Source organism: Symplocastrum torsivum (assembly GCF_059505465.1).
In genome coordinates this window covers 1-57,671 of record NZ_JCACKQ010000029.1, presented here as the reverse complement: position 1 = coordinate 57,671, position 57,671 = coordinate 1, and the positions used below count along the sequence as shown (strand labels likewise).

The 57,671-nt window shown below is 45.9% G+C and carries 51 protein-coding genes (1 of these 51 running past the window's edge); 16 read left to right on the top strand and 35 right to left on the bottom strand.

The features are described from left to right. Together AC5JL3_RS10015 and AC5JL3_RS10010 are read right to left on the bottom strand one after the other, a co-directional pair. Positions 1–1,098 carry the 5' portion of a tetratricopeptide repeat protein gene (locus tag AC5JL3_RS10015; protein WP_496074352.1) on the bottom strand. Its footprint begins 357 nt before the window's first position, so 1,098 of the gene's 1,455 nt are visible here — the first part of the coding sequence; it begins with the start codon at positions 1,096–1,098; its stop codon lies off the left edge, out of view. Between the two features lie 105 nt (positions 1,099–1,203). Beyond that, complete coding sequence (locus tag AC5JL3_RS10010) at positions 1,204–2,808, bottom strand: hypothetical protein (protein ID WP_496074351.1); 1,605 nt, start codon at positions 2,806–2,808, stop codon at positions 1,204–1,206. A gap of 49 nt (positions 2,809–2,857) precedes the next feature. Between AC5JL3_RS10010 and AC5JL3_RS10005 the strand changes: the two genes are divergently transcribed. After that, complete coding sequence (locus AC5JL3_RS10005) at positions 2,858–3,391, top strand: hypothetical protein (RefSeq protein ID WP_496074350.1); 534 nt, start codon at positions 2,858–2,860, stop codon at positions 3,389–3,391. 419 nt (positions 3,392–3,810) lie between these two features. Beyond that, a complete protein-coding gene (locus AC5JL3_RS10000; protein WP_496074349.1) occupies positions 3,811–5,751 on the top strand; it encodes a site-specific integrase in 1,941 nt (646 codons plus the stop codon). Positions 5,752–5,955: 204 nt separating this feature from the next. On the opposite strand, the gene AC5JL3_RS09995 is transcribed toward AC5JL3_RS10000, so the two are convergent. The 13 genes from AC5JL3_RS09995 to phnG all read right to left on the bottom strand — a co-directional run bounded on the left by AC5JL3_RS09995 (position 5,956) and on the right by phnG (position 19,222). Then, positions 5,956–9,312 carry a DUF3987 domain-containing protein gene (locus AC5JL3_RS09995; protein WP_496074348.1) on the bottom strand — a complete coding sequence of 1,119 codons (3,357 nt, stop codon included), beginning with the start codon at positions 9,310–9,312 and terminating at the stop codon, positions 5,956–5,958. A gap of 889 nt (positions 9,313–10,201) precedes the next feature. Beyond that, the gene (locus AC5JL3_RS09990; RefSeq protein ID WP_496074347.1) at positions 10,202–10,573 is read right to left on the bottom strand and encodes a hypothetical protein; all 372 of its coding nucleotides are present in this window, start codon (positions 10,571–10,573) and stop codon (positions 10,202–10,204) included. Between the two features lie 38 nt (positions 10,574–10,611). Then, a complete protein-coding gene (locus AC5JL3_RS09985; protein WP_496074346.1) occupies positions 10,612–11,277 on the bottom strand; it encodes an HAD-IA family hydrolase in 666 nt (221 codons plus the stop codon). Then, a complete protein-coding gene (locus AC5JL3_RS09980; protein WP_496074345.1) occupies positions 11,274–11,402 on the bottom strand; it encodes a hypothetical protein in 129 nt (42 codons plus the stop codon). Before AC5JL3_RS09980 ends, AC5JL3_RS09985 begins: the two co-directional genes overlap by 4 nt. A gap of 8 nt (positions 11,403–11,410) precedes the next feature. Continuing rightward, entirely contained in the window at positions 11,411–11,962 is a 552-nt protein-coding gene (locus AC5JL3_RS09975) for a phosphonate degradation HD-domain oxygenase (RefSeq protein WP_496074344.1), read from the bottom strand. 78 nt (positions 11,963–12,040) lie between these two features. Further along, positions 12,041–13,225, bottom strand: coding sequence for an alpha-D-ribose 1-methylphosphonate 5-triphosphate diphosphatase (locus AC5JL3_RS09970; protein WP_496074343.1), 1,185 nt, complete (start codon positions 13,223–13,225; stop codon positions 12,041–12,043). A gap of 97 nt (positions 13,226–13,322) precedes the next feature. Next, positions 13,323–14,459: a phosphonate metabolism protein PhnM gene (gene phnM / locus AC5JL3_RS09965; protein ID WP_496074342.1), complete on the bottom strand. Its 1,137-nt coding sequence runs from the start codon at positions 14,457–14,459 to the stop codon at positions 13,323–13,325. 18 nt (positions 14,460–14,477) lie between these two features. After that, complete coding sequence (phnL, locus tag AC5JL3_RS09960) at positions 14,478–15,191, bottom strand: phosphonate C-P lyase system protein PhnL (protein ID WP_496074341.1); 714 nt, start codon at positions 15,189–15,191, stop codon at positions 14,478–14,480. A gap of 13 nt (positions 15,192–15,204) precedes the next feature. Next, on the bottom strand, positions 15,205–15,978 hold the full coding sequence (gene phnK / locus AC5JL3_RS09955; protein WP_496074340.1) for a phosphonate C-P lyase system protein PhnK: 774 nt from the start codon (positions 15,976–15,978) through the stop codon (positions 15,205–15,207). Continuing rightward, positions 15,978–16,901, bottom strand: coding sequence for an alpha-D-ribose 1-methylphosphonate 5-phosphate C-P-lyase PhnJ (locus tag AC5JL3_RS09950; protein WP_496074339.1), 924 nt, complete (start codon positions 16,899–16,901; stop codon positions 15,978–15,980). The genes phnK and AC5JL3_RS09950 overlap by 1 nt, the downstream gene beginning before the upstream one ends. A 20-nt stretch (positions 16,902–16,921) precedes the next feature. Continuing rightward, positions 16,922–18,103, bottom strand: a complete 1,182-nt coding sequence (locus tag AC5JL3_RS09945; protein ID WP_496074338.1) for a carbon-phosphorus lyase complex subunit — start codon at positions 18,101–18,103, stop codon at positions 16,922–16,924. Positions 18,104–18,154: 51 nt separating this feature from the next. After that, the gene (phnH, locus tag AC5JL3_RS09940; RefSeq protein ID WP_496074337.1) at positions 18,155–18,763 is read right to left on the bottom strand and encodes a phosphonate C-P lyase system protein PhnH; all 609 of its coding nucleotides are present in this window, start codon (positions 18,761–18,763) and stop codon (positions 18,155–18,157) included. A 3-nt stretch (positions 18,764–18,766) separates the two neighbouring features. Beyond that, on the bottom strand, positions 18,767–19,222 hold the full coding sequence (gene phnG / locus AC5JL3_RS09935; protein ID WP_496074336.1) for a phosphonate C-P lyase system protein PhnG: 456 nt from the start codon (positions 19,220–19,222) through the stop codon (positions 18,767–18,769). Positions 19,223–19,351: 129 nt separating this feature from the next. On the opposite strand from phnG, the gene phnF reads away from it, so the two are divergent. Further along, positions 19,352–20,074 (top strand): phosphonate metabolism transcriptional regulator PhnF, encoded by a 723-nt coding sequence (phnF, locus tag AC5JL3_RS09930; RefSeq protein ID WP_496074335.1) that lies wholly within the window; start codon positions 19,352–19,354, stop codon positions 20,072–20,074. A gap of 94 nt (positions 20,075–20,168) precedes the next feature. Here the strand turns inward: phnF and phnE are convergent, their stop codons facing one another. The 3 genes from phnE to phnC form a co-directional block, all read right to left on the bottom strand. Beyond that, entirely contained in the window at positions 20,169–21,068 is a 900-nt protein-coding gene (phnE, locus tag AC5JL3_RS09925) for a phosphonate ABC transporter, permease protein PhnE (RefSeq protein ID WP_496074334.1), read from the bottom strand. 37 nt (positions 21,069–21,105) lie between these two features. Beyond that, positions 21,106–22,143 (bottom strand): phosphonate ABC transporter substrate-binding protein, encoded by a 1,038-nt coding sequence (gene phnD, locus AC5JL3_RS09920; RefSeq protein WP_496074333.1) that lies wholly within the window; start codon positions 22,141–22,143, stop codon positions 21,106–21,108. 78 nt (positions 22,144–22,221) lie between these two features. Beyond that, a complete protein-coding gene (phnC, locus tag AC5JL3_RS09915) occupies positions 22,222–23,028 on the bottom strand; it encodes a phosphonate ABC transporter ATP-binding protein (RefSeq protein WP_496074332.1) in 807 nt (268 codons plus the stop codon). A 1,326-nt stretch (positions 23,029–24,354) separates the two neighbouring features. Between phnC and AC5JL3_RS09910 the strand changes: the two genes are divergently transcribed. Both AC5JL3_RS09910 and AC5JL3_RS09905 read left to right on the top strand, forming a co-directional pair. Then, positions 24,355–24,591, top strand: coding sequence for a hypothetical protein (locus AC5JL3_RS09910; protein ID WP_496074331.1), 237 nt, complete (start codon positions 24,355–24,357; stop codon positions 24,589–24,591). An 83-nt stretch (positions 24,592–24,674) separates the two neighbouring features. Then, a complete protein-coding gene (locus AC5JL3_RS09905; RefSeq protein ID WP_496074330.1) occupies positions 24,675–24,926 on the top strand; it encodes a DUF7219 family protein in 252 nt (83 codons plus the stop codon). A 193-nt stretch (positions 24,927–25,119) separates the two neighbouring features. On the opposite strand, the gene AC5JL3_RS09900 is transcribed toward AC5JL3_RS09905, so the two are convergent. After that, a complete protein-coding gene (locus AC5JL3_RS09900) occupies positions 25,120–25,338 on the bottom strand; it encodes a hypothetical protein (protein WP_496074329.1) in 219 nt (72 codons plus the stop codon). A gap of 290 nt (positions 25,339–25,628) precedes the next feature. Between AC5JL3_RS09900 and AC5JL3_RS09895 the strand changes: the two genes are divergently transcribed. Beyond that, on the top strand, positions 25,629–25,784 hold the full coding sequence (locus AC5JL3_RS09895; RefSeq protein ID WP_496074328.1) for a hypothetical protein: 156 nt from the start codon (positions 25,629–25,631) through the stop codon (positions 25,782–25,784). Positions 25,785–25,939: 155 nt separating this feature from the next. Here AC5JL3_RS09895 and AC5JL3_RS09890 read toward each other — a convergent pair whose 3' ends face one another. Then, complete coding sequence (locus AC5JL3_RS09890; protein WP_496074327.1) at positions 25,940–26,854, bottom strand: SMP-30/gluconolactonase/LRE family protein; 915 nt, start codon at positions 26,852–26,854, stop codon at positions 25,940–25,942. A 614-nt stretch (positions 26,855–27,468) separates the two neighbouring features. Here AC5JL3_RS09890 and AC5JL3_RS09885 point away from each other — a divergent pair. From AC5JL3_RS09885 to AC5JL3_RS09870, 4 genes are all read left to right on the top strand, one after another. Then, positions 27,469–28,443 (top strand): tyrosine-type recombinase/integrase, encoded by a 975-nt coding sequence (locus AC5JL3_RS09885; RefSeq protein ID WP_496074326.1) that lies wholly within the window; start codon positions 27,469–27,471, stop codon positions 28,441–28,443. A 194-nt stretch (positions 28,444–28,637) separates the two neighbouring features. Continuing rightward, positions 28,638–29,399: a ParA family protein gene (locus AC5JL3_RS09880; RefSeq protein ID WP_496074355.1), complete on the top strand. Its 762-nt coding sequence runs from the start codon at positions 28,638–28,640 to the stop codon at positions 29,397–29,399. Beyond that, complete coding sequence (locus AC5JL3_RS09875) at positions 29,396–30,589, top strand: ParB/RepB/Spo0J family partition protein (RefSeq protein ID WP_496074325.1); 1,194 nt, start codon at positions 29,396–29,398, stop codon at positions 30,587–30,589. Before AC5JL3_RS09880 ends, AC5JL3_RS09875 begins: the two co-directional genes overlap by 4 nt. Before the next feature lie 512 nt (positions 30,590–31,101). Further along, positions 31,102–32,511 carry an alkaline phosphatase PhoX gene (locus tag AC5JL3_RS09870; RefSeq protein ID WP_496074324.1) on the top strand — a complete coding sequence of 470 codons (1,410 nt, stop codon included), beginning with the start codon at positions 31,102–31,104 and terminating at the stop codon, positions 32,509–32,511. Positions 32,512–32,649: 138 nt separating this feature from the next. Here AC5JL3_RS09870 and AC5JL3_RS09865 read toward each other — a convergent pair whose 3' ends face one another. From AC5JL3_RS09865 to AC5JL3_RS09855, 3 genes are all read right to left on the bottom strand, one after another. Next, positions 32,650–33,357, bottom strand: coding sequence for a PEP-CTERM sorting domain-containing protein (locus AC5JL3_RS09865; RefSeq protein ID WP_496074323.1), 708 nt, complete (start codon positions 33,355–33,357; stop codon positions 32,650–32,652). A gap of 38 nt (positions 33,358–33,395) precedes the next feature. Continuing rightward, on the bottom strand, positions 33,396–34,991 hold the full coding sequence (locus AC5JL3_RS09860; protein WP_496074322.1) for an alkaline phosphatase D family protein: 1,596 nt from the start codon (positions 34,989–34,991) through the stop codon (positions 33,396–33,398). A gap of 426 nt (positions 34,992–35,417) precedes the next feature. After that, positions 35,418–36,302, bottom strand: coding sequence for a right-handed parallel beta-helix repeat-containing protein (locus tag AC5JL3_RS09855; protein WP_496074321.1), 885 nt, complete (start codon positions 36,300–36,302; stop codon positions 35,418–35,420). A 777-nt stretch (positions 36,303–37,079) separates the two neighbouring features. Between AC5JL3_RS09855 and AC5JL3_RS09850 the strand changes: the two genes are divergently transcribed. After that, a complete protein-coding gene (locus tag AC5JL3_RS09850; RefSeq protein ID WP_496074320.1) occupies positions 37,080–37,763 on the top strand; it encodes a MotA/TolQ/ExbB proton channel family protein in 684 nt (227 codons plus the stop codon). Positions 37,764–37,846: 83 nt separating this feature from the next. Next, positions 37,847–38,227, top strand: coding sequence for an ExbD/TolR family protein (locus AC5JL3_RS09845; protein WP_496074319.1), 381 nt, complete (start codon positions 37,847–37,849; stop codon positions 38,225–38,227). An 87-nt stretch (positions 38,228–38,314) separates the two neighbouring features. Here AC5JL3_RS09845 and pstB read toward each other — a convergent pair whose 3' ends face one another. The 4 genes from pstB to pstS all read right to left on the bottom strand — a co-directional run bounded on the left by pstB (position 38,315) and on the right by pstS (position 42,494). Further along, positions 38,315–39,121: a phosphate ABC transporter ATP-binding protein PstB gene (gene pstB / locus AC5JL3_RS09840; RefSeq protein ID WP_496074318.1), complete on the bottom strand. Its 807-nt coding sequence runs from the start codon at positions 39,119–39,121 to the stop codon at positions 38,315–38,317. A gap of 30 nt (positions 39,122–39,151) precedes the next feature. Then, the gene (gene pstA, locus AC5JL3_RS09835) at positions 39,152–40,138 is read right to left on the bottom strand and encodes a phosphate ABC transporter permease PstA (RefSeq protein ID WP_496074317.1); all 987 of its coding nucleotides are present in this window, start codon (positions 40,136–40,138) and stop codon (positions 39,152–39,154) included. A gap of 37 nt (positions 40,139–40,175) precedes the next feature. Next, positions 40,176–41,225, bottom strand: coding sequence for a phosphate ABC transporter permease subunit PstC (gene pstC, locus AC5JL3_RS09830; RefSeq protein WP_496074316.1), 1,050 nt, complete (start codon positions 41,223–41,225; stop codon positions 40,176–40,178). Between the two features lie 222 nt (positions 41,226–41,447). Beyond that, positions 41,448–42,494, bottom strand: a complete 1,047-nt coding sequence (gene pstS / locus AC5JL3_RS09825) for a phosphate ABC transporter substrate-binding protein PstS (protein ID WP_496074315.1) — start codon at positions 42,492–42,494, stop codon at positions 41,448–41,450. 433 nt (positions 42,495–42,927) lie between these two features. Between pstS and AC5JL3_RS09820 the strand changes: the two genes are divergently transcribed. Together AC5JL3_RS09820 and AC5JL3_RS09815 are read left to right on the top strand one after the other, a co-directional pair. Further along, positions 42,928–44,058 carry a hypothetical protein gene (locus AC5JL3_RS09820; protein ID WP_496074314.1) on the top strand — a complete coding sequence of 377 codons (1,131 nt, stop codon included), beginning with the start codon at positions 42,928–42,930 and terminating at the stop codon, positions 44,056–44,058. A 266-nt stretch (positions 44,059–44,324) separates the two neighbouring features. Beyond that, a complete protein-coding gene (locus tag AC5JL3_RS09815; protein WP_496074313.1) occupies positions 44,325–45,572 on the top strand; it encodes an ISL3 family transposase in 1,248 nt (415 codons plus the stop codon). 207 nt (positions 45,573–45,779) lie between these two features. On the opposite strand, the gene AC5JL3_RS09810 is transcribed toward AC5JL3_RS09815, so the two are convergent. The 8 genes from AC5JL3_RS09810 to AC5JL3_RS09775 all read right to left on the bottom strand — a co-directional run bounded on the left by AC5JL3_RS09810 (position 45,780) and on the right by AC5JL3_RS09775 (position 54,681). Further along, on the bottom strand, positions 45,780–45,974 hold the full coding sequence (locus tag AC5JL3_RS09810) for an ATP-binding protein (RefSeq protein WP_496074312.1): 195 nt from the start codon (positions 45,972–45,974) through the stop codon (positions 45,780–45,782). 109 nt (positions 45,975–46,083) lie between these two features. Further along, on the bottom strand, positions 46,084–48,876 hold the full coding sequence (locus AC5JL3_RS09805) for an esterase-like activity of phytase family protein (RefSeq protein WP_496074311.1): 2,793 nt from the start codon (positions 48,874–48,876) through the stop codon (positions 46,084–46,086). A gap of 330 nt (positions 48,877–49,206) precedes the next feature. Continuing rightward, positions 49,207–50,997, bottom strand: coding sequence for an alkaline phosphatase (locus AC5JL3_RS09800; RefSeq protein WP_496074310.1), 1,791 nt, complete (start codon positions 50,995–50,997; stop codon positions 49,207–49,209). Positions 50,998–51,186: 189 nt separating this feature from the next. Continuing rightward, positions 51,187–51,423, bottom strand: a complete 237-nt coding sequence (locus AC5JL3_RS09795) for a hypothetical protein (RefSeq protein WP_496074309.1) — start codon at positions 51,421–51,423, stop codon at positions 51,187–51,189. 88 nt (positions 51,424–51,511) lie between these two features. Beyond that, positions 51,512–51,931, bottom strand: coding sequence for a hypothetical protein (locus AC5JL3_RS09790; RefSeq protein WP_496074308.1), 420 nt, complete (start codon positions 51,929–51,931; stop codon positions 51,512–51,514). A gap of 87 nt (positions 51,932–52,018) precedes the next feature. Next, positions 52,019–52,741 (bottom strand): PEP-CTERM sorting domain-containing protein, encoded by a 723-nt coding sequence (locus AC5JL3_RS09785; protein WP_496074307.1) that lies wholly within the window; start codon positions 52,739–52,741, stop codon positions 52,019–52,021. A gap of 54 nt (positions 52,742–52,795) precedes the next feature. Next, on the bottom strand, positions 52,796–53,719 hold the full coding sequence (locus tag AC5JL3_RS09780; RefSeq protein WP_496074306.1) for a cation diffusion facilitator family transporter: 924 nt from the start codon (positions 53,717–53,719) through the stop codon (positions 52,796–52,798). Positions 53,720–54,414: 695 nt separating this feature from the next. Then, positions 54,415–54,681: a hypothetical protein gene (locus tag AC5JL3_RS09775; RefSeq protein ID WP_496074305.1), complete on the bottom strand. Its 267-nt coding sequence runs from the start codon at positions 54,679–54,681 to the stop codon at positions 54,415–54,417. 716 nt (positions 54,682–55,397) lie between these two features. Between AC5JL3_RS09775 and AC5JL3_RS09770 the strand changes: the two genes are divergently transcribed. Beyond that, positions 55,398–57,305, top strand: coding sequence for an iron uptake porin (locus tag AC5JL3_RS09770; RefSeq protein ID WP_496074304.1), 1,908 nt, complete (start codon positions 55,398–55,400; stop codon positions 57,303–57,305). A gap of 205 nt (positions 57,306–57,510) precedes the next feature. After that, positions 57,511–57,639, top strand: coding sequence for a hypothetical protein (locus AC5JL3_RS09765; RefSeq protein WP_496074303.1), 129 nt, complete (start codon positions 57,511–57,513; stop codon positions 57,637–57,639). The last annotated feature ends 32 nt before the right edge of the window (positions 57,640–57,671 follow it).

Here is a 57,671-nt window from a genome sequence, read left to right as displayed (position 1 = left end):
AACCGCGATCGCAGCCAACGCCTGCATTCTATTTACGGTGTACTTAATTGCCTTAGTGACCTGAAGCGCTTGGTCGTATTGCCCCACTTTTGCATACATGAGTGCGATCTCAGTCAACGCATCGTAGGACCTACTACCATGAATTACCTTATCGGGTTTGTCAGAGTTATTCTTGATAGATTTGAAAATCTCAAAGGCTTGGTCTGGTTGCCCTCCTTGGGCATAGATTACGGCGAGCGTATTCAAAGAACCGTCGGGAACGCTCCCAAGGACTTCGGATAATATCTGCTGTGCTTTACCCTTTTGTCCTACTTCCGCATACTTGAGTGCGACCTCAGCTAAAACAATATAACTCCAGTCCATTGCCTTGGTGTCCTGAAGGACTTGGGCTAGTATTTGCAAGGCTTTATCCTTTTGCCCCGCTTGTGCATAGCCGACAGCCACCTCAGCTAAGGCATCGGCTTTGAAAGCCGTGCCATCCTCCATTGCTTTAGTTTCCTCAAGGGCTTGGTCTAATATCTGTAAGGCTTTATCCTTTTGTCCCGCTCGTGAATACTCGTTCGCGACCTTAACCAGCGCTTTGGCTCTAGTCTCGTCAAACTCAATCATTTTTGCGATTTGCAGCGCTCGGTCGTATTGCTCCGTTTGGGCGGCATGAAGTGCGACCTTAGCTAAAGTATCAGGTTTAACAGCACCATCCCGCATGGCTTTGTTAGCCTTAAGCGCTTGATCGTATTGCCCCACTTCCGCTGCTTCGACAGCAATCTTATCCAACCAGAAGTTTGTGACATCGTCATCCTTGATTGCTTTGGCAATTTTAAGAGCTTGGTCGTATTGCCCCGCTTGTGCGTACTTCATAGCCACCTCAAGCAATGTACTTTCTTTTAAATTGTTTTTGATAGCTTTGGCACTCTGATGCGCTTCGGCTAAAACCTGTGAGGCTTTCTCTTTGTGTCCAACTTCTGCGTATCCGACAGCGACTCTCGCTAACGTCTGCGCTTGAAGATGCTTGCCATAGTTCGTATCATAGAGCGGTTGCGTACAGGCTGAGGATGTTGCGGTCAACAGGATGGCGGCAGTTATAATTCTTCGTTTCATGTTCTTTGCTCCCAAAACTCTGTTGGAAGAGTGCAATGCACGCTTGGCGCTCGTCACTAGCCAAGCCTGTTGTCATGCCAAGTTGTCTTTGAGCCTCAAGCTCATCTAGGGCTGCCTTGTGCTGCTAGACGCTTCGAGTAAACTAATTGAAAGCGTGTAGCAGCCCTTAGAATCCGGTACGCTTTCAAAGCGCCCTTGGAGCTTCCCTTCTGAAAGCCCCTTGATTACCGCGTCCCGGACTCGACCCTTTTGGCTTGCTTCCACACTGCCAAACAACAGCGCCATCAAGTCATCTATACAATAGATTTTTCCGGGCTGAGATTCTATCACAGAAGCCACGGCGGTTTTAAGCGACTGCCCTCGGTACGCTGGCAGCATCAGGGAAGAAAGCTTGAAGAAGGAACTCTTTCTCTGACGATGAGACAAGCGACCCTTACCGGAGCGCGTGACTTGTGGGGGTTCTGCGGGTTCCACCAAGCTTAAATCGAAGGTGTAGCAACCAGGGGAGTCAGCGACTCTTGCCCACAACTTTTGCTCTACCCCCTGCTTCAGGCTACTCCCGACTCGATTCTTGATGACTTTCAAGAGTGAGGGTTCTAATTCCCCGTAGAGAGAGCGCACAATAAACTCAAGGTGTAGCACCGTGCCCGAATGTTCGCTTAACAGAAGTGAGAGCGCCTCTATTTGATTCATACCCTGATAAGTGGGGAGCATTTCGACCTCTTCTACCCCGTCCGAGGAAGTACTACCGTTGCGGCTGCCATTGATGTGTGTGTTGGTAGTGGTTGGTGGAAGATGTGGCTCCCCAAACGGTGAGTCCTCACAGCATGGCGGAGTCAGCACCGAGTTGGGCACAATCACCAACCAAGAGTGTCCTCTGTGTGAAAGTTGGGTGTAAGTCACTCCCAGGATTTCAAACACTTTATCCACAACTAATTCCATTTGAGCTAAATCCTCTTTTGACCAGGACAAGAGCTTAGTGTCGAGAGGATGACTCGCTGTTGAAACCACAAATCGGGCATCCTCACCAACGAACCGATTCCACGAGGATGCCAAACCGGGTAACTTCAACTTGAGGCGGCGAAACACGGCCTCGTTCGGACACTCCAAAGATAAAGTCTTACCACCAACAGTCTTGTCGGTTAGTTCTATCCCACCAGAGTCAACACAGAAACTCAGCAAGGTACGGGTCGAGGTATTCAGGGTGTCAAGGAATCGCTCTAACAGATTTGGAGAAGACGGCTCTTCTATTGAGGTGTGGTGGGATTTGGCACCATTCCCCTGATGAGCTTGAAGGGCGCTGTTGTTGACGGCACTACTGACATGACCATTGCAAGACATGAGGGAGCTATCTTTTTGGGCAACATCACCCTCATCGCTCTCCACGTTTCTCTTGATAGCAGCGCTAAAAGCTGTCGGGGTTGGAGTTGCTGGCTCCGGGTGTGGTAGTTCCGTGGTTAGTGGCAGTTCTTCAACGCTTGACCATCCTTCTAATAGAGCTTCGACATGCGCCAACTTGTCTAAAGCTTGCGCCAGCTTTTTTTCGTACTCAAGAACCTGCTGCAGGTAGTGAGATTTTAACTGCACCAAGGGTGTGCGTAGGTCGTCGGGAGGTGGAGAGAGTTGGAACTGTTGGGTCATTGGGCAGGAGCGTTCTGGGTTGCAGGTATTTAAGGAAAGACTATCTTCCTCTAGCCTAGTAAAAACCACCAATTACTAGTGGCTTGCTGCTTTTAAATCATCGAATTGTGTGTTCCCTATGCCTAGCAAGTACGTTTTTGTTAAAGAGTACACGGTACAAGCTCACAACCGACTAATTCACACCCGCACCTTCAAGTTCATCTGCAAGCAATGCTCTGCACCCACCGTGCGGGAAACTTTCGGCTCTAGACCGCTGTACTGCGAACAGTGTCGTCCTCCCAAACCCAAGACGATTAAAGCCACGACTAATCCAAAAAAGTCCCAACCTAAAAAGCCCAAGCGCTCAATCACTCCATCCCACAAGATAGCCGGGAAGCACAGCAACACTGAAGAAACACCCAGTCGCTTCCAGCCGACGCACAACCTAGTAGTAACCGCGTCGGGAGAAAAAATTCCGGTGGCTTTGGTGCCAACACAAACACCAGAATTGTTCAGTGTGCATACAGCGGATAATTGGGGAGGTCACTCACCCATTGAGTACGACACCAAACGCGGCTTGCTGTCGCTGGGGCAACCATTAGTCACTTCCACCTTGGAAGCGCTCTCCCCAAAACCGGACAGCGCCTTTTCCAATATCCGGAAAAGTTCTTAGAAAAAGCCTTGCCTTTTTGGGAAAATCTAGTTAGTATTTGAGAAATTAATTGAAATACTAGATGTTGGTTCCAACCGAAAGGTCGCCATAGCTGTTAACAACGGCTCGGCGACCTTTTTAGTTTTCCAAGCGCTATCCTCTGACAATAATCGTTGAACCATGTCACAGCTTCATCAGTGGTTTTCTCAATCAATTTCCACCTCAGTTTTTCAAGTTTTTTCTCCAATCCGCTAGTTAGGAGGCTCTTTAATAGTTCGTACTCTTAGTAGTACGAAACTCTAATTCATTGAAATCATTATAACTCTTGTGCAGCAATAGCTTTCGGCTTTTGCTTCGATGGAACTCGCGCAAAAGTTGTGTGGTACCCCTCACTTTGTTTTCAATTTATTCGTACCTAGTTTCTAAAAGAAGCAAAAATCATGAAGAAAAATCAGCGAAATTTAATGTCAACTATTTCGGAGTTTAAGCATAGCCAAGATGCCCAAGACTATCCGGAAATCATCAAACATCTACAGACCGCTCTCAGATGGCATGTTCTTCCCGAAGTTGACTCCAGTTTTTACCCCGATAAACTCAAAGCTCAAGAGTTTAAAAGATACTGTAGTCGCTTGCCAATTAATCGACTCAGCCCTGATGCAATTTTGGACATTTTTGAAAATAACTTTGACGCGGCAGTAGCAGCGGGACGGTTATCAAAAAGTACGAAAGGAAATTATTCCTCAGCACTGGGACGATTTCTCGCCTGGATGCGAGAGCAAACCTGGTATCTTGAGATGTTTCCGCAACCCCTGCCTGCTAAAGCGCCAGCTCACGTCCGGGTTAATGGCCGCAAGCCTCCGACTTGTACGCGACAGGAACGGCAATATGGGCTTAGAAAGGAGGAACTACCAGACCATATTCTCAGCGAGTTGGAAGCTTGGAAAAGGTTTTGGCTTGAATCTTCATCATTACCTGAAGACCCTCATGAGTCGCCTCCAATTACTGAAAATCAAAAGCATAGCCAAGAACAACGGCGGCTCAAACGAGAACAACGAAGAAATCTTGCTGCCTCAGCAGGACATGGCTTTGAAAAACCCAAGATAATCAAAATTAGCGCTTCAACCCTGCGACGCTATAGCGGTAATTTTTGTCGCTTCTTCGGCTGGTGTACTCACATTGAAGGTTACGACCTCTCAGAACTCAGCCTAAAGCTGCTCACTGACCCAATTTTCTTACAAGACTATGCTGATTGGCTCCTGACGGAGCGAGGTTGTAGTCATAGCGAAGCGGCAAAGCTCGTGCAGGCTGCCATTTCGGTCGCGAAGTGGCTATCATTCGAGCAATCAACTCGCCGGGATTGGTCGGATATTCCTGTAGTTGTCAGTTTGCAAGCGCTGCGGGCTGGGTACACGGAGTCGTATAGAGAGCAAAAACCCCAACTCGATGAAAAGAAATGGTCGAACCGGGAAATTAACCACTCTCAAGCTCGCCGTGTCGCCCAGTATTTGTATTCTTGCTGCGCCAAGCTATCGAATAGCGGCAATAAACGTCGCCTCTCGGCGCTCGTTGAAGCTTGGCAAGTTTTCTTGATGGTTAAAATTCTCGTTTACGCTCCAGTCAGACAGGAAGAACTTCGCAAGTTACAGGTAGGTAGTACTCTGATTAAGGTCAAAGATTCTCTTGGAGTAGAGCGGTATGCTGTACGAATCAAAAATCACAAAAACTTCAATAAAACTGGGAAATTTCGTTACTACCCACTGCCCTCCATTCTAACTCAAGATTTAGATACATGGCTCAATATTATCCGTCCTATGGCGATAGAAGCTCCCCAGAGTTTAGAGAGTTGGTTATCGTTTTGGGGACGTAAAGAGAGTGAGATAGAACAGCTACAAAAGCGCCTCGAACAAGCTGAGAATGGGTTGATGTCTGAGCCGATTAAAAATCAAGAAAACTACATCGCTCAACTCAACAAAAAATTGAACGGTCTGAAAAGTCGAATTGTTTACTGGGAGCAGGCGGCAGCTAATGCTTTGGTTTTCGATTATGTATTCTTTAGCTTAGGAGGAAACCGACCGGGCAGTTTTGCCAAACCTTATGACGACGACCACCTCAGTTGCATTACGGGTCTAGTCTCCCGAGCCGTTGGGAGAGCGACTAAGGCGTTGTTCGGACAAGAATGTTTTTTAAACCCGCATGGTTTTAGAAATATTGGCTCAAAGCATCTGAGAAAGTGTGGCAAAGGAGGACATAAAGGTGCTTTTAGTGCTTTGGCTGGTCATAGTGTCGAAATCGATGACGAATATGCGGCACAAATTACTTCGGATTACGAACTAATTGAGGACATTGTTGATCATTGGTGGCAAGAGGATTTTGAATCTTAAGGCTTTAGTATTCGGGGTAAAACTAAGTGGGGATAAAAGGTATGCATTAAAACCTGACTGTAAATCCGTCAAGCCAAAATGAGTCGGTATTGCACAAATAGCGCTCAAATCGGCTTGGTTGTGTCAATTGATAAAGGCAAAATCTCCAATTAGGTAGGAGGGCACAAATCTTGATGGGAGAGGTTCGCGTAATCAAATTGGTTTTCATTCAATTACCAACCTCAATCCACGAAAGGGGATATGCATGACCTCATCGCCAGCAAAGCGAACCAAGCAGCTTGATACCTTAACCTCTTCAACAACACCTTGATGTCCGTCAAAGCTTGCGAGACTGGAAGGAAGGTCAGTCGCATCAACAATAACCACAGCCCCGAGGACCCATTCGTCATCACCAACAGCACTAGACACAACCTTAGCCGTTCCCGTTGTGGTTACGGATGAGTCGTCTAATTTGTCTAATGCCGATGATTGCACCTCGTAGTTACCATCCAAACGCTGATAGATAGGAAGTTCCGATTGTTGGGGGGAAAGCTCCATAACCTCGACTTCCGTAGCTTCCGGCGTATTCTCAACAGGGCTGGCAGAGGTGGTCGCTTCCACTGGTGTAAATTTGTCTAAATTAGACAACTCATTAGACAAATTGTCTAACGCTGCATCCTGTTCAGGCTCTACGCTCTGGGCGAAATTAGACAAATTAGACAACTCATCTAAAAGTGAATTTTTTTCAAACTCAGTGGTTAAATCCGCCCCAAACCCTATGGTTTCAACATCCATTACGTTTTTTTGAAAATTGTCTAATTTGTCTAATTTGTCTAATTTCTCCTGAACCACTTGATATAGCGTCGGTTCAGGTTTAGACAAAATGTCTAATTGGGTGTCTAATTTGTCTAATTTCACTAACGGTGGGGTATCAGGACTAAAAGCACGGAATAAGAGAGAGCGTCCTACTCCCTTCACCTCACCTTTGCCCAAAGTCACCAATTCAGAGAACCACAGCCGCACTTTCTCACCCGTTGGGCGCTTTGCCTTGGTAATCGACAGATAAACATCACTGGCTTTTAGCCACCCCTGAGATTTTGAAGGAATACGCTTGAGACTCATCTCGATGACTTTAGCCAGATGAGGGGCGAGGGCATCTGAATCACTAAATTCGGTGTAAATTGCCTTGACCTGCATGGCATAGTAATCTGTCAAAGCAATTGCACGTTTGATTGTGTCTGCTTCAATTTCCTGACTGGGAGTCTCGCTATTGGCTAATGAGTTAATGACGTGAAGGTTGAGGGCTAACCGTCCTACCCGTCCTTCGCTCTTGCCCCAAACCGATTTCATTCCGACTAAAGGGTCGTTAACTCGATTCTGCTCGTAACGGTTATAAGCTTGCTGGAAAACTTTAAAGGCTTCAGGGCTTAGGGTATACTCGACAGTCGGCAGCGCTCGGATTTTTCGGTAAAGGTCAACCAATAACCCTGTTAGGTCAACTCGTCCACCATCGGCGTGTAACCTTCCCGCAACACTAGGTTGATTGACAAAGAGAAACCGCGCCCAGTTGCCATCGTTATCCTCGCAGTTGTTCAGTAAGGCTTGAAGAACTTGGGGTTGGACACCACCAAGAATTGCCAGCAGAATACTATCCAGTTCCGACTTAATACCATCGGCTCTTAGGGTTGTGTTGGCTGTGGCATCGTAATAAGAAAGAAGGTCTTGCCTGTCAGAACCCTTACCGTTGGTGTACTTGTTTTGGTTATTAATGATTGCGGGTAACTCGTCGCTAAGGTAAAGCATTCCTTGTTGCGGTTGACGAGCGGCTTGATACTCTAACCCCTCCCCAGTGGTTTTTGTGAAGTACAAGACAGCTCTTTCCGGCTTAACTGGGGGGTCTAGCTCCCTCTTCTGTTCTGGCGGGAGTTTCTCCCAATCCTCCAGCGCATAATAGTAAGCCTTTAACTTCTGCTCAAAGAAATGCTTTTCTTCAGCTTGCAGCACCTTCAACGGCTTTGTTGCGAACGCTTTTAGGACAGGAGATTTCTTCTGGGAAGTCTCGGCAACGATGCCACTATATAATCCCGCTGGTTGGTCAAAGTCATCCTCCTTGCTTAACCAAATTCGAGTCTGGGGATGATGCAAGGATGACGCTACTGTCAGCAGAGTCGTTAGGTACACTTCCGGCTTGAGGCTCAACCGAGATGATAGACGTAGTAAGGGTTTAGCCAGGTTGGGGTGCAAGAATTGGTGTAAGTCTAACGAGGCGTTGCTGGCACTCAACAAGGATTCAAGCTGTTCGCGGGTATTATCCCTGAGTTCAACACGCTCGATATCCTCTGATTTTTGTTGATGGAGCTTGTAGAGTTGGTCTACACGCCAAGGGGTAAAGTGGCTTATTTCATTAAGTGCTGTCCTTAATTCAGCTCCATCCAAGCCTTGCTTAATAATTTCAGCGATCAGTTTTTTTACTTCAGAGGAGGTTAGCTCCTGAATACTAGGGGGGAGGACAGCCTTAGTATCATTGCCATTGCCTCCATCTCTACCATCCCCATTGGAGCTACCCAAGTTAGAGGGTCTACTACCGGAGCCGATTCCACCGCTATAACCACGTCCTGATGCCTTTTCAAAAGGTGTTCGCCATCCATCTTGTTTTGCCATGTGTCCCAGTGTGCCGAGCGAAACTCCCTGGCTCTTGAATGACTTCCATTTCTTGTCACAGCAACCCGGAGTATATTTGGGCGATTGGCGACTCCAGTTGTCCCACTCAGTTAAAAGGGAATCATCAACTGAATGAAGTGTCATCCCAACGGCTAGCCAATCATCATAATCATCAGCTCGATAGCTTGATAAAGCATTTAGATAAGATAACGCCCATTCCCGCTCAGTCCACTCCGAGTTGGTCTGAGGGCTAGGTCTGTAGGGAATGGGTGTTTCAATTGGTGCAACTTCACAGGCGGGGATTATCGCCCTTAATTCTTCAAAGGTATAGCGCTTACCACTACTGGTGATTATTTGGCTTCGATTCACTGTGCCATTACCCGTCAGGTGCCAAGCTCCAGCAAGCCTCATCACTCGGTTAGGATTTTTGAGTGAGCGATCTGCATCGGCAAACTCCAGTAAGTCGGTTTGTAATTTCTTCCACTCGTCTGGGTTAGTCGGGTTCTCTAATACCCAGTAGGAGTGGATGGACTTTCCGCCCGTATCAACCTGAAAAGTCGGTTCTGGTAAGCCTAGTGTCTCCCACAGCAGTAGTTGATTTTCTTTGTCAAGGGTGTCGTGTTCATAGAAGATGGCGCGGCAACTGGTTACTTCGTCGGCTTTGTGTCCACCTCCGTTGACAACAAAGTAGACACCACGACCTTCCTTCTGCCAGCGCTCTACTTCCTTGCCATTGAGCCGATTTGATTTCCTGCCTTTGTCTTCGGGGCTTCTGGCATCATTTTTAGGGAAGAATGCTGTGAGATAGATTTTGTCGCCAGGTCTATAGCCCAATAATTCGAGTTGCTGATTGGCTTGCTCTTGGTCAAACTCTAGAAAGGATTGCGCTGTGCTTCGATTCTGATTACTTGTACTTGTCATGGGGCTGAAACCTTTTGTATAGGTGTGGCTCAGCCAAAGATTTTTCTTCTTTTATCCCTGAGTGGGTTGCAGTCTCGCTATAGAAAAATTACTGTGGGAATGTTGTAATGGTGTGGTGACTGCTTTAAGTTGTAAGGGTTTTGCAAAACCCTGACTCACTTAAAAATTAGAAGAAATAGCTTAAGCTGTTGCCACATTTTCTTGATTGATTCTGAGGTGACTCGAAAATGCATACAAAGCTCCAGCCTTGTGATAAACTAAAAATCACAACGCGAGTTGGCTTTGCTTGGTTCTAGATTTTTGAAAAGATTTCCCGTCGTTTCAATCTGAACCAAAACTTCAATTTATAAGATGCTGGTGGAGCTGCTCCTTTCAGCTAAATGCTACATAAAAAACATATTACATGAAAGACGCTGATTTTTGTAATAATTAGCGTCTTGCTTCTTTTGCCTTTTGCACCTTACCGCCGCTAGCACTAGAACCAGGGTCGTTACTAATAGCAAAATGCGCTTCCACCCCTTGTGTACCAGGCGCTCATGGAAGTGAAGACCGAAAGTATTAAATAAAATAACCCTGATTGTCTCACTAGTTAGCCAATCAGTAATTGAGTTATTCTTCGCTTAACTTTCAAAAAATTGCTGTTGATAATCAAGGGAAATCGTGGTTTTACTGAGTGTTTGAGAGTGGAAATCAGCGTAGTGAATAATGACAATTTGATTCAACTAACTTCTGCCTGAGGTGACTGTCGAATAACATATTATTTGTCGTCTTAACAAATTGTTGTCGTTGGGCGCTTCTATCACTACCAAACCCTAGATATATCTGGATAAAGAAAAGCTGAAGTTAAAACAATTTATCGGTTGCAGAGGAATTCCTACCAAAATGTTACTTAGCCCAAAGCCCCTATCGTAAAAGATTTGAAAGGTTTTTGGATTAACGACACTAATGTGTTAACAGCGACAAATAATTTGTTATCTGACATCTCTCCCATCTCGCCTGCATACACAGTAAACCCCTTGGCACGGAGTTCGTCGTACAGCTCAGAATGGATTAGATGTACTTGACGGAGATTAGGTTGATTCGGATCAACAGCTACCCGCGAACGATGCTTCACCGTGTCCCCCATGTGTGCGTCCCCCTCAACTCCTAACCCTGTGAGAAGGTTGATACTCAGCTGCTCATGCTTTTTCATCGTATGCAATGCACTTCTATGCACCGCTTCGACAACTCCATCCATCAAGTACCTCCATAAGCTTTGCATGATTGCTTGTACGATTTAAGTTGGTCGGAGTCTCACTATTAAGGCAATTGCCACAGCTGAGGATCAAAATCTGTCAATGAGTCGAGAATTTGGCTGGCTCCTCGGTACAGTTGTTTATCTACACCGGCGTGAGGAACAACAATAACCGACATTCCTGCTGCAAGTGCCGCTTCCATCCCGGCGTGTGCATCTTCAAAAACAAGACATTCTTTAGGACTGGCTCCAAGGCGTTGTGCGGCGAGCAAGAAAATATCTGGTGCTGGTTTTCCTTGTTTCAGAGTGGGATCGTCTCCCAAGACAATACAATCAAACAGAGCAAACCATTCTTGATAGTGAGTGGTTTTAAGGCGAAATGGACGACGCGCAGAACTCGTTGCTACAGCTTGCGGAATCTGATGGTAGTGGAGATGTTTAGTTAGACGAATAGCACCTGGAAGTGGTTTGGCTTGGGGAAGTAGCTGATCCAAAAAGACTTCTCTTTCCTCTAAAAAAGCTTGAGCAGTAATCGGCAGGGCTAGCACCTCAACCAAAATTCGTGCTGAATCTAAAGCGTTCCTACCAGCAAATTTAGATTGGATAGACGGATCGAAAACTTTCCCATAGCGACTGACAATTTTTTGGATCATCAGTAGATGTAAGGGTTCTGTGTCAAGGAGCAAGCCGTCAAGGTCATAAATAACGTGAGTGATTTTTTTAAAATTCATTGGTAATCAGGAACATTGCTCATTTCTGTAAAGATTCGCTGCGCTTGCTCTATGGGTAAGGGTAGCGCTCCATCCATCTCGGAATGCAGATGAATCAGCGTCGGCACATCTTCAAGTCTCGCCACCCGAATCGCTAGATTCGTAACACACAAGCTGCCATTATCGAAGTAAAGTGAGCCAGGTTGGGAGTCATCTTACCCGGAACTTTAGCTTGGTCATCCCAAATCCTTAACTGCACTGCTTCTTTAGCGTGAGGCTGATTAATAAAAGCCTCTGCCTCTACGCTTGAAAAAATTCCCCCTTGTAACTCCAAACTTTTTTTAGAAGCAGCTGATAGTGTTGCCCAATAGTCTTTGCTTACAAAACAGAGATAGCGTTTGGCATCAACATGCAAACGGATTGGTTCAGTGACACTCTCGGCAAAAAGACTACGTAAATATGGAATAGCACGATACTCATGTCGGTCGTCAATCCCCTCATCTGCCGCTTGCTCTCCTAGATTGTGGATTAAATGCCCAAAATCGTGGAGTAAGCAAGCGGTAATTATCTCATTACTTTCACCTCCTAACTCCGCAAGAGTTGCACATTGTAAAGCGTGTTCTAGCTGGCTGACGGCTTCTCGACCATACATTGCCGTTCCCTTTTGAGTTAATAGGTTAGTAATTTCTTCAAGGTTTGGTTTCATAGCGATTATGAGGAATAGGTGATAGGTGATAGGTGATAGAGAGAAAACCAATTACCAATTACCCATTACCCAAGCTTTTCAGGCATAGCGAGCTACTTCTTGTCCAGCTACATAGACGCCAGTAATGGCAGAGGGTAAAGAGTTACCAGGAGTAATTAGGAGAAAATCGGCATCCCAACCTATAGCAATCCTGCCTTTGCGGAAAGTGTTCTGTGAAGACGTTGGTGAGTCCCCAATTCCCGCAGCCGTAGCAGGTAGGAGGGAAACTAGCTCCCAAGCTTGTTCAAATGCCATTAAGCCCAACTCCGCAAGCTTGAAGGGGGCATGAAACAGAGAAGGATAATGATAGTCTGAGCAAAGAGCATCTAAAACGCCCTTCTGGACAGCATCAGCAACACTCATATACCCAACATGAGAGCCACCTCTGACTAGATTAGGGGCACCCATCAATACAGCAGCACCAAAATTACGGGACTTGGCTGCCAAATCAATCGTGGCGGGAAACTCCGCGATCGCAATTCCACGCTTTGCACTCAACGCTACTTTTTCCTCTGTATCATCATCGTGGGAAGCAATAGGAATTTCATACTTGTGAGCAATTGCAACCAGTTGCTCTACCTGCGGGCTTCCTTGCTCTCTCGCTGATTGCATCCGCTCCACTAACGCTCTCATTTCCGTTTCTGACATCGTGAAGCGAAGCCGCAATGATTTGAAATGTCGAACGAGTTTCTTCTCATTGTCCCTTGGTGGCAGATGATCATTCAGTGAGAGTAAATCGATTTGCCCTGCTTCTAACCAACCACATAACTCCTCATGTCCTTCAATATTGGCTTGTTCATGCCGGATATGAATGCGACTGTCGCAGCTGAGAGATTGTTGATTTTTTTCTCCGATAAACTCAATGATTTGTCGAGCCATATCTCGGCTTCTTAACCCGGGTTCGTAGGAGTCAGTAATCGAATAAAAGAATGTAGTAATTCCTGCTGCGATTAGGTTGCAGTCATTTTCTGCGATCGCCATTGGTAGAGGAAAGCTAATTCCCGGACGTGGACTGATCATCCGTTCAAAGGCATCACCGTGTAAATCAATAATGCCCGGTAACATTTGCAATCCACGAGCATCAACTAATGTAGCTCCCTTAGGGCTGGTAAGTGGTTCAATACTGACAAACCTACCCTCCTCGATGACTACTGTAGTGTCTTTTAACCAGCCGAGCGATGTCAGCACATCTGCTCCCTGAATAGCCGTTGGTTTCTCTAGCATTTAAGCAGTTTTCCCTTGTTAGTTGTCAGTTGTTAGATAACTATCACTGGCTTTTTAAAAGAAGATAAAAATTATTAACCCAGTTCTCAATCCTCTATCAAGCTACACGATGCCCCTGAACCATGACTGAAGTTAAACGAGGCACAACTCCATCATCATGTACAGTAATTAGGTCAGCTCGTTTGCCTACTTCAAGACTTCCTCGGTCATGAAGTAGATTCACAGCTTTGGCTGGGTTAGTGGCAACTAACTTAATACTTTGATAAAGCGGTTTAGCCATCTTTTGCGCGATGTTAAAAACCGCTTGTAGAAGGCTATGAGGGGCGTAATCTGACGAAAAGATATCTACCTGATTCCTTTGTACTAACTCCATTGCTGAGATGTTGCCAGAGTGAGACCGACCGAGGACAATATTGGGTGCGCCCATCAAAATTTTTAAGCCCTGTTTGTTTGCTTCAGCAGCGGCTTCTAGAGTTGTGGGGAATTCGGCAATCATTGCTCCGTTTTCTATGGCTTCTTGGACATGAGCTATTGTTGCATCATCGTGACTCGCGATCGCAACGTTTTTCGACTTTACCAGCTGAACTAAACTAGCCGTATTTTTCTCCCCATACTGCTGTTGTTCTAGCTGCCTTCGTTGAATAAAGGCATCCATTTCAGATAGAGGAACTCCGTGTTTACCCGTGTAATATTGCTTGTACTTTTCAATATTGACAAACTGACGCTGACCGGGAGTATGATCCATTAGAGAAATTAGTGATAACAGGGGATTATCTATATACTCTTCTGTAATAGAAACAACATCTTTGTAAGAAACTTCACATCGTAAATGTAGCCGATGGTCAGCAGCAAAACGACCTGCTAGTTGTCCTTGATGTAAAGCATCAATCATCCCACCGAAATGAGTCATCCGGAGAGAACCAGGGAAGACATCGCCAAGTGCGATCGCATCAAAAACTGTCGTTACCCCGGCACTAACTAACTGCCTGTCGTGAAACACAACAGCCGACTCCATTGGCCATTGAATCCCAGGACGAGGAGACATACATCGTTCTAAATTGTCAGTATGAAGTTCAATCAGCCCTGGCATTAAATAATCGCCCTGACCATCTTGACCTATGAACGTTACATCGGGCTGAATATCAGCAATTAAACCATCTCTAACGACAAGGGTGCCAACAACCTCTTCATTGGGGAGTTGGAGACGATAATTAGTATAAATTTGCTCATCCATAGTGCTGATGGCTAAGGGTTAATGACTACTTCCAAAACTGAGTTGGCGATCGCAGACTTGTGTAAGTACCTCTTCATCATGAAAAATGCCAATTATGGCGCAACCTGCTGCTTTGCATTCTTGGAGCAAGCCAATCACAACAGAGGCGTTTGTTGCATCTAAAGCCGAAGTTGGTTCATCCAATAACAGAATCGGATAATTGACCAACAATGCACGGGCAATATTAACTCGTTGTTTTTCCCCTCCCGAAAAAGTGGTTGGTGAAACACTCCACAAACGCTCTGGTAGATTTAAACGGGCAAACATTTGGGCAGCTTTTTCACGAGCCTCATTTAGCTCCATGCCTAGTTCCAGTAGGGGTTCAGCGGCTACATCTAAAGCAGGGACTCGTGGGATGACTCGCAGAAACTGACTGACATAGCCAATTGTGGTCTGACGGATAGCCAGTAGCTGATGCGGTTCGGTGCGAGTTAAATCCACCCAGTCACCCCCGTGTTTGACCCAAATCGAGCCACTATCCACTCGATAATTCCCATACAGACAGCGCATCAAGGTAGATTTACCAGAACCACTTGCACCTGTCAGAGCAACACATTCACCCGCTTTCACCACCAACGAGAGGTTTGACAAAACAGATAAATGAATTCCATTTTGAGTGTGCAAGGTAAAGCCCTTCTTAAGGTTTTCGGCTTTGAGGAGAGTTTCTATGTCTGTGGCGATCGCAGTTTGCATGATTCCAACCTTCTTATGGGATTAGCGTCGCGCTGACAAGCAATTGGGTGTAGGGATGACGTGGATCGTCCAAAACCTGATCGGTGAGTCCCTGTTCCACGATTTGCCCTTTTTGCATCACGATCAGGCGATGGGCTAGCAGTCTCACCACCCCAATGTCGTGGGTTACCAGGATGACACTCAGATGCAGATTTCGGACTAAATTCCGAATCAAATCCAGCAACCGGGCTTGCACAGACACATCTAAACCGCCCGTTGGCTCATCCATTAACACCAAACGTGGTTGACTGACCAATACACGCGCCAGTTGCAAGCGTTGCTGCATTCCTCCAGAGAAGGTGCTGGGTAGCGCATCGATCCGGTTTGAGTCAATTTCTACTTGAGTCAGCCAGTGCATGGCATTGGCGCGAATATTGCCGTAGTGACGTGCCCCAATATCCATTAAGCGATCGCCTATATTCGCCCCTGCACTCACCCGCATCCGCAGACCATCACGAGGGTTTTGATGGACAAAGCCCCATTCTGTTCGCATCAATTGGCGTTGACGAATTTCGGAAAGCTTGGATAACTCTAAAAGCTCATCGTTACGGCTACGATAAGTGATCGCTCCTGTATCGACTGCTATATGACCGGCAAGACAATTGAGCAGCGTGGTTTTACCAGAACCCGATTCCCCAACAATACCAAGGACTTGACCAGGATAAAGATCAAAAGAGACATTGTCACAGGCTTGTATTGAACCAAAGCTCTTTTGCAGTTGATGAACAGTCAGTAAAGATTTCATCATTAACTATCAGCTTTATGCCCGTTGTTCGTTTTTTGTCGTCCATTTTGATTTGCAATAGATGACTTATGCTGATTGCAGTAGTCAGTATCCGAGCAAATCCACATCCGGTTGCCTTGGTTATCCAGTACAACTTCATCTAAATAACTATCTTTTGAACCGCAAAACTCGCAGAATTTATCCCAGCTTTCAACGGTGAAAGGATAGTCCTCAAAATCCAAGCTCTTTACGTTTGTATAAGGTGGAATTGCATAAATCCGTTTTTCTCGTCCAGCTCCAAACAGTTGTAGAGCAGGACTCATATTCATCTTGGGATTATCAAACCGAGGGATAGGGCTAGGACTCATCAAATATCGGTCATGCACCATTACGGGATAGTCATAGGAGGTGGCGATATGACCATGCTGAGTAATGTCTTCGTAGAGCTTTACGTACATCACCCCGTATTCTTCTAAGGCGTGCATTTTGCGGGTTTCGGTCTGGGAAGGCTGCAACCAGCGCAAAGGTTCAGGAATCGGCACCTGATAAACCATAATTTGCCCGTCTCGTAGAGGCGTTTCTGGAATGCGATGGCGGGTTTGAATAATAGTTGCTTCAAGAGTGCTTTCTGTTGTCTCAATGCCGCAGACTCTGCCAAAGAAACGGCGAATGTTAACGGCATTGGTCGTGTCATCTGCCCCTTGATCGATGACTTTTAATACATCTTTTTTGCCAATGATTGATGCTGTAACCTGGATGCCACCCGTACCCCAACCATAAGACATCGGCATCTCTCTAGAACCAAATGGGATTTGATGTCCGGGAATGGCAACTGCTTTGAGTAATGAGCGACGAATTGAGCGTTTCGTTTGCTCATCCAGGTAGGCAAAGTTGAAACCAACTTCGTCTGTTGTTTGTTGTCCGTTGTCCGTATCAGGATTAAGCATGACTCTAGCAATCCTTTAAGTTACAAACTTGGGCTGTTCATCTCCCCGACTTCTTGAAGAAGTTGGGGAGCTTGGCGTTTAACAGTGTTTGATGTACCGCTTTCTTGATTGCTGGCTTCTGACTTCTGACTCCTGACTCCTGACTGCTCTTGTCGCATTTTTCGCACCAAACTCAGTTCGGCTTGAAAGTCGATGTAATGCGGTAGTTTTAAATGCTGCACAAAACCCTGCGCCTCAACGTTATCGGAGTGGTACATCACAAACTCAATGTTTTGCGCGGGTGAGAGAGATTCTTCCCCAAACTCTTCAGCACGCATCGCTCGATCGACCATCGCCATCGACATGGCTTTGCGTTCGTTGTGTCCAAACGTCAATCCGTAGCCGCGTGTAAATTGCGGCGGCATTTCTTTATTTCCAGTGAATTGATTCACCATTTGCACTTCAGTAATGGTGATATCTGTGATCGCTACTTCAAATCCCAACTCTTCCGGACAAATCACCACCTCCACCTCCCCCATGCGAATTTCACCCGCAAAGGGATGATTTCTCCCATAACCACGTTGAGTGGAATAGGCGAGAGAGAGCAAAAAACCTTCATCAGCCCTTGCTAAATTTTGCAGCCGCGCATCACGACTAGCAGGAAAGGTCATGGGTTCGCGGGTGAGGTCAAATACTGGCTGACTATCATCGGCGATTTCATCCTGTATCAGCCCTTCTTGGTCTAACGTATCAATGACCCTTGGTGTCGCTTCCTCTTCATAGTCTTGTTGGGTGGCAATTGGGACATCGCCTTCTGCTGCTAGTTTGAAGTCAATTAATCGGTGAGTGTAATCAAAGGTAGGACCGAGACATTGACCCCCTGGAACGTCTTTGAATATTGCCGAAATGCGACGATGAATGTTCATCGAGCTTGTATCTATCGGCTCACTGAAGTAGAAACGCGGTAAGGTTGTGCGATAAGCACGTAATAAGAAGATGGCTTCCACTAAATCCCCGCGTGATTGCTTAATTGCCAGTGCTGCTAATTCTCGGTCGTATAGACTTCCTTCACACATCACTCGGTCTACAGCCAGCGCTAGCTGTTGTTCAATCTGATCTACAGAGATTTCTGGGATAGAAGGATCGCCCCGACGCTGAGATTGCAGTAAGGTTTCTGCATTGGCGATCGCTTGTTCTCCACCTTTAACGGCTACATAAGGCATATTAAAAAGTTGGAAGGTTGAAGGTTTGGAAGTTGAAGGTTGAAGGTTGGTTTAAATCTTCAACGATTTATTCCTGTTTGCTCTTGTGGTGCGGGGTAAACCTACGACGGTATTTCTAGTGAAAAGAAAGATATCGACCCCTAAGGGATAATTGTGGATATTGTTGGTTAAACCCTCCCAGAAAGCAGAGTTTAGACTGTGAACGGTAAGCGATCGCGTTTTCTCAATCCCAGGCCCACTCAGATTTACTGGTTTACCCGATTCAAAGTTTTCCACCTGTATCAATAACGTCGTTGAAGCTTCAGGCTCTTCATCTGTGCCTTGATTAAAGACAGATAAAGAAGGCATAGATTGCCAGTGGTTAATAATGGCGAAATTCGCTGTATTTGGCTTCGTAGTAAATTCACAGCCACTATGGAACAACAACCAATTTTTTACTTCCTCTTCAATAGTGGGTTGCAACCAAACCTGAGTTTCTAGATCTAATAGCGTCAGGCAGGCAGCGGCACAAGCTGAATTTAACCCCGCTGGTGCTTCAACTAAAGCAGTAATTTGATGTTGACTACCAGGATTCGCGAGGGCTTCCAGTAGGTTGCGGAATGTGGTTTGTGCGTCATGAACAGGGTTTTTAAAACCAGGTAGTTGAGGAACTTGAATCATCACTCATTCCCCCCTAACCAAGGTAAAGAAGTTCACTTTTGTTGCTGCCGTTTGGCGTTTATGGATGTCTTGGTGGTGAGCAGCGATCGCTTGTAGCGGTTCGATGACGTGAGTTTGGACTTTATCTCTCCAACTGGGTAACTGCATTAGGGCATCACAGACAGCAGCGAGTTCGGCGTGTTGACGTGATCGCCCCGCCACGTAACCAAAACCAACGCTCGACTCTTGGTGTTGAATGTCGATCCGCACCACACAGCGCGTTATCGTCATCTCACCTAAGTTGAACGGCTGACCTGTGCCACCCGCACGACCTCGTACCATCGCTAAACCAATTTCTGGTGGACGCAACTGTTGATAACTCGGCAATTCACCCAAAGCGCCCACAGCTTTTGCCAATTGTTCTAGGGGAGCCTTGGCTAGTGTTGCCATCCATAACTGTCTTTCTTTGGGAGAGTTCATACCCAGCCTTTTGTCCTGAAAGACTCAACCAATTGTATATTTGTATAGATGTCTATACAAATCAATGTCACCTAACTATACCGCGTCTCTTAAAAATTTCCAATAAATTTTTTTTGTAAAAGATTAAAGATGGCGAACAACTCTGAAAATCCGGTTTATGTACAGATTGCTGATGAACTGCGTCAAAACATTAATGACGGTATCTATAAGGCTGGGGATAAACTGCCGACAGAACAACAACTTTCACTCCGCTTCGGTGTCAATCGTCATACTCTGCGCCGAGCCATCAGTTTGCTGAAGTCTGAAGGTCTGTTACTGGTTGACCAAGGTCGCGGTACTTTTATCGCCAACGCGGTAATCCGCTACCCCATTGGTAAGCGAGTGCGATATAACGAAACCCTCAAGGCTCAAGGTCACGAAGCGAGTTTTAAAGTATTGCGATCGCTTGAGATTCCTGCAAAATCAGCTGTTGCTGAAGCCCTTGAAATAAAGATAGGAAGCCCAGTTGGACTAAGTGAACGACTCGGTTTAGCAGATGATCAGCCAATTAGTGTCTCAACCAGTTACTTTCCCTTATCCCTATTCCCTGACATTCTGATTCATTGTCAACAAGCCCGTTCTATCTCCCAAATGTTGCGTGAAATCTACAACTGTGACCACATTCGTCGGAGTACGCGAATTTCGGCTCGCCTGGTTAAGCGGCAAGATGCGCGACTCCTTGAGTTCCCCCTAAATCATCCAATTCTTCTAGCAGAGTCCGTTAATGTGGATCAGCATGGCAGAATTATTCAATATGGAGTGACTCGTTTTCGAGGCGATCGCATGGAATTAGTGTTTGAGAACACGCTTTGAAACTGACTCAGGCTATTTCTATCAAGCAGATATTATTTTAAGTGCAAATAGCAGCTTGGTAGTAGAGTTTGAAAATGTTTCTAGAAGCTACACCTCAAACCAACTGATTACGCACCTTAGCAGAGAGCGTGTCAATCAAAGTCGTAGCTGCTACAAGGATGAGTAAAATGGTACAAACCTTCCCGTAGTCAAATGCTCCAAAACTTTGATAGAGAGATACACCAATTCCTCCTGCGCCAACAATTCCTAGTACAGAAGCTGAACGAACATTTGCTTCAAAACGGTATAGAGTAAAGGATGTCCACAAGGGCATTACTTGCGGTAAAACGCCAAACAGAATTTCTTGAACTTTGCCAGCACCAGTAGCGCGGATGCCCTCTACTGGTCCTGGCTCAATCGCCTCAACTGCCTCAGAAAAGAGCTTGCCTAGAGTTCCAGTAGTATTAACAAACAACGCTAAAACCCCAGCAAAGGGACCAAGACCAACCGCTGAGACAAATACTAGAGCAAAAACCATTGGATCGATGGCACGCATCGCATCCATGATGCGGCGTGTGGGTTGAACGATCCAGACAGGACTGATATTTTCCGATGCTAATACCGAGATAGGCACCGCCACTACAGCTGCCAGTAAAGTGCCCCAAATTCCCATCGAAAGGGTAATCAGCGTATCGGCAAGATAGGTGCGCCAGTAGGAAAAATCCGGTGGAAAATATGAGGCAAGATAGGTACTCATATTTTGACTGTCTTGGAACAGTCCCAACGGATTAATCTCGCTTTGGAGATAAGAGGTAATTAGTATCGCTACAGCTGCTAATAGATACAGCCAGCGCACCGTAGTGATTCGCTTTCCCTCTGCCTCCAACATTTCCTTCACAGCCGGAGAAGGAGAGTTTGGATAATCACTGGAAGTCTCTAAATTTTGAGGATATCCGTGCATACTGGATTCATCCGCAGGAGAAGAAGTTTTTCTGATGATAAAAAAGTCACCCATTCCTGTATTTGAAGGGGTTAGAGGCTTGAACTGAAGTTTACTTAGCCGCTTTCAATGCCTCTAATTCTTTCTTAAGCTCAGCCATTTTTTGTTCTTTCTCGGCTGGCTTTATCTCTTTGTTCGCCTCTAGTTCAAGAAGATCTTTGGCATACTCAAGTTCTCGAATAGTATTCCAACGCTTATCGTCAGTTGCTTTAAATCCGGAAGACTGTAAAGGTTCCAGAACTGATTTCTCTTTGTAGTTGTAAAAAAAGTTACGAATTTTCTCCTTCAACCCGTCTGGCAAGTCTTTGCGGTAAGCGATAGGGTCACTAGGGATTAGGGGAGAAGTCCAAATTACCTCAATTTTTTTTCGTGCTTCTGGATTGCTTTCTTCCAAGTTGATTAGAGCTTCACTGCTGTTGGTAGCAACATCCACTTTGTTGCTGGCTACAGCCATACCAGTTGCTTCATGAGAGCCTGCAAAAAACAGCTTTTTAAAAGCTTCTTTAGGGTTAACATTATTGGATGCAAAAACATAATAGCTTGGCACTAAGAAGCCAGATGTTGATTCAGGATCGTTAAAAGCGAACGTTAAATTTTTAGCATTCTGGACAACATACTTGTCGCCACCCATCGCTTTTGCTTCAGTAGCAATTGAATTGTCTTTGTTGGTGATTAAGTGGCTGTAGTAACCTTCTTCGCCTTTGTCAGTAAGCATATAGGCAAAGGCTTCAGCGTCAGCCGTTTTAGCTGCCTCTATGTAGGATTTTCCTCCAAGCCATGCTACATCGACTTTCTTGAAGCGCATCCCCTCAATAACACCAGAGTACTGAGTTACATAAAACGCCTTCACTGGTATGCCAATTTCCTTGGACATGGCAGCCACGAATGGTTCCCATTTTGGCTTTTGGTTGGCTTGAGATTCTGTAGAAATGATGCCAAATGTTAGTTCTTGCGGGTCGCTGGTTGGTGAATTAGCCGCTGTAGTTTGGTTGGAATTGGTTGGATTTGAAGCACAACTTGCCAAAACTTTAGCAGCTGTCAACGATAAGACGAATAAAGACGCTCTTTTGAAAAACGATCTTCTTAGCATGATTAGTTCCCTAATAATTTCTTCTTGGGTAATGAGTGATAAATGCAGGATTTAACCTCAGTAGGGGTAAGGCTTTTTTTATACAGGAATTTCTCCGTGACCGCGTAGAACAAGCTCTTCAACAGCGGCACCATAAATGCTGTCTAATTTACGATCATTGAGTTCGTCAATTGAACCATCAAAAACAACGGCTCCATCTTTTAAAGCAACAGTACGCTCAAAATAGCGTCGAACCATTTGAATTTGATGCAGAGATGTAATGACAGTGATACCATTGTCTCGATTGAGACTGGTGAGAAGTTCCATCACTTTGCGGGCTGATTCTGGGTCGAGAGAGGCAATGGGTTCATCCGCAAGAATGATCTTGGCTCCCTGCATCAAGCAACGAGCGATCGCCACTCGTTGCTGTTGACCGCCTGAAAGCAAAGAAGCTCGCTTATAGGCTTGCTCCAAAATGCCAACACGCTCTAAAGCAATTAGCGCTCGCTCTTTCTCTTCCCGCGTAAATAAGCGGAGAGCTGAGCGTGTTAAGGAGACTTGTGAGAGACCTCCAACTAATACATTATCAAGAACGGTGAGTCGATTAACTAAATTAAACTGCTGAAAAATAAAACCCATCTGGCTGCGTAGCACTCGAACTTTTGAGTGAAGCCGTCCATTAACTTGCAGCGAAGTCCCATAAATTTTGACACTCCCCTCCGTTACTTCCTGTAACCCATTAATGTTACGCAGGAGAGTAGACTTACCAGAGCCGGATGCACCAACCAAGGCAGCCATTTCTCCATCTTTAATCTTGAAGCTTACTTGCTTGAGCGCTTGCCTGCCTTTGAAAGTCTTAGTGAGATTTATGACTTCTACAGCAGTCGGATTGGAGGTTAGTTGCATCTTGACTACCTGGAAATCTCCAGGGATTTTTTTATTTATATAGATGTTTAGATGAATTCCTCCTTAGTCTGAAACTATTTAGTTAAAAGAAAGCGAACTTAAAGTTAAATTAGACTTATAATCTGGTTAAGAGTTGCTTGAGAGTTAAGGTCAAACAATAAAATCCTGCCCGTTGCAATTTCCATCTTGTATCTGACTGCTAAAGTAGAATTTGCAATTTACCTGCATGATCTCTTGTCGAATAACATATTATTTGTTGTCTTCAGAAATTGTTGTCGTTAGGCGCTTCTATCACTACCAAACCTTAGATATATCTGGATAAAGAAAAGCTGAAGTTAAAACAATCTATCGGTTGTAGAGGGATTCCTACCAAAATGTTACTTAGCCCAAAGCCCCTATTGTAAAAGATTTGAAAGGTTTTTGGATTAACGATACTAATGTGTTAATAGCGACAAATAATTTGTTATCTGACAGCTGTTGTCTGATTGAATAGGTTATGGAAACAAAGATTATCAGTTGCTCAACTGTAGTAACAAATTTGTTACTACGCTAATGCTCTTTAGGCGGAGTCTTAAGAAATATTTTTGATAAGGGTCTGATGCCTACAACGTCCCAAAAAGATAGAAAGATGGGGTTTTAGGGACATAGATAAAGTTACGAGTTGTTGGTACAGATTTTCAGGCGGAAAGGGGTAGTCGAGAGCCAGGTGGAGACAGTATCAAAAAATGGTGATTTTTTGGGACTGTGCGAGCTGTCGGCTTTCCACGTTCCCGACATCCGAGAGTCTTCCCACTCGCTGAGGGGAAAAATCCTCTAATTCGGTTCACTACGATCTACTGGTGGGTGCCGATGGGGCTAAATGTGGAAGGGGAATTGAGATATTTTATCCAGACAACCCGTGTGCCAGAAGCCGCATTTCAGCAAACCTTAATTGCTACATATAGCAAGACACTTCGAGCTAGATTAATATTGATAAGATTTCATCAGTGGTAGGCTCTCCTTGGACTTCGGTAATGGGGAGCTACCTTTTTTTGTGGAAAATCAATCAATTACAACTGCCCTCAAGACTCGATTATTTCCTCCTACCCAATAAAAAAGCCCTGTGAACACACAGAGCTTGAGAAAGTGAAGGTATACCCAAATAAAACTAAGAGTTTTTATTAAATTTACTTTTCTTAATAAGCAAAGTCTACTTCCATGAAGTGACTAAGCATTGTAATTATGCACCAATTTCACAAAAACTACAAGACCTCTCACCCTAGAAAGATACCGAAAAATGCCAGGGGAGGGGATAGTTATTCTAGTGATTAATAACAATTAAGTGTGATGCTTCAGAGCCTATTAGATCAAGCTTCATCCTGTGGATGTACCTACGAACGCGATTCATTCGGCAACTGTAAAATTCTTCCCCCTCAAAAAACAGCAAGATGGGAATTGCAGCAAGTAAAAGATAGATGGTTACTATTCGTTGGTGGTGTACCTCAAGCTAATCTTTATCCAGAAGAAGCAGAAGCATTCTTGAAGCGCCGTTGCCCAAGGCACTTGAATCGGGAAGCGGTTTAGATTTCCCAAAGCGTGAAAAGGGAATTCCTTTCAAACTTAATTTAAACTTGACTCTTCGATTTTATTTTGAATAACGTAACGTTATGGAACAGCCTTCTGACTCATATAGTTTTAGTTATCGTAAAAAGCCTTACCACGGTCACTTCACACCACAAAATTTAGTCTTCAATGCCAACCTACAAGATTTTTCACAACGGGTTGGTCAGATCAGTAACTTACAGAGTAAGGGGAAGCTGTCTGCTCAAGAAGCTTACGAACTAATTGAGGTTTTGTGGAAACAATTAGAAGGCAGCTGTTATGCATTAGGGATTTTGCCAGAAGACGAGAACAATTAAGTATCAACCCTGAGTGAAGGTAACTTAATCAGACCTATCCCAAACATTTCAATTATTCTCTTTTCCCGATGTATTATTCACCTTTTGTTAGGGGATTGTTCCGAATATATATTAAGTGTTTAGGTTTTACGGCTCAGGAGTTTTCTTCGGTACACAGGTAGTAATTGGGTTACCACCTGGCAACGGGAAGATGTTACCGTAACAATGCCTTTTCGATTGGTATAAGCTGTCCCTCCTCATTAGTCGGTTCCAGAACAAAACCATCCCACCAAATTTTTTTATATCCTGAAAATACACAATCGAGTTGGTGGACTTGACAAGTGATTATGTAATCGCATTGCTCGTGGAGAACTTCGTAAACTTTTACCCATTGTTCTGGATGCAGCTTTTCACATTCATCTATTGGAATCATTCGATTCATCTACTCTATACAACAACATTTCCGCCAGTGAAAAGACACCGGACTGAGGAACCTACAGAAATTGATCAAGGCTCCTATTGTACGTTGTAGTACATTATTGATATTCTAATCTAGTTCGTATTTATCTCTCTACCTAAAAGCAGATAAATATATTGAATTAAGTTCTACATTTGCAATTGGGCAAGACCTACTAGACAAGGGCGTGATCGCACTTGCCCTCTGTAGAGCCTGAAGTGCTTAGCAGAATGTCTATCAACTGCCATGTTGGTTAAAGGAAACTAATGTCTGATTACGATATCAAGAGGCATCAGGGAGAAGCTCAAAATTTTGTGGAGCAACTGAGCGATGAAGTTAGCATATGCATGATGCTAATACCCTCTGGCAGCTTCAATATGGGTTCGCCAACTGTCGTTTTCCCGCAACTTCCCGACATCTGACAGCTTCCGGGTATGTATTTCAGGCTTTGCTAAGCACTTGGTTGCCTGCTACCTTTACCCCTCAAAGGCTGTCCTCACAGCCGGTTTTGATTTTCTTCCCGACATCTACCGTGACAGGCGAATCAGGCGTGTACTCGGAAGGATTCCTAAAGAATTTATAGCAATGGTAAACCTTCAACACCCACGTCCAGACGGACAACTTTGGCAGGTTCAATGCCAGTAGATGGAGGCAGCGACATACCACCATTAGTCGTCACGTAGAGATAGGTTTGATTGGAGGGCGAGCGCCCAAAGGCAACTGCCGTCGTACCAGTCATCCCTTGTTCGGCTTGGGCGATGGTGGTGAGGTGGCCATCGGGGGCAACCTTCACCACGCTATTGAAGACGTGCGTTGTGCCGTAGAGATTTCCAGCTTGATCGAAGGCAAAATCATCAATATTGGCGTTTTGCACAAAGACTTCCGGTTCACCCGGTTGATGCGCCTGGAGTGGAATTCGCACAAGTTGAGCGTTCTGCGTATTTGAGGCATACAGAACTCTGTCAAAGATTTTGAGTCCATTCACAGCCGGGGTTGGGTTTTCAGGCGTTGCCCGTGCCAGAAGGGGATGTTCTAGCCAAATCCGTCCGCTGCCCTGAGCGACATCCAGTTCCCAAATTGCACCTCGATACGAGTCGGCAATCAAGTAGAGAGAGTCTGTCAGATGGGTAAGACCATTCAAAAAGAGGGCATCGGGCAATGTCACAAGTACATCCACAGTTCCTTGTAAAGAAACCTGCCAAACAACGGGAGTATCAATCGCATCCCAACCCGTCAGCAAGAGGGTGCCATCTGGCGCAAAAGCCAGCCCCGTGGCTTTGCCAGGAACTGTGGCATGGGTTATCGGAACATCATCTGCACCGATGCGAATAATTTCGCCGTCATAGTGGTTCGTGATGAACAGCGTATTATTGGCATCGACGACAATGCTCTCCAGAAACGTGTTGACGGGGAATTCTGCAATGATGTGCGCGGGTACCAAGGCGATTGGGGCATCGCTAAACAAGGGAGGTAATGATTGGGATGGGGACATTAAGGAATCCTCTAAGTTAGTCAAGTTTTCTGGGGATACTAACTGAAACCGACAATCGCACAATCGTTTTGATTTATTCCTACAATCCCTCAATTCCTACGACAGGTCTACCCATAGGGTCTTGGTTTGCAGATAAAATTCCAATTGCAACAAACCGGGGTATGTTCTCAATAAGTCGAGAAAAAACGGCGGTTTTCCCACCTTTTAACGAAAGAATGGGGCTTTGAGCTTTTACACTGTGTAATAGTAGGAAGCTTATCGCTACATTGACCCGGCTTCAGAAGCGCCACAAGGGAGAGACTAAGTAGGGGTTCTAGGAGGGGGTGCGGGTATTCCATCTCCTCTTGTTCAAAGTCGATTGGATATTTAAAGATTTGCTCTAGTCCATTAATGATCTAGTCCCACCCTCCGGGAATAGCCCGGAACTGGTCAAGAATTTCATGTCTGAGTTCCCAGTCCCGTTGACCCGGAGTGTAGTTGAAAACACAGTGATGAGCTTCACAGCCAAATCCTCCGGAGTGCTTGTCAATAGGATACTCCTAGAGAGTCCACCTTGGGTTTTTGCTCCTCTCATGGTTCAATGAACTCTTGAGAAGCTCACTTCCAGGGACTTAATGCGCGACCCGCCCTCTGTTGAGGCTCCCCATCACCTCTTCCTTACTGAACTCGTGCCGCTGACTCTTCATCCAGCGGCGGTGTATCTGTCTGGACTGAGTGAGGGGTCTCGTCCGACGATGCGCCACGCCCTGGATGCGATCGCGTACTTGCTAACCGATGGCGAGTGCGATGCGATGAATCTAGATTGGGCGGCACTGCGCTATCAGCATACGGCGGCAGTTAGGGCGGCGCTAATGCAGCGGTTGGCTCCGGCGACTTGTGAGAAGATGCTGTGTGCGTTGCGGCGGGTGTTGAAGGAGGCGAGGAAGCTAAAGCTAATTGAGGCAGAGGACTATGAAGCGGCAATTGACCTGCCTCGGATTGATACACCCCCCAGGAAGCTCAGGGGACGTGCTCTCAAGGGTGATGAGATTGCGGCTCTGATGGAGGCGTGTCAAAAAGAGGGTGCAAGAACGATTGATGTCAGAGATGCAGCCCTGATAGCTATCTTGCGCGGTGGGGGGTTAAGGCGCAATGAGGTGGTCAATTTGGAACTAAAAGACTTTGACTCCAGCACCGGCGCTCTTGAGGTTCATAAGGCAAAGAGAGGGGCATATCGCCGGGTTTATCTGCCAACTGGAGCGTGTGCGATTGTGGAACAGTGGCTGGCAATAAGAGGCAATGCACCAGGACCTCTGCTGTGTCCAATCCACCGCTGGGGGCAAGTGACTCTGCGACCCATGACCTCTGATGCGGTATTGAGGATATTGAAGAGACGTGCTCTGCAAGCGGGTGTGGATTCCTTCTCGGCTCACGACTTTCGCCGGACGTTCTGCTCGGATTTGCTGGATGCCGGGGTCGATATTGTTACGGTGCAAAAGTTAGCGGGTCATACGTCACCAACAGTTACAGCTAAGTACGATCGCCGGGGAGAAGAAACCAAGCGTCGCGCTGTGCAAAACTTGGAGATTCCTTTTAAAAAGCGGGATTAGGGAATTTTAGCTCGCTGTAGTTGTTCTTGGACAACAGAGAATACCTCAACACTAGATTGATTTTCGCATTCATTGCTTGATAACCTGCAAGCTACCTACTATCGGCAAGTTTCTTAAAATCCTACAAATGAGATGACGCAGCACAGTAATGTAGAGTCAGTCCAGTCTCACAGGAGTCAAGAGCTTTGACTAAAGTGATTGCACTGTTCAATCAGGCGGGTGGTGTGGGGAAGTCTACGACCACCCAAAATCTCGGCTATCACCTTTTCCTACGTCGCCACCGCGTCCTGGTGGTAGATATGGACCCCCAAGCTTCACTAACTTCGTTCATGGGACTAGAGCCAGCGGACTTGAAGGAGACGATTTACACGGCTTTAGTGCCTGAAGAGGATGAAGTCGATAAGCCGCTCCCTATCCATAAGGATTTACACGGCATAGACTTAGCGCCAGCTAACCTGCTGCTAGCCAATGCCGAACAAGAGTTAATCTTTGCGGAACAGCGAGAGTTCCGACTGAAAGATATTCTTGCACCTCGGCTTTTTGACTATGATTTTATTTTGGTCGATTGTCCTCCCAGTTTGGGAATCTTGAGCCAAATTAGCTTAGTTGCCTCTACTCATGTTCTGGTTCCCGTCCAATGTCAGTACAAAGCCTTGCTCGGTACAGAATCGTTGCTGAAGACCGTGTACAAGGTAAAAAGGCGGCTTAATACGGAATTGACGTTTGCGGGTTTCCTGCCCACCTTGTATTCCGCCAGTAATTCGCTAGACCGAAGGACGTTGCAAATTGTTCAAGAACAACTAGCATCTGTTGGACCCATTCTGCCGACCGTTCCACGGGCAACGGCTTTGGCTGAGGCGACGGAGTACGGAATGCCCTTAGCGCTCTGCCCCAAGAAGAATCCTGAGATTTTGCAAATTTTTGACCGAATCGCACAGGTCGTTGAATCGCTATGAGGAAGTCCCCTAAACCAGAGGCAAGACGATTGAGAAACGTGACGCTGTTTAATGATGCAGATGAAGCCGTTCCTTCCACGAGTACAGTGCCGTTGGCGAGTCTCATCATTTCCCAAACTCAACCGCGTCGGTATTTTGCTCCCGAAGCCATGCGAGCGCTCGTGGAGTCGGTCAAAAAAGATGGAGTCCTTCAGCCGATTCTGGTCAGACCTTTTGGAGACAAGTATGAGCTAGTAGCAGGTGAGAGACGGTATCGAGCGGCGAAAGCAGCCGGGTTAACCGATATTCCGGCAGTTATCCGGGAGATGAGCGATTCCGAAGCAGTACGGTTTGCCTTGATGGAAAACCTGCAACGGGAAGACCTTAACCCCGTTGAAGAAACCGAAGGAATCTTGGAACTGCTGGCTATTACTCTTGACTCTTCTACGGCTGAGGTGACTTTATTGCTTCAGCGGTTGCAGAAAGAAATCAAACGGAAGAAATTGTCCCATAACGTTATGGGACAACCGGAAGGAGAGTCAGCACCATCGGAATTGGCAATTATCCAGTCGGTATTTGAGTCTTTGGGGCGGATGTCATGGGAATCTTTCACCTCCAACCGCTTGCCCCTTCTCAATCTCCCTGCTGACATTCTAGAGGCGCTCCGAGCGGGACGAATTGAATACACTAAAGCCAAGCAGATAGCCAAATTCGAGTCGGAATCGGAGCGACAGGATCTACTGGAAGAGGCGAGCGCTTCTTCTCTCTCCTTGAGTCAAATTCGAGAGCGAGTCAGAGCCTCTCAACCGCCGCCCGAACAAGGAGAATTCGCGGCTCGGATAGATGCGACTACTAAGCAGGTAAAGAAGTTAAAGGTGTGGGAGAACCCCTCAAAGCGCTCTCGACTCGAATTGTTGTTGAAACAGCTCGAAGAGCTAATCTCTGAAGAAGGATTAGATGAATCACAGTCCATCGGAGAAGCTGAAGTCACTCAGGATCTGGCACACAAAGGCAGCGAGTTAACTGATGAGTTACACAATAGCTCGCTGACTCATGCGGAGCTGGTAGAGCGATTGGGGGTCAAGAGTTCTACGCTAAGCGTAGCTAAGAAAAAAAACAATTTCTCCGAGTGGAGTAAGAGTAAAGACCCAGACGAGAGCGCGTGGCAATGGCTGCCAGAATCTAAGCGTTTTGTGCCATTAACAAACTAGGGCTGATGGCTATAACGCAATGCCTATAACTTTCTGGGCTTAGCATCCAGTGGTGTTCCCTTGGTGATCCTGTTGGCGAAGCCTTCCTTAATACCCTGAGAGTCCTGAAACTTCATCGTCCCCTTGTTGAAATTGATTGAGTGATGCTTAGGAAAAGATAGAGGAAGTAGTAATACTGGCAGCAATCCGCTCTAGGCGCACATCAGACTCAAACACCATCTCCTCCGGTTTGTAGAGCATTCTAATTTTACTCCCCTCAGCTTCTAGTGCTGTAAAAAACTTGATTAATCGTTATTTTAAAAGAAGTTTATCATTAAGCTAAATAAGGAATAATTTTTGGTTAAACCCAATCCTAAAACCTAGCAAAGTTTTCTGAAACTAATATCCGAAATCTCTTTCCTAGAAAGAACTTGGAGATTTTTTAAATTTAATTTTGAATTCAAATTCAATTGATATTAATAAATTTAATTCACAACTTATTCACAAATAGAAAGTAAACAATAGAGTGTTCAATGCAGCGAAAAGCTGACAGCAACTCTCTACTAGATACGGAAACCGGATACACAATGTCTTTTTCACGCCGTCAGTTTTTGACCTTAGCAGGTGCGGGAGCCGCAACTGCCGTTATTGCATCTCCCTTAAAAGCGCTTTATGCCAGACAAGCCCGTGGTTTATTAACTCATGGCGGAGGTTATGGTCCGCTCATAGAAGACCCCAATGGCTTATTAGATTTACCACAAGGATTTCAGTATCGAGCCTTCTCTCGCACAGGGGAGATTATGAGCGATGGTAATCCAGTACCAGGCGATCATGATGGGATGGCGGCTTTTGCTGGTTCCAACAATACTGTTATTCTCGTCCGCAATCACGAACTCAGCCCAAGTGAAACTAACAAGCCAGGACTGATTGCACCAGCTCCTAAGCAGTATGACTCCAACAATCGAGGTGGCACCACTACCCTAATTGTTGGACCCAATCGTGAACTAATTAGCCATTATGCTTCGTTAGCCGGTACCAATCGCAACTGTGCTGGCGGACCAACGCCTTGGGGTTCGTGGATTAGCTGTGAAGAAACGACTGAAACTCCCACCTCACATCCCATAAATTTAAAGGCACACGGCTATAACTTTGAAGTTCCGGCTAATGCATCGGGACTTGTTGACCCCGTCCCCCTCATAGCAATGGGTCGCTTCAATCATGAAGCAATTGCCGTAGACCCGGAAACTGGAATTGTTTATCAAACTGAAGATAGAGGGGATGGTCTGTTCTATCGCTTTATTCCAAACCAGCCGGGTAATCTCAAAGCTGGAGGTATTCTTCAAGCTCTGAAGATTAAGGGCAAATCTGGGGTAAACACTAACAACAGAACGAGCCAAACTATCCCAGTCGGTCAGCCGATGGAAGTTGAATGGGTCACCATCGATAATCCCAACCCTCCTACAGATACCGTGCGAGTTGAAGGCTTCGGTAAAGGAGCGGCTCAATTCTCGCGCGGTGAGGGGATATGGTATGGCAATGGTGAACTTTACTTTACCTGTACCGATGGAGGTCTGGGTGGGATTGGTGCTGGCAATCGTGGTGCTGGTCAGGTCTGGCGCTATGTTCCCGGTCAAACGGCTCAACAGGGCGGTACGCTTGAACTGTTCGTTGAACCTAACGATGCCGACATCTTAGATGCGCCTGATAACATTGTCGTCGCTCCTACTGGCGATTTATTTCTGTGTGAAGATGGTCCGAATACGCAATATGTAGTGGGAGTGAATGCCTTGGGTCAACTCTATCAGTTCGCTCGCAACGCGCTTAATGATAGCGAGTTCTGTGGAGTTTGCTTCTCACCTAACGGTCAAACAATGTTTCTCAATATTCAAAACCCTGGCATTACCTTTGCGATTTGGGGACCTTGGCCGTCACAGCGACCCTAGTATTGCCATTCAATAGCCAGGAGTTTTTCGTGACTAAATATTAAGCGTCGCCAAAATCCCTGCAGAGGAATAAAAGAAGCCCCTGGAACTAATACCAGGGGCTTGCTGTTGGGTAGATAGGCGATCGCTATTTTTCCCCTACTCCACAGATTTGTGTTTACGCCTGAATGCTGAACCTGCCCCCAAACCTCCCAAAACCAAGACCCCAAATACAGAAGTCGGTTCAGGAACGCTGATGCGGACATTATCAACACCAATAAACGCAACACTATCTTCGTCAGTACCAGAGGCAGACAGCCGGAGTTCGTCAAACTCAAAGCCTCTGATAGAAAGCGTCTGCTGTCGCAAATCGCTGCTTCCAACTACCTCAAAGTCCGAGAGCGAGGCGGAAGTGCTAGCAACGAGACTACCTCCCTGCAACGCTTCTAGGGTCAGGATAGTGTTGGAGGGATAAAAAAGCTGGCTGAACAAATCGAGACTGACCGAACTTTCCACATCCCCGGTGGTAATCCCCATTGAGCTAAAGCGTCCAAATGCCGCGTCAGCACCAGAGGCAAAGCTGCCAAAGGTGAGGTAATTGGGAGGAGAAAACGATGAACCAAGGTAATCTTCTGTCGTACTGTCGATAGAAAACGTGTAAGGAAGTAGCTCGGAAAGACCCTGATCCAAATCAAAGAAAGTCACTCCGGCATCGGTCAGCGTCGTTCCAGAAAAACCTTCAGAGAAGTTGTCAAAGGTCGCACTGGCTGCAAATGTGGGAGAAGTCAGCATTACAGAAGACAAAACTCCCAGCACAGACAATCCGGTGTAGAGAGAAGGTTTAACTGTGCTTTTGTTTCTGAGCATGAATAATTTCCTCATACAAGTTCTAGTAGGGTGTATTGCTAGAGCTGTTCAGCACCCGGCTGCCCGTTTTCAACAACAAACGAAGCGAGAGTGCTAATAGTCGCATTCGGGTCAAGGATGGTCGAAACCACACGGTAGTCACTCTGCCAGCGCTCGCGAGTGAGGTGACAGCGCACGTAACCCCGAAATGCCCCATCAAAGAACTTGGTGTGAGGATTGTCCGGCAAAGCCGCCGTTACTGGGGCAATAAACGCCGTTGCGAAGTCAGACGTTATTGAAGTTCCCACAAACTCAGTAGCGACAGTAGGCGAGGCGGGGTTATCGAAGTCGGCTTTTAGGTCATGTACCCAATTAGAGTGGATATCACCTGTAATTACAACGGGATTGCTGGGTTGCCGCTGTTGGATGAAATCTAAAAGGCGATCGCGTGCCGCCACATAGCCATCCCACTGATCCATGTTGAACACCTCTGCGCCAGGGCGAGCATCAAAGTCGTACTGCGCCATCATCGTCTGCTGTGCAATGACATTCCAGCGTGCATTAGAGTTGTCCAACCCTTGAAACAACCACTGCTCCTGCTCGGAACCCATCATGGTTTGGGATGGCTCTAATGCTCCTGGGCAGCGTGGCTTAAGGTTGTCATCACAAGGTTGATCGCTGCGGTACTGACGGGTGTCGAGGATGTGAAAATCCGCTAAGTTACCAAAAGCAAGACGCCGATAGAGCTGCATATTGGGACCATTAGGCAGCGCGAAACTTCGCAAGGGCATGTGTTCGTAGTAAGCTTGGTAAGCATTAGCTCGCCGCTGCGTAAACTCCTGCTGGCTTTGGTTTTCCTCAGGAATCAAGTTCGCGTAGTTGTTCTCGACTTCATGGTCATCCCAGGTGACGCTCCAAGGGAACGCCGCATGAGCCGCTTGTAAATCTGGGTCAGTTTTGTACAGGGCGTAGCGATTGCGGTAATCGTCCAAGCTAGTGATTTCGGGACTATTATGGACGCGAATATTACCCGCTTCTGATTGGTACTCATTAGGACCATACTCGTAGATGTAGTCGCCCAAGTGAACGACCAAATCGAGGTTTTCCTGAGCCATGTATTTGTACGCCGTGAAATACCCGTGTTCGTACATTTGGCAGGAAGCAAAGGCAAAGTTGAGTTGGTTTGTCGGAGTACCTAAAGCGGGAGCGGTGCGCGTCCTACCAATCGGGCTGACTTCGTTACCTGCCTTGAACTGATACCAGTACCATTGAGCCGACTTGAGTCCACCAAGAACGACGCGGATTGAGTGAGCGAGTTCTGGGGTTGCCATTGCCGTCCCTCGCAGCACGACATTTCTCATATTCGGGTCGGTGGCAAGCTGCCACTGTACCGGGACGTTCACTCCTGGCATACCACCGTTTCCATTTAAGGGTTCAGGTGCAAGCCGTGTCCACAACACGATGCTATCGGGAAGCGGATCACCTGAAGCTATACCGAGTTTGAAGGGATAGTCAGAAAACCTAGGTTGAGCAACAACTCGACGACTAGGCCATTGAGACGCGAGTACAATCCCTGTTAAAGCTCCAGCGCTCACCAGCAAGCTTCGCCGTCTCAGCCGAGTTGAAAGTAAGCGCTCAAAATGAAAGCGCTCCATAAGCACCCCTCTTGAAATTTTATTGATACCGATAAGTCAAGAGTCAACAAAATCAAACAAGAGTTAAGTAACAAGCTCGATTGGGTTGAGACAATCGCCTTGACAGGCAAAACCGAGTTGATTACCCAGTAGCACTACATCAAGGTAAAAAGCCGACAACTTTACTTGGAAACCAACAAGAAGACTATCGGCTTTACCTACTCGTCTTTTCGGCGACTCTGACTTGTGCAAGATGAACTTAACAATCAGACCTTAACTACTCATCAAGCTTTTGTTAAGAATCACTGATTATGCCTTAAGGATGATTATGTCCTGAATGCTTACCAAACCGTTAGTGATTCCGTGCAGCGCGCTTTGTCTTTGTCTAACCGGAAGTTCCTCTGCACGGCTGAGGAACTTCCGGAATCACCCCAGCTAAGCTCTCACCTAGGCTAGGAAGGAATTACTGCCAAATCCAGCTAGCTCTGTGCTGCCAGAAATGGGGGCGAGCGCATCCAAGCCAGTATTGTTGAGTGCGATTATGGTATTACCAAAGCCCATGTCAATAATCGATTGACTGCCATTGTTGCTGAACAGGCTGTCAGTGATTGTGATGGTATTGTTATTACCCTCAATCAAGATTGCTTGACCGTCATTGCCACTGAACAGGCTGTCGCTGATCGTGATGATGTTGTTATCACCGGCAATCTCCAGCCCATTGTCAGCGTTATCAATCAATCCAACCTGGAATGGACCAATGACGTTGTCGTTAGAGCTGATATCAATTCCATCGTCAGCATTGTTACTGAACAGGGAATCGAAGAGGAAGACGGTGTTGTCATTGGCAGTGCCATCAAGCTCGAAGCCATCATCCAGATTGTCGCTAAAGGTGCTGTCACTAATCGATACGACATTGCCAGCGCCATCAATCTCGAAGCCTTCTTCCCCGTTGTCGGTGGAAGTGACACCATCAAAAGTGACTGTGTTGTTGGTACCCAGGAGATCGAAGCCATCATCCGCGTTGCCGCTCAACGTCGTGTTGCTGAGGCTTACCTCGTTACCTGTAGCTGTGGCATCAATATCGAAACCATCCTCAGTACGGCTGTTGCTAAAGGTGCTGTTGCGAACGGTGACATTGTTGTCACCGCCATCAATCTCAAAGCCTTCTTCGCCGTTGTCGGTGGAAGTGACATCGCTCAGGGTGACAGTGCTACTGTCGCCGTTGAGATCGATACCATCACCCGCATTGTTGCTGAAGATGCTGTTTGTCAGAGTCAGGGTAGCATCACTACCAATACTGATACCATCCTGGAAGTTATTGTCAGTAGCCATAGGTCAAGTCTTTTCCTTACTTTTGTCGGAAACTCTACAGGTTTAAGCGCGATCAAGCAGAGGCAAACTAAGGATTCAAAACAGAATCCAAATCTGTCTCAACAAAGATAGGCAAAACAGTCCTAAGCCAAGTCAGCCGCTTCTTGTAACAACCAGCAGAAGAATGACCCAAATGTGCAAAATATGTATCTAGAAGCAAGCCGATCTAGAAGCTTGCTAGCTTTCTAAGATTAAACGCGGTTTTTGTTAACAACCGTTTACATAGTTTTTAATTTAGCGATAAGAACTTCTTGAAACTTTTAACCAAAACGTATTTGCGTATATTGATGTATTTTCATACTTTAGATAGAGGCTTTATACAACATGAATTCAACGTAACACCAAAAGCCTTGACATCTCGTAGTGATTTGTAGCCTGAATCCCTTATTATTTCGTTGATTGGCTTCTTCCCTTGAACTTACGTTGGTATAAGTAAGGCTCAAGATAAAAATGAGAAATTAAGTCTCCTATCTTAAGAAAAATAACGGTTTCAGTTTTTTTTACTAAAAGCTTCTGTCCTCTTAATAAAACTTTAAGTTCTTTCAATGAAGTTCCCCACATCTATTAGTTTTGATTTCTAAATAAGTAGTGAATTCCTTATTGAGAAGGATATTTGTTTAAGTCCCGTTAATCACAAATTAGTAGAATAATTACTTATACTTAACCAGTTCCGCTGGGTAAGTCCGATAAGCTAGCGTGGAAAAGCCTGATTCAGCCTAGCAAGCCCTTACCTTAGATATGTCCAGAATCCTTGATTTGATTGTCTCAGGTGGCCCGGTAATGATACCCATTGTCGGGCTGTCTATTGCGACCTTTGCCTGCGCGTTTGAGCGGGGTTTGTTTTGGTTCCAGTTGTTGAGACAAGAAGATAGAATTGTCCACGATGTGCTGGATGCGGCACGGGTTGACCTAGATAAAGCTGCTGCTATTGCCTCTCAAGCGAAGGCACTCCCGATTGGTCGCTACCTACTAGCACCATTAAAGCTCAAGAACCCTACCCCTGAAACCTTTCATCTAGCATTAGAAGCCTCTGGTGACAAAGAGTTCGTCCGAATGCACAAGGGAGATAAACTTCTAGAAAGTGTGGTTGGCATTGCACCCTTACTGGGTTTGTTGGGTACCGTAACAGGTTTAATTGTCACATTCAATAACCTCAACATTGGCGGTGGTGGTGCTAGTGAGAGTGCAACTAAGGCAGCGGCTGGTATTGGTGAAGCTCTAATCACGACAGCCAGTGGTATGGTTGTGGCAATCATTGCTTTGTCATTTTTCCGAATTTTCGTTACCTTACAATCGCAACAAATAGACTATTTTTCTGAAGTTGGTAGCGAATTAGAATTAATCTACCGACAAACTTGGTACGAACCCTCTTTTCCTAATAAAAGCTCATCTATCAGCGATCAGCTATCGTCTGAATATTAGGTCTTCAGAGTAAATATAATATCTAAAATCTAGAATCCCAACTTAACATAATGCGCTTCAAATCTAAGCATAAAAGCTCGCAGATGCCAGAAATTAACCTGGTGCCAATGATGGATGTCATTATGACAATTTTGACATTCTTCATCATTGTGTCCATGACTTTAACGAACCAGCAGAATGCGGTTAATGTGACTCTACCTAGCGCCGACAAGGGACTCAGCGAACAGAAAATACCCGATCCACTGGTTGTGAGTATTAACCAGCAAGGCAAGCTTTTTCTAGGGAAGCAACAGATTACTGAAGCTCAATTAGCTCAACCAATGCAAGCTTATTTGCAGCAACACCCAGAAGGAGCAGTGGTTTTAAATGCAGACCGCAAACTACCTTACGAAGAGGTTGTGAAGGTTCTAGGAAAAATGCGGGATATCGGAGGCGATCGTGTTTCTCTGGCAATTGAAAGCTAACTGAGCAATTACCTTCTGTACCGTGCTTTGCACGATGCCGCTGAACGTGTGGGGAAGCGATTAGACCTGTTGTTGGAGAGAGAGCGCTTAGCCAAAGCGTCCTTCAACGTAGTCACGGGTACGGGGATGACTAGCGGCTGTAAAAATCCGAGGTGTTGGACCAAATTCAACAATTTGACCGATGCGACTCTCATCCGTACTGAAGAAGGCTGTGTAGTCTGAGACTCTGGATGCCTGTTGCATGTTGTGGGTGACAATGGCAATTGTGAGTTCCTCACGAAGTGTCTGGAGTAGCTCTTCAATCTTCATGGTTGCGATCGGGTCAAGAGCTGAACAGGGTTCATCCATTAACAAAACCTTGGGCTTTACTGCCAAAGCACGGGCAATACACAGCCGCTGTTGTTGACCGCCTGAAAGTCCATGCGCGGATTGATTTAACTTGTCTTTTACTTCTTCCCAAAGCGCTGCACTACGAATGGCTGATTCTACAATTTCATCTAATTTGGTTTTAGAGTGGTGACCAGTCAGCCTCACACCGTAGGCAACATTATCGTAAATGCTCATTGAGAAGGGATTAGGCTTCTGGAATACCATCCCAATGTGACGGCGTAGCCGATTGAGATTAACGCGGCGATTATAGATATCTTGACCAAAAAATTCTACCGAGCCTTCAACTCGTACCTTTCCCTCTAGTTCTCCAATCCGGTTGAGAGCTTTGATGAAGGTGGATTTACCACAACCAGAGGGACCAATAATCGCAGTAACTTGCTTTTGGTAAATGTCTAATGAGATGGATTCTATTGCTTTTTGACTACCGTAGTAGAAGCTTAAGTTTTTGACGCGCAGAGCTGGGGTTAAGGCTTCATCGTTTTTGGTGGAATCGGGAGTGTTCACCCTTGAATCTTTACTAGTAGGTTGCATAAGTTAGCGAAGTTTTAAGCGTTTACGAGTAACTTGGCGAGACAAAATGCTGCTGAGCAGAACGAGTCCAATCAGAGCAACCGAAGCTGCCCAGGCTAGTTGATTTTGATTTTTGAAGGGTGAACTGGCATACCCGTAAATTAATACTGATAACGAAGGGGTTGGTGTGAATAATCCTTGAGGCCAAAACTGACTGGATAGGGCGGTGAAGATGAGTGGGGCAGTTTCACCCGCCGCACGAGAAACGGCGAGTAAGACACCGGTGGTGATTCCAGGAATGGCTGAAGTGACGACAATGCGGAAGATGGTTTGGAAGCGTCCACCTCCCAAAGCGGCTGAGGCGAGGCGGTGGTGAGTGGGAACTAGTTTTAAGGCTTCTTCTGTGCTTAGGGCAATAATCGGTAACATGATGACACCGAGAGCAAAGCCACCTGCTAGAGCAGAAAATCCACCCGTTTGGATTTTGAAGTTTAAAAAGGGAATGGGAATAGTAATTTTGGTGAGGACGATGACAGCGTAGGCGAATACCCCCACAACAATGGAAGGAACGCTGCTCAGAATGATGGTGAAAAAGCGAATTACATTTGCGATCGCAGAATTTTTACCAATTTCCGCCAAGAAAATACCCGTCATGACACCAAACGGAACACTAAACAGGCAAGCAACCCCCACCATCATTAGAGTTCCAACAATTGCATTAGCAAAGCCATTAGCTCTGTCTTCCACCCCCTCTGGTGCTGGTAGAGAAACCAGCACTTCCGGTAGCGAAACGGGTACTCCGAAAAGCCGCACCTCGTGCAACTTCATCAGCGCTGGGAAACCTTGACGCAGAATCTCAAATAAAATCGCAAATATGGGCACTAGTGCTGCTGCTGTAAGAACGAAGGCAAGAACGGTCATCCCACCGCTAAACAACATTCGAGCAACTGGCAGTGGTTGATAAAGTTCTTGGTCTAAGGATTCGTCAAAAATAGGTTGGTCAGTCGTCATTATTCATATCCTTTGGGAAACGAAAAGCACTCACCTATTAGCCAAGCAGCGCCCCTCCACCATCACTCGCTGAGGATAAAGGACTAATTTCGCTTTTCTTACCTCGTCTGCCAATGAGCTGAACCATCACTACGGCAATAATGTTAACGACGAGTGTTATGACAAACAAAATCAGGGCTAAGTACATCAATGCCCCGATGTGCAATTTATCCAAAGCTTCTGCAAATTGGTTTGCCAAAATGGCGGGAATGGTGTAACCAGGAGCTAATACTGAGGGACTGATTTGGATGGAGTTACCAATCACCATCGTTACTGCCATTGTTTCCCCCAAGGCACGCCCCAAGGCGAGAATAATCGCTCCGACAATTCCTGAACTCCCAGCAGGCAACAAAACCTTCCCAATCGTTTCCCAGCGTGTCGCGCCTAGAGACATGGAAGCACTCCGTAAATCTTGAGGAATCACGAGTAAGACTTCCCGACTAATAGCAGCAACTGTTGGGAGAATCATAATCGCTAGCACAATTCCAGCAACCAGCATTCCGGGACCATAGGGTTCAAAGCTAAACAGAGGAAACCAACCCAACTTGGTAAATAACCACTGCTGGAAGGGTAAAAGGAAGGGAATCAAAACAAAAATTCCCCATAAACCAATGATTACGCTGGGGATAGCGGCGATGAGTTCAACCAAGAATCCCAAAGGCGATCGCACCCAGATCGGTAAAAAATCTTCACTGGTAACAATCGCGACAGCGAGTCCCGTAGGAACGGCTAGCAAAAGAGCGAGGGCAGAACTCACCAGCGTCCCATAGATGAAAGGCAACGCCCCAAACTTCTCTTGCCCAACATTCCACGTTTGACTCCATAAAAAACTCAGACCAAATTCTTCAACCGCTGGTCGAGCTTCTTTAAAAATTACCCACGATAACCAGAACAGTACCCCTGCTGTTGCTACAGTCATCAACCATACCAATCCAGTAAATCCGTACTCTAGCCAGGTTCCTTCCCCTTTCGTGCTAGTAAGGTCTGTGTCAAGGTCTACTATGGGTAGCTGAGTCCGGTTATCAGCTTGCTTAGAGAAATCAGTCATCGATCGTTTTACACTACTTCCTTACAGAGCCATACAGAAGATGATGAGAGGACATCCCCGTACTGGAGATGCCCCCACAACTAAAGCCAAAGTTCAATCGAGGGTTTAGAAGAGAGAAAAGGTAAAAGGATGTTAGATGCTCCCTTTTGTGCCTTAACCCTTCTCCTTTCGCCCAGAAAGTTCCAAAACTTACCTGTAAAAAGTGAGCTTATCGACACACTTCTATCGCGTTACGGCAACGTCACTAGATACAGCTTGGCTAGCGCGAGTCGCTACGTTTTGTGGAATCCGGGTATAGCCTAAGTCGTCATTTAGTTCTTGACCTTTGGTGAGAATCCACGAGACCATCCGTTTAACCGCATCGGCTTTGGCAGGGTCTTCATACTGCTTCTTGATCAGAAGCCAGGTTACACCTGCAATTGGGTAGCCATCAGCGGGGTCTTCTGAACCACTAACGTTGAATTCGGGGGTAAAGGTTACAGCAGATAAGGCTTTATTGGCTTCAGCCAGGGTTGGAGCAACGTACCGACCCGCCTTGTTCTGCACTAGTGCTTGCACGAGGTTGTTCTGAGCCGCATAGGCAGATTCTACATAACCGATAGAGCCTGCTGTTTGTTTGACGAGAGCAGCGACACCAGGGTTTCCTTTACCACTAAGGGGATTTGCTAACCAAGTTGGAGCTGAACCTGGCTCAATCTTGCTCTTGAATGTTGAACTAATAGCACCCAAATGTTTTGTGAAGATGCTGGTGGTGCCGCTACCATCTGAACGGACAGCCAGTCGGATTGGTTGATTCGGTAGGTTTACACCCGGGTTATCAGCCGCAATTCTTGCGTCATTCCAGCGGGTAATTTCGCCCATAAATATTGCAGGCAATACCGAGCGAGATAGCTTGAGATTAGTGACACCAGGAAGATTGTAAACAACTGAGACAGCTCCACCAGCGGTAGGAACCAAAATTACACCCTTGGTCATCTGGTCGCTATCTTCTTTCTTGGGATATGCATCACTACCAGCAAAGTCAACGGTGTTAGCAATGAATTGCTTGATACCGCCGCCGCTGCCAATTCCTTCATAATTGACCTGAATATTTGCTTCAGTTTTGAAAGCATCAAAATAACGGTCATAAAGGGGCTTGGGGAACGTTGCTCCAGCACCATTTAAAGTAACCGTTTGAGCAATCGCCGCACATACAGAGCCGAATGAAAAAGCAATCGTTGCGGCTGAAACTGTAACAGCACGACGAACAGCTATCGAAGAGAGAATCATATTGCCTCGTTCTTAAGCAAAGACAGAGCAGTAATTGTGCAATCCATGATTACACTACAACTGGAATAACTAAGCCAAGGTAAGGATAAAAATAATTTCAGATTAAACGTATATTAATAAATGGTTAAATCACAAAAAGTAATTAGTTCAATGATTTTTTCGTTAGTATTTTTAGTAACTGCAAAAACATCCATAACTTTAGTAATATCAAGTAAATTTAGTTTTTAAACCTACCAACGGATAGAGTTAGGATTATTGACTCTATAAGTACAAATTTTAGAGTCTTTGAGGTTTTCTCAAGGCTCACGAGTAATTAAAACCAGCAATTTTTTAGCTCAACGCCTAACGAGCAACAGCGGTATTGAGTAGCGATCGCTTTTTTATTTGTCTAAATCGTGCCATCCTCAGGAGCATTCTTGCAAGAGCCAAACCGATGAACCAGTCTTACTTCTTGAAAAACTTGCCTGCTCCCTTACAGCCTTGGGTACGTCCGATGCTGCTAGTCTCAATTACTTTGCACGGATTATTGCTGGCTATTCCAATGCCACCCAAGCCAAAGCCTGAAGCCCCTAAAAAAGAACCAGAAAAGGTAAAAATTACCCAAATTCCAATAACACCACCAGCGCCAAAACCCTCTGTTCGTCCCTCACCGCGACCAACTCCTCTAGTACGTCAGTCACCTCGCCCAAAGCCTACACCGATTCGCCGACCATCAACGATACCCCCCATAACTCAAGCCAGGACTATTCCTCGACCTCAGCAGCAGCCACAGCAAACACCATCACCAACTGCACAGCAGACACCACCGCCAACACCAGAGCAAACGCCCTCCCCAGCACCAGACTCAACCCCAATTTCTGAGGTACAAAATCCCTTTGCTGATTTTCCCTTCCCCAATAACGCTGAGATTGGTTCATTAGGCTTACTGTCAGGAGAAACAGACAAATCGGCTCGAAATACAGCCGATGGCATTGACCAAGTCGTTTCTTTTTATAACAGCCAACTGCCACAAAAGAAATTTACTTCTTCATCTGTTACTGATGAACCTGAACTCAAAGTTTATCAGGTGAATAAAGATGGTGGTGAACGTCAATACCTCCATTTGATTTCCAAAGAAGGAAAGACAGTAATCGTGCTTGCCTCGCAGCCGATACCAAAAGAAGATTTAAAGAGTTTAAAAGATGCAGAAGCCCGAAGCCCTGAAGAAATCGCCTTTTATGATATCGTTAAGCAACTAGAAAATGATGAAGAATTAGCTTTAGCAGCTGTTGAGCCTGGAGATAGTACTAAGTTTCCTGAACCTGAGAAATTTAATGACACTAATAAGTTTGAGTTCCGAAGTAAAACGGTGTCATTTAAGCCAATGTCGCCTCAGGAACTTTTTGCCCATGTTGAAGCTAGCCTCACAGCAAATGGATTTACACAGATTTCTCAGGAAGGTAATTATGGCGGCACTAATGTCCTTACTTACAAAGTGACGCAAGGGAGTTTTTCCAGATACCTGTACTTTGTACCGACTAACGATAATCGAACAGTAATTATTTTGTCAAAGGATTCACCGTAATAAAAGTCAGATACACGTTCTCCAATTTGTTTAAATGTCCTTCGTTTTCTTCCACGCAAGGGCTTGCTGCTCTAACTACACTGTTGTTACATGAGAGAAATTTTGGCTCTTCAGTAGCTAATATGCCAAATCAATAGTTGTGAAAGCCAAGAAATATAAATAAATCTAGCAAATAGTTGGTAGAGTTATTGCCAGAATTGACACAGGGGGTTCATTGGGTATTAACTATAAGCCGAAGCCAGAGCTTTTAGGTGCATTGAACAGCCATGAGGACGAAAAAGGATATAAAGGTTTTAACAAAGCTATTGAATATAGAGGGAATAAAAGTCATCTCACATCACCAGCATGAGGGGATTGGAATAATTTTACAGGTGGAACGGATTGGGAAGGAAAGTAGCTGTCCACGTTGTGGAACAAGAAGCCACAGATTACATCAAAATCATCGATACCTAGTAAAAGATTTACCTTGGGGAGAGACTTTCATATATTTAGAAATTAACAGACGACAGTTTAAATGTAAAAAATGTGTCAAGCCATTTAGTGAAGAGTTAGAGTTTGTCAGAAAAAGAAGAACCTATACGAAACGGCTAGCCAAGCAAATAATCCAAGAAGTTTTAGAGAACGATATCCACAGCATAGCGAAAAAAGGGTTGGTGACAACAGAAGAAATAGAAAGGATGTTAAAAGACGCATCGAAAGAATTCTTGAAAGCCAAACCCAGCGAGGTGAAGAGATTAGGGATTGATGAAATAGCTCTAATTAAAGGGAAAGGGAATTACTGTGCAGTATTAATAGATTTAGATAAGTCTAAGCTAATTGGGATGCTGAATGGAAGGACACAAGAAGAAATCAGGGAAGTGCTGACGGGATGGGGGAAAGAGGTATTAGAGAAAATAGAAGAAGTAAGTATAGATTTGTGGAAAGGTTACAAAAATGTCGTGATAGAGCTGATGCCAAATGTACAAGTGGTCGCCGACAGATTTCATGTAATGGCACAAATAAATAAGGAATTAGACACCCAAAGGAAGCGAGAAAAGAGACAAGCGGAAGACTTGATTAAAAAAGCAAAAACGTCAGAAGAGAAAGCAGTTCAAGAGAAAGCTTTAGAAGGATTGAAGAAAAGTAAATATGTGTTATTGAAGAATGAATCAGACCTAAATGAAGAGCAAAAAGCTAAACTCGTTCAAGTTAAAGATGTATCTCCTACTCTTAAGAGTATGCATGAATTAAAAGAGAAAATCAGACAGATTTTCGAGCAGGTTAATCATTGGTTAGCCGGTTTATTTAAACTGGGAGTATGGCTATCAGAAGCCAAAAAATATTTCCCCGATAGTCAGAACACTATTATTCGTTGGCTGGATGAGATTATTGCTTACTTCGATCATAAGACTACGAGTGGTGTTGTCGAAGGTATTAATAATAAGCTTAAGTTGATTAAACGCTCTGCCTACGGGTTTAGAAATTTTGAAAACTTCCGAGTTAGATGTTTGCTTAATTGGCAGTTTAATTGTTAGTTTAGCATACTGGTTACTGAAGAGCCGAAATTTTTTTATTTCCGTACCCCCAGAATTCGTCCAAGCTTGAACAATACATTGAGGATTAATCAAATACTTTCCGATTTTCAAGAGCTTCATTCTTAACAATCAAAAATCCGTAACGTTCAAAACTAAAAAGTAGAAGAGTTAAGTTTAAGTGGGGTTTGACAACAATAAAATTTAGATTCAAGGAGATGTCTTCAACGGTAGCCTGACGGTAGAGGTTGTGCCAACACCCGCCTCGCTTTCCACAGCAATTGTACCCCTGTGTAAGTCCACCGCCTTTTTGACGATTGCCAGTCCCAGCCCTGTCCCTTGAATCGTCCCGACATTGCCAATTAACACCCCATCACCGTCAAAAATCGGTGCATCACTCACCATCGCTGGAAAATTAGACAGTATTACCCCAAACAATGGATAAGTAAGATAGCTTATACATTCCTTGGGGTAAAGTCTAAACACTATGCCTAGTCTAGTTCTTGAGAGCGTACTAAACAGTGACGAAGTTACTAGCGCTAAGGCTACTCGCTTGTACCCAGATCAAAGAGGCTAAAAGTTCGTTACCTGCACTGATGAGAGTAGCGCCATCAGCTTGAGCGATCGCTAAATCGTTAAAGGTCAAGCCACCCGATAGACCAATTTGAGTCTGACCAAGTTGGACGTTATTGATCGTATCAACGCCATTACCTCTTGCAAGAACAATTGTGTCCTGACCACCTCCCAGCCAAATCGTGTCATTGCCAGTGCCACCATTAATTTCATCGTTGCCAGAACCTGAGTAGATGATGTCGTCACCAGCACTACCGAACACAGTATTGTTGCCCTCGCTGGCGTAGATGGTGTCATTACCCGTCCCGCCAGTAACGGTATCAGCTTGCGAACCACCGTAGATCAGATCGTCGCCACTATCACCAAAGAGCGTGTTTACACCTTCGCCGCCGAAGATTTGGTCATTGCCAGTACCCCCCTGGATCGTGTCGTTCGCGTTATCTCCATATAGGCTGTCGTTCGCGTCACCCCCAACGAGGGGTTCGGCTCCAGCGATTGTATCAACATCAAGTGCAAAGCTTAAGACTTGGGTAAATTGAGTGCTACTGAAATTGTTGTCAGCAACAACAACCAAGGTTTGCCGCCCATCTTCCAACTGAGGACCAAGAGTGATGCCCTCAAGATTATCCAGTGTTATCCCTAAATCGCCGAAATCAAGTAGCAAGCGCTTCTGGGCAGCATCGACATCGACTCCGTTCACGCTATCCAGGTCGTTGATATCCGTAGCTCCCAAGATGCTCGTCTGGTAAAGCTTGACGCTGTTGCCCACACCAGTGGAGAACGAGCGCTCCAGAGTCAGGAACGTACCATTATTATCCAGAGCCAGTATCTCAACTAGACCATTGGTACTGAAGCTACCTGCCGGATTGGGCGCATCAGCAACGGGGTTAGTGATGTACAAGAATTCACCAACCGCTTCCCCAGTTTGCAAGTCGTACTGAACAATTCGGGACGGACTGCCGTTGGTCAGTGTCGCCGCAGGTCCATCTTGCACTAGAGCATTCTCTGTTGCGGTAAAGAGAAAGCGTTGATTAGGAGTAATTGTCAGACTTTCAAAGGCTAGATTGTTACGGATACCGGGGTCGTTCGTGCCTATCCCTGTAGGGTTAAACCTATCCGGTACGGGCAACTCGTTAAACTGCTGCCCTTGGAGCGAGAACTCATTAATAAAAGGGTCGATCAACCGACTCGCAGACCGTTCCCCTTCCGAGGAGATAAACAACGTCCCGCGCTCCGAGAAAGCAATTCCCTCTGGGTCGAGACTGTTTGGCACAAATGGCTGACCGTTTTCATCCGTGATGGTGGTCACGTCTTGGAATTGGACATCCCCGTTGTCCAGCCTTCCATCACTAAGGTCAATGCTGAGGGTGTAGAATCGCGCCGGATTAAACTGACTCCGGTCATCCGAGATGCTGTAGAAGACATTGTTGAAGCGATCATAAGCAATGCCGGATAAACCGCCCACCTGAGTGCCCTCAAAGGTGAACCCCGTTGGGAAGGTTACTTCTCCGATAAATTCCACATTACTAACAGTCTGGCGGTTGAAATCGGACGTGGAAGCCTCAGACGTGACATCGACCCGCACCAAGCGATGGTCAGAACTGGGGAAGCCCCCAGGAACGTTGGGGTTGAATGTACCGACTAGGGGGAACTGGGGTTCAGTACTTTCTGGCCAGAATACTGCCGCGTCGGTAATCTCCAGGTTTTGTGAGGGCAGAACGTAATCGACTCGCAGATTTCCCGGAGCGCCATCGGCAAAGTCAGCCGTATCAAAAGCTGGGTCGGTGATGTGGCTAGCGTTGGCACCTCCCTGCAACGCTGCCTGTTCGGGTCCTCCCTCACTGCTTGGGGTGATGCTGGTGTTGATTAGAGGATTATCGAGCAGTTGCCGGATGGCATTATCAACGCTGTCTCCATCGTTTGGGTCAGCATTCTGGTCGCCCATGATAACAAAGCGCGACCCAGGTGCAAGTCCACCATAGTCACCTGCATCATCATAGATGTAGCTACCTTCACCAGGGGTGATATAGTCTGACCAGAAGCGAATCTCATCATGGTTGCGCTGACCGTTTCGGTCTTCGGGTCCGTCAAAGGTGGGCGGCGTTGGGTGGCTTGCCAGAACGTGAATGGTTTCGCCATTGACCTCAATAGGAATATCCCAGTGGCTCTTGGAGGAAAGGCGAAAGACTTCTAGTTCTTCAGGGGAGTACCAGTCGCTGGCTTCTGGTGTATTCGGATTATCGGGCAGTAGGGCACCGGGCATATCCTGCCACAGGAAATTTTGGAAGGTGCGAACATTCTCGGTATCGATGGGATGCTTGGAGTAGATGACCATGCCATACTGACCGGGGAAGTTGCCAAACCCCAAGGCATCGTCCCCATATCCAGGCGCTCCGGGCGTAGTTACGACTGTGGCATTGTTGTTCAAGTCAAATCCCGATGCAATTCCTGTATTTGAGGGAGCGACATAGAAGTAGGGATATTCAACAGGGTTCGCGCCGTTCTGACTGACAGAGAGATAGTTGTCCTGAAAGAGTTGGGCTGCCTCACCACCTGCATCGAAGTCAAACTCATTGACGAGCAAGACATCTGGATTGTTGCGCTGGATAATCTCGGCAACTGTCTGAGCCTGAGTGTTATTGGGAGTGGATAGGTCTGTAATCAGTTGCCCCTCGCTGTTGCGATTGAGCGAGGCGTTGAATGTTGCAAAGCGAATCGAATCTACCTCTGACATGGGAGTTTCTGGAACAATAAAGGTCTAACAATTGTTTTGAACGCAGGCGATAACCAAGAGCAGAATGCAATGCTTGCGCTTTTTGAAGAGAAGAGATGGGCAATCGCGAGCGCCCCTCTGCTATAAGGTTTGAGCAAGCTAAGACTTCGTAAAGCTATGTTTAAGGGTCAGAATCTTTGCAGTGATCAGCGGAGCTAATCGCACGTTTGAACCTGGGAAGTAGGAACGTGATCACATTTCTATTATCCAATTCATTAAACAAGACGCTAGTTAAGCACTTAGGCAATCACCAGCGTCCTATCTAAACTAATTCCAAGGCTTGATTGGTACCTAACGCCTTACAGCGCTTCTACCTGGCCCAGTAATCGCGTCTCTCATCGCCTGGAAAATATGGACTTGATCCACAGCACCGGAGACACCCGGAACCTCAAAACCATAAGCTGTGTAGCCGTCAGCGACGTAGTTTGAAATCGTGGATTTTCCACCTTGGAAATACACGGGCACTATGCGATTGGTGTGGCTACCCCAACCATACTTAACATTTGGGTCAGAACCCCAAAAGTGACCGGCTGCGGCTGGATTGTCCTCATTGGTGAGCGCTTCGGCACCTTTTTGTGCCAATAACTGAGGGAAGTTGTCATTTAAAGTGAGGTAGTGGTCGTGGTCAGCCGTGACGATGAGGACGTTCTTCTGCCAGCCACCATTTTGATTGATCCAATCAATCACGGCTTGGACAGATTTGTCGAAGTCGTTCATTGTGCCGATTAGGTTGTCGATATTGTTGTCGTGAGCAGCCCAATCGATGTCGCCGCCTTCGACCATCAGCCAGAAGCCATCTTTATCCTTACTCAAGACTTCCAGGGCTGCATTGGTCAAATCCTTGAGAGTAGGGTTTTCTGCCACTTCTCTGGCGATAAATTGAGCATCCGTTTCACCAGGAGATAGCGGACGAACTGTATCCGGGTTTTGACCCTGTGTAGAGAATACGGAGAAGTTGTCTAACCCCGTATTGCTGTAGTCACCATTCGCTGAACTGGTTGGTAAGTTGCCGTTTTGTCCACGAGCGCCATACAATCCCAATAAGCGATCGCCCGATTCGGGTTCAACTCCCCTCGCTGTATCAAGCAACTTCTGGGCGGCATCAGGCCCACGCTCTAAGAACGTGTAGCCGTAGCGGTTATTGTTGGGCTTTGAACTTAGTTCGTTGTAAGTTGACTCCTTGATGTAGGTGTATTGATAAACCGGACCCACGTTGCTTTCATTTTCAAAATCAAGGGGATGACCGCCACCCAATAACACCGTGGGCTGGTAGATTCGCAGAGCCTCTTGCAGAATGTTGTCTAGCGCTGGGAAATCGTTATCGTACTTGGATCGACGGTTGACGGTAGCTTCCGCCGCACCAGGCGTGGCATGGTCAATCGGCACAGATGTAACCAAGCCAGTAGATTTACCTTGTTCAGCGGCAATTTGCCGAATTGTGACCAAATCTCTCTCGAAAACATCTACTGCGATCGCATTGTTGTAGGTCTTGACCCCGGTATAAAGCGTTGTCGCCGTGTTCGCAGAGTCAGGATAGCTGAACTTGATGTACTCCTTATCAAACCCATTGGCAGCCGCTTGTGTGGGGCTGATAGGAGTCCAGGGATTTGGACCACCTCGCTGTGGGTCGTAACCGACAAGATTACCACCAGAAGTACTACCGCCAGTGGGAGTAGTGCCAGGATTGAAGGGTAGAGGATTAAAGGAAAAACCAGGGCGTACAGGACTTTGTCCTGTTTCAAGATTGGAATTATCTAGGGCTGAGTTCCCTGTGCTGTAAACGCCATCTGCACCAGGAATGGTTGTTCCATAGGTAGTGGCGAAGGTGTAGCCAGACAGGTTTTGAAAGCTCAAACCACTGCCTTTGCCACTCTCGTACATAGGAGTCCCTCTAGCGATCGCAGCCGCACGAGCCATCTCCCAGCCCATACCATCACCAATCATGATAATGACATTCGTGTTATTGCCATTGGCGGCTAAGGCAGACGGTGTTGGTAGCCATAACACAAATGAAGTCGTACAAAATAGGCTAGCGCATAGCAAAGCTAGCCACCGTAAGTGCCTTCCAAGCAACGGAATCATACAGTGCCTCTTAAAATAATCTTGGTTGAGTTGTTTGCAAGCGGCAGATTTTGCCGCGAATCAGATCGCTTGTGTTGACAGTGGGTGTTAACTGTTCACTGTTCCCTATCAACAGCCAAGAGCGCGTAGTGGTTCCTTCCACCTTTGCAAAAAGTGCGCTTCCCGCCGGAAGCAATATCAGCCGTCACATCATTGATAAAAGTTAGGCTCCAAGTGGGAGGCAGCGACTTCCTCAAAGGCAGGATTGCTCCAAGCAGCTAACTTAACATTCGTGTCAAAATGCTTGACTGTCTCAACGCGGTTGCCGTTATTGACGGCGGTTACAGGTTGCAAAACAGAAGGCAGATTAGCAAACAAAACCGTACATAATAGACCTGCGACAAACCAAGCAACGCGCCGCAAAGGTCTTCTCTTAAGTGAATTCATGGTGATGCCTCTAAAAAAATTCAGATAGGTTGATCGAGTTGTTGGATGTTTGATTCGTTACGCCTCAACCTAACTAGCGGATAACGAATCAATCGTAGAAATTCGGCTCTCTGTCCGTCATTGAGGCGCCAACTGGATCGAAGGCGGGAACAGGTGGTGCTGATGCTGTTGCAACGGGTTGCTGGGGCTTGATGAAGCCAAGCAGTATCTCAGCACTCCCGAAGTATTCAGTCCAAGCATGAAGTCTGGGTTCTGCTTGCCAACTGGAACGGGAGACACGAGAAGACAATAACGGCACTTCCTGCCCATTGTGTTCGCCCACAACCATCACAGAAACTTCCGTAACGCTAGGACTTTGGGCAAATGACTGTTCAATAAACTCAAGGGCAATAGATTCTGCCTGCTGCATCAAAGCTTCAAAGTTTTGACTGCCTTGGGCACTGAGGACAAATGCTCCCTGCCGAGGTTCAGCCCAAGCCGGAGAGGGTAGCGCCATGTTTAAGGTCATAAGCGCACTCAGGCTAATAAAGAGCGAAAACACGCTCGGAATTTTGCTGTGCTGATTGCCCATAGTTACAAGGGAAAAGCCTTCACCCTATACAGCTTTTTGCCGACGACGGAAAGCCAACGCCGAACTTGCTGCTACTAAAACTGCCACTACACTGCCAGGTTCGGGAACCTTGCTGACATTGGCACTGATTTGAGCTTGTCCAACTACCGTTCCTGCCAGTTGTTCGCTTAACTCAGAACCTTCATAGTTGGTGAGTAAATCGGCAAATTCCTGTGATAGCAGCACATCCACATTAGCAACCTGTAAATCCTTGTTATCCTCTAGCACGGGATTAGCATTTACGACTAAGTCAAATAGCGGCAGTCCAGTGGTGAAAGTATCTCTAATGGAGAAACCGTTATCAAACCCAATGGAAAAGTTGCCAATTTCTAGGGGAGAGAACAGGGTTAATTGTTCCGTGTCTACGTCAAAAAGCAAGCTACCGACGTGTTCAATTGTGCCACTTAGGGGGCTAAGAACACTTGTCGCATCATCGTAGTTAAACGTAAAGTCGGTACCCAGAAACGTTGAACTGCGGGGGAGGATGTCAAAGCCAAAGTCAAAGCCACTTGCTGGGGTGACTGTGTTGTTTGCTGAGTTGAATGACAAACCGAGAGACTCTAGCACCTCCAAGGCGCTTGCATCAATACTGAGGCTGGTGACACCAGACTCAACCTGATAGGTAGCCGTCTCGGCTTGAACAGCTAGCTGTGTAGAAAATACAGCGGTGGTGGTCAACCCAAGAATTATAGGAAGATGGAAACGCATAGGTTAGGGATTAAAAGAGTACAAAAGCGAACAATTACTCAATCATTGATGTGTTTAGAATTTATCGATATAGTCTCCATTTTTCCGGGTTAACTGGGTCATTAAATTGCCACTCAATAAAGGGTGGAGTTCTATAACCTCAGTAGAATTACGATGAGCTAACTGCAAGGTTGATTCACGAATATCAAACTCTTGCTCAAGGTGGGTTTGTAGCTGCTTTGTTAAGCGATCGCGTTCTCCACCACCGATCGCATCGACAGTAAGATGGGCACACAATGCTACTTGACCCGAACTAATTGTCCAGATATGTAGCTTTTCGACCTGACAAACTGCCTCAAAGGATTTGAGTGCTGCTTCCACCCTAGTCGGGTCAACTGAGCGAGGTGCATACTCCATCAGCACTTCTAGGCTGTCCCTAACCAGGGGTAAGGCAGTGAAACTGACTGAGCAGACAATTAGTAAACTGAATCCAGCATCCACCCAAGTCCAGTTGAAGAAGTAAACGACCAAGGCAGCGAGAATAACACCCACAGAACTTGCGGTGTCTGCCAAAACATGGAGGAAAGCACCTCGAATGTTTAGATCGTCACGGCTGGCTTTATGTAACAATGCGATGTTGGTACTGTTTACCGCCAGCGCAACTCCTGCCACCACTAACATTGGCAAGCCTAATACAGGTTCAGGAGAGTGAAATCGTTCTACTGCTTCCTTGGCGATGACAGCTGCAACTGTGAGCAAAACCAAACCATTCACCAACGCCGCTAGAATTTCTACGCGATGATAGCCAAACGTTGCTTGCTCTGTTGCTGGTCGCTGTGCAAGCCAAGTTGCCAGCAGTGATATTCCCAAGGCTATTACATCTGAAAACAGATGTCCCGCATCCGCTAATAACGACAAACTGTGACTACGCAACCCTATTAGCAATTCCGCCATAAATAGGCTACTAAGTAACGCGATCGCTAGCCAAAGTAGTTGCATTTTTTGCTTACTCTGTATGCCTTGCGTATCAGTTAAATATGAAAAATCACAGCAGGGGCGCATAGCAGTAGTGCGATATCTATTGGAGTGCCCCTCAAGCAGAAGCGTCATTTAATGTTTTGCCTTTACATGGTATCCCTGAACATCCATGAATATTAAATTACCTTGACATTAAGAAACTACTAATTTTTGGTTAAAGCTAAAATAAAAAACTCTAAAAAACCGAAAGCTAGCAATAGTTCAAAATAAGTCTTTTATTCATTCTGCCGGGAGAAGCAAGTCAAGTTTAGCTCTACTGATTTTTGTTGAAGTCGGAGCGAAGCGACGTGACTCACAATTCTATTTTGGCTAGTCCTTTTTCTTTTTTTTGCCTTTATCCTTATCTTTTTTATTTTTATCTTTGTTTTTGCCTTTAGTCTGTTCGGCTGCGGGTAAAATCAAGTTTCTGGTGACCGTTTGGGTACCCGTGTGTTCGTAGTAGTTGGTGGATACGTCGAGTTTCCTATCTCCTGGAGTTTAGACTAGAAGCGAGTAGAGGGGAGAAATGACACGGTAAGTTACTGGTATCAAAAGACTGAATTTCGTGTAAATTCCTCTGGAACCCCTGCAATATCGTTGTCATGACGGGTGAAAGCTTCAGCCTGTAACAGCTTATTGAGAATTATCCTCACTAATTGCTACTAGTTATAAGCTGTCTAACCGTTAGACACGGGGCTTGTGGGAAAGACAACTTTCCACCGATTCGAGTGATTCGAGCAACGACGCTTCAAGAAAGCTTCAGCTTCTGTTGGGTGAAGATTAACCTGAGCTACACCACCTGCAACCAGCAACCACCTATCTTCTACTTGTTGTAATTCCCATCTAGCAGTTTTTTGGGAGGGAATAATCTTCCAGTTGCCCGACAGTTCACGTTTACAGACACATCCACAGGATGACGCTTTATCTAACAGGCTTTGAGCCATCACATTTAATTGTCATCAATTGAGCAGGCAGACCAAGACTCACCTGAGCTGGAGAAAATCCGACATTTAATCAACAGGGTTGAGCAAGCAATTAGGGTTCTTCAGTACTTAGTATGCTAAATAAATAGCAGAACAAAAAAAGAGATAAATTTAGTGAACACAATAGTGACTAAACCCTGATTAGGATTGACATATTAGACGCATTATTGTTGACTGTAGACAGAAAAAAAGAGCTGTTGAGATGCCTTTACACTCATGACTAGGAAAAAGGGATCAAACTTATAACAGAGCTTCTGACTCTAGAGGAAATCAAAGTAATTTCGCGGCGTCAGCCTGAAGGGATTGGGATAATTTTATAGCTTGAACTGAAGAACCATTTCATAACTAGCTGTCATCATGTTAGTAACAGGCTCAACTACCTAAGATGAGTCTGACACCGATGGACGCGGTTGCCAAAGTAATGGCAACCGCTTTGTTCAAGCTTTTCGGATTTGGAAGTACTACAACGATGGCTGGGAAGTTTCCTTGTTCAAGAAACTAATTAAGTGCTGCGACTAGTGCTTCAAAATCTGGGCTTACAGGTAAGAGTTTGGATAACTAATGGTTAATTTTTCTTTAAAGGACTAAATTTTTATCTTAATTTCATCAATTTCTGCGAATCTATCTGTAGGGTCAATCCTAATAGACAGTTAAGTACGTGTGAGGAGTTAAGGAAAATGCCAAAAGTCTTATGGAAGTTTTTGCTGATTGCTCCAGTAGGTTTTGCCGCTACGGTAGCTGCCTCAGCCTCAACAAGGGCGGCGGAGATTCAAGTTCAGACTCAACTCGCCCCGACTGAGCCACTAACTGAGGAGTCTCAATTTAGTGCTACTTTTTCGGTCAAGTCGTCTAGCCAGACTTCCACTAAGAGCGCTGAAGTGCCAGCCGAGCGCCTGAGTGACCCAATAGCCGCGACGACCGTTAAATCGGCTGTTGAGTCATCAACAGAGCTATCCTCTACGAGAGTAGGGGATAGCTCTATTTCTCTAACTCAGTCAAAATCCACCAGTTCCCAGCTTAATCAGGCAAACAACTTACTAGCGCAACAGGTGCCAGATGAACGTAATAGCACCACAGGCTCAACCAGTACTCTCGAACAAATCAACCGCTACAGCAACTCCCAAGACCAAGTCACCAATGTTTCTCAGTTAAGCGATGTCTCCCCGGGAGATTGGGCTTATGAAGCGTTGCGCTCTCTTGTCGAACGCTACGGTTGTATCGCTGGCTATCCTGATGGTACTTTTCGAGGCAACCGCGCAACAACCCGTTTTGAATTTGCGGCTGGGCTGAATGCATGCTTACAACAAGTCGAGCGTTTGATTGCGGCTTCTACCGAAGGCTTTGTTACCCGTGAGGACTTAGAAACCCTACAGCGTTTGGTGCAAGAATTTGAAGCGGAATTGGCAACCTTGGGAACAAGGGTAGATGACCTAGAAGGACGTGTGGCTTTCTTGGAAGACAATCAGTTCTCCACCACCACTAAGCTGAGAGGGGAAGTCATCTTCGCAATCAGCGACCTCTTCGGTGACCAAGATGCTAATGGCAACGATTATGAAGCGACCGAAACCGTCTTTCAAGACCGGGTGCGACTCAATCTTGAAACCAGCTTCACTGGTGAAGATCTCTTATTTACTCGGTTGCAGGCTGGTAACGTTACGGAGTTTGGTCCTGTCTCAAGTAATTCAGATACCAACGTCACAAGAGAGGGTCGATTAGGCTTCCAACTCGATAACGGCAACGACATCGCGCTCGACAGACTATACTATCGCTTTCCCGTTGCCGACTTAGCCACGGTCTACCTCTTTGCTAATGGAGGTCAGTTTAGAGATTTTGTGCCTCTGCTCAACCCCAACTTTGTATCTAGTGGTAGTGGTTCCATCTCTCGCTTTGGGCGGTATAATCCCATCTATCGTATGGGCGGTGCGGGTGCAGGAGCCGGAGTTGTAATTGGTCCAAAAAGCCCGATCCGAATCGATTTGGGTTACCTATCCAATACAAGTGCCGATCCGGGTGAAGATGCTGGTATCTTCAACGGTAACTACAGCGCCCTTGGTCAAGTAACGTTCCAGCCTAGTAAAGCCTTTTCAATAGCCGCTACCTACGTTCATTCCTACGACAATGACAACCTTCGTCACGGTACTGGTAGTCTCACTTCTCAGATTGACACAGATGGTCCGCTTGTTAGTAACTCCTACGGTGTTCAAGCCTCCTTTGCTTTCAGCCCTCAATTAGTCTTAAGTGGTTGGGCGGGCTATACCGATGTAATTGTCCTTGAAACGGGTAATGCTGATGTCTGGAATTATGCCGCAACTTTGGCGCTCAATGATTTTGGTACAGAAGGCAGTACACTCGGTTTCGTTGTGGGTATGGAACCCAGGCTGACAGGTAGTAGCTCACTTGTAGGAAGTCTTTTAGGAACCCGGCGAGATGCTGATACAGGATTGCACGTTGAGGGCTTTTACAAGCTACAAGTATCAGACAATATCGCCATCACTCCTGGTGTTATTTGGTTAACTGCGCCGGGTCACAATGAAGATAACGACGATATCTTTATTGGTACAGTCCGAACAACTTTCTCGTTCTAGTCACTTTTTGTCTAAAATTTAGTAGTTATAAAGATGCCTTCCCTTAATTTGAAGGCATTCTTTTAACTACTATAGGAGAGAAGCAGCTTTCCTTCCAACGTTCTAATTACGGAAAGTTGAGCCGTCCTTTCGCCAGATAAACCTAAGGGTGCCGTACCAGTGACGCACTATACCCAAAGTGCCGTCCCGTTCCATAACCACACTTATGGCACCAGTTTACAAACAAGCAGGATTAAGCCAGAGCCAACTTTGCTTTCACTTCAGTATTGATAGCAGTAATCTGGCGAGAAAAGCATGGCAGACTAGCCAAGAGTACTTAGGGCTTGCTGAATAAGTCAGAGGAAAACAACCGATGGATTAATTAGT

Coding starts and splice junctions, on each gene's coding strand:
- AC5JL3_RS10005 (WP_496074350.1), top strand. CDS start 2,858: ATGCCTAGCAAGTACGTTTTTGTTAAAGAGTACACGGTACAAGCTCAC.
- AC5JL3_RS10000 (WP_496074349.1), top strand. CDS start 3,811: ATGAAGAAAAATCAGCGAAATTTAATGTCAACTATTTCGGAGTTTAAG.
- AC5JL3_RS09995 (WP_496074348.1), bottom strand. CDS start 9,312: ATGACAAGTACAAGTAATCAGAATCGAAGCACAGCGCAATCCTTTCTA.
- AC5JL3_RS09990 (WP_496074347.1), bottom strand. CDS start 10,573: ATGCAAAGCTTATGGAGGTACTTGATGGATGGAGTTGTCGAAGCGGTG.
- AC5JL3_RS09985 (WP_496074346.1), bottom strand. CDS start 11,277: ATGAATTTTAAAAAAATCACTCACGTTATTTATGACCTTGACGGCTTG.
- AC5JL3_RS09975 (WP_496074344.1), bottom strand. CDS start 11,962: ATGAAACCAAACCTTGAAGAAATTACTAACCTATTAACTCAAAAGGGA.
- AC5JL3_RS09970 (WP_496074343.1), bottom strand. CDS start 13,225: ATGCTAGAGAAACCAACGGCTATTCAGGGAGCAGATGTGCTGACATCG.
- phnM (WP_496074342.1), bottom strand. CDS start 14,459: ATGGATGAGCAAATTTATACTAATTATCGTCTCCAACTCCCCAATGAA.
- phnL (WP_496074341.1), bottom strand. CDS start 15,191: ATGCAAACTGCGATCGCCACAGACATAGAAACTCTCCTCAAAGCCGAA.
- phnK (WP_496074340.1), bottom strand. CDS start 15,978: ATGATGAAATCTTTACTGACTGTTCATCAACTGCAAAAGAGCTTTGGT.
- AC5JL3_RS09950 (WP_496074339.1), bottom strand. CDS start 16,901: ATGCTTAATCCTGATACGGACAACGGACAACAAACAACAGACGAAGTT.
- AC5JL3_RS09945 (WP_496074338.1), bottom strand. CDS start 18,103: ATGCCTTATGTAGCCGTTAAAGGTGGAGAACAAGCGATCGCCAATGCA.
- phnH (WP_496074337.1), bottom strand. CDS start 18,763: ATGATTCAAGTTCCTCAACTACCTGGTTTTAAAAACCCTGTTCATGAC.
- phnG (WP_496074336.1), bottom strand. CDS start 19,222: ATGAACTCTCCCAAAGAAAGACAGTTATGGATGGCAACACTAGCCAAG.
- phnF (WP_496074335.1), top strand. CDS start 19,352: ATGGCGAACAACTCTGAAAATCCGGTTTATGTACAGATTGCTGATGAA.
- phnE (WP_496074334.1), bottom strand. CDS start 21,068: ATGGGTGACTTTTTTATCATCAGAAAAACTTCTTCTCCTGCGGATGAA.
- phnD (WP_496074333.1), bottom strand. CDS start 22,143: ATGCTAAGAAGATCGTTTTTCAAAAGAGCGTCTTTATTCGTCTTATCG.
- phnC (WP_496074332.1), bottom strand. CDS start 23,028: ATGCAACTAACCTCCAATCCGACTGCTGTAGAAGTCATAAATCTCACT.
- AC5JL3_RS09910 (WP_496074331.1), top strand. CDS start 24,355: ATGCTTCAGAGCCTATTAGATCAAGCTTCATCCTGTGGATGTACCTAC.
- AC5JL3_RS09905 (WP_496074330.1), top strand. CDS start 24,675: ATGGAACAGCCTTCTGACTCATATAGTTTTAGTTATCGTAAAAAGCCT.
- AC5JL3_RS09900 (WP_496074329.1), bottom strand. CDS start 25,338: ATGATTCCAATAGATGAATGTGAAAAGCTGCATCCAGAACAATGGGTA.
- AC5JL3_RS09895 (WP_496074328.1), top strand. CDS start 25,629: ATGTCTGATTACGATATCAAGAGGCATCAGGGAGAAGCTCAAAATTTT.
- AC5JL3_RS09890 (WP_496074327.1), bottom strand. CDS start 26,854: ATGTCCCCATCCCAATCATTACCTCCCTTGTTTAGCGATGCCCCAATC.
- AC5JL3_RS09885 (WP_496074326.1), top strand. CDS start 27,469: ATGCGCGACCCGCCCTCTGTTGAGGCTCCCCATCACCTCTTCCTTACT.
- AC5JL3_RS09875 (WP_496074325.1), top strand. CDS start 29,396: ATGAGGAAGTCCCCTAAACCAGAGGCAAGACGATTGAGAAACGTGACG.
- AC5JL3_RS09870 (WP_496074324.1), top strand. CDS start 31,102: ATGCAGCGAAAAGCTGACAGCAACTCTCTACTAGATACGGAAACCGGA.
- AC5JL3_RS09865 (WP_496074323.1), bottom strand. CDS start 33,357: ATGCTCAGAAACAAAAGCACAGTTAAACCTTCTCTCTACACCGGATTG.
- AC5JL3_RS09860 (WP_496074322.1), bottom strand. CDS start 34,991: ATGGAGCGCTTTCATTTTGAGCGCTTACTTTCAACTCGGCTGAGACGG.
- AC5JL3_RS09855 (WP_496074321.1), bottom strand. CDS start 36,302: ATGGCTACTGACAATAACTTCCAGGATGGTATCAGTATTGGTAGTGAT.
- AC5JL3_RS09850 (WP_496074320.1), top strand. CDS start 37,080: ATGTCCAGAATCCTTGATTTGATTGTCTCAGGTGGCCCGGTAATGATA.
- AC5JL3_RS09845 (WP_496074319.1), top strand. CDS start 37,847: ATGCCAGAAATTAACCTGGTGCCAATGATGGATGTCATTATGACAATT.
- pstA (WP_496074317.1), bottom strand. CDS start 40,138: ATGACGACTGACCAACCTATTTTTGACGAATCCTTAGACCAAGAACTT.
- pstC (WP_496074316.1), bottom strand. CDS start 41,225: ATGACTGATTTCTCTAAGCAAGCTGATAACCGGACTCAGCTACCCATA.
- pstS (WP_496074315.1), bottom strand. CDS start 42,494: ATGATTCTCTCTTCGATAGCTGTTCGTCGTGCTGTTACAGTTTCAGCC.
- AC5JL3_RS09820 (WP_496074314.1), top strand. CDS start 42,928: ATGAACCAGTCTTACTTCTTGAAAAACTTGCCTGCTCCCTTACAGCCT.
- AC5JL3_RS09815 (WP_496074313.1), top strand. CDS start 44,325: ATGAGGACGAAAAAGGATATAAAGGTTTTAACAAAGCTATTGAATATA.
- AC5JL3_RS09810 (WP_496074312.1), bottom strand. CDS start 45,974: ATGGTGAGTGATGCACCGATTTTTGACGGTGATGGGGTGTTAATTGGC.
- AC5JL3_RS09805 (WP_496074311.1), bottom strand. CDS start 48,876: ATGTCAGAGGTAGATTCGATTCGCTTTGCAACATTCAACGCCTCGCTC.
- AC5JL3_RS09800 (WP_496074310.1), bottom strand. CDS start 50,997: ATGATTCCGTTGCTTGGAAGGCACTTACGGTGGCTAGCTTTGCTATGC.
- AC5JL3_RS09795 (WP_496074309.1), bottom strand. CDS start 51,423: ATGAATTCACTTAAGAGAAGACCTTTGCGGCGCGTTGCTTGGTTTGTC.
- AC5JL3_RS09790 (WP_496074308.1), bottom strand. CDS start 51,931: ATGACCTTAAACATGGCGCTACCCTCTCCGGCTTGGGCTGAACCTCGG.
- AC5JL3_RS09785 (WP_496074307.1), bottom strand. CDS start 52,741: ATGCGTTTCCATCTTCCTATAATTCTTGGGTTGACCACCACCGCTGTA.
- AC5JL3_RS09780 (WP_496074306.1), bottom strand. CDS start 53,719: ATGCAACTACTTTGGCTAGCGATCGCGTTACTTAGTAGCCTATTTATG.
- AC5JL3_RS09775 (WP_496074305.1), bottom strand. CDS start 54,681: ATGGCTCAAAGCCTGTTAGATAAAGCGTCATCCTGTGGATGTGTCTGT.
- AC5JL3_RS09770 (WP_496074304.1), top strand. CDS start 55,398: ATGCCAAAAGTCTTATGGAAGTTTTTGCTGATTGCTCCAGTAGGTTTT.
- AC5JL3_RS09765 (WP_496074303.1), top strand. CDS start 57,511: ATGGCACCAGTTTACAAACAAGCAGGATTAAGCCAGAGCCAACTTTGC.